General features: G+C 46.0%; 49 protein-coding genes, 1 pseudogene and 1 riboswitch (2 of these 51 running past the window's edge). Of the genes and pseudogenes, 27 read left to right on the forward strand and 23 right to left on the reverse strand.

Annotated features, from left to right (window positions below):
- The 5 genes from FO447_RS08525 to FO447_RS08540 all read left to right on the forward strand — a co-directional run.
- Window positions 1–917 carry the 3' portion of an RNA-binding domain-containing protein gene (locus FO447_RS08525; RefSeq protein WP_200756049.1) on the forward strand. Its footprint begins 190 nt before the window's first position, so the window shows 917 of its 1,107 coding nt (coding positions 191–1,107); its start codon lies beyond the left edge, outside the window; it ends in the stop codon at window positions 915–917.
- 243 nt (window positions 918–1,160) lie between these two features.
- A complete protein-coding gene (locus FO447_RS16210) occupies window positions 1,161–1,292 on the forward strand; it encodes a hypothetical protein (RefSeq protein WP_254954980.1) in 132 nt (43 codons plus the stop codon).
- Window positions 1,293–1,481: 189 nt separating this feature from the next.
- Window positions 1,482–1,628: an ATP-binding protein gene (locus tag FO447_RS08530; protein WP_117693818.1), complete on the forward strand. Its 147-nt coding sequence runs from the start codon at window positions 1,482–1,484 to the stop codon at window positions 1,626–1,628.
- 94 nt (window positions 1,629–1,722) lie between these two features.
- Window positions 1,723–2,331, forward strand: coding sequence for a hypothetical protein (locus tag FO447_RS08535; protein WP_147346976.1), 609 nt, complete (start codon window positions 1,723–1,725; stop codon window positions 2,329–2,331).
- 141 nt (window positions 2,332–2,472) lie between these two features.
- Window positions 2,473–2,793 carry an outer membrane beta-barrel protein gene (locus FO447_RS08540; protein ID WP_118154102.1) on the forward strand — a complete coding sequence of 107 codons (321 nt, stop codon included), beginning with the start codon at window positions 2,473–2,475 and terminating at the stop codon, window positions 2,791–2,793.
- Between the two features lie 11 nt (window positions 2,794–2,804).
- Here FO447_RS08540 and pepI read toward each other — a convergent pair whose 3' ends face one another.
- On the reverse strand, window positions 2,805–3,686 hold the full coding sequence (pepI, locus tag FO447_RS08545; RefSeq protein WP_118154104.1) for a proline iminopeptidase: 882 nt from the start codon (window positions 3,684–3,686) through the stop codon (window positions 2,805–2,807).
- Between the two features lie 170 nt (window positions 3,687–3,856).
- Here pepI and FO447_RS08550 point away from each other — a divergent pair, with 170 nt between their 5' ends.
- From FO447_RS08550 to FO447_RS08565, 4 genes are all read left to right on the forward strand, one after another.
- Window positions 3,857–4,459, forward strand: coding sequence for a riboflavin synthase (locus FO447_RS08550; RefSeq protein WP_200756050.1), 603 nt, complete (start codon window positions 3,857–3,859; stop codon window positions 4,457–4,459).
- 270 nt (window positions 4,460–4,729) lie between these two features.
- Entirely contained in the window at window positions 4,730–5,599 is an 870-nt protein-coding gene (locus FO447_RS08555; RefSeq protein WP_006847063.1) for an electron transfer flavoprotein subunit beta/FixA family protein, read from the forward strand.
- Between the two features lie 13 nt (window positions 5,600–5,612).
- Complete coding sequence (locus tag FO447_RS08560; RefSeq protein ID WP_006847062.1) at window positions 5,613–6,635, forward strand: electron transfer flavoprotein subunit alpha/FixB family protein; 1,023 nt, start codon at window positions 5,613–5,615, stop codon at window positions 6,633–6,635.
- A gap of 35 nt (window positions 6,636–6,670) precedes the next feature.
- On the forward strand, window positions 6,671–8,374 hold the full coding sequence (locus FO447_RS08565) for an acyl-CoA dehydrogenase family protein (RefSeq protein ID WP_200756051.1): 1,704 nt from the start codon (window positions 6,671–6,673) through the stop codon (window positions 8,372–8,374).
- A gap of 62 nt (window positions 8,375–8,436) precedes the next feature.
- Here FO447_RS08565 and FO447_RS08570 read toward each other — a convergent pair whose 3' ends face one another.
- Entirely contained in the window at window positions 8,437–10,395 is a 1,959-nt protein-coding gene (locus FO447_RS08570) for an ATP-binding protein (protein WP_200756052.1), read from the reverse strand.
- Window positions 10,396–10,571: 176 nt separating this feature from the next.
- Here FO447_RS08570 and FO447_RS08575 point away from each other — a divergent pair, with 176 nt between their 5' ends.
- The 3 genes from FO447_RS08575 to FO447_RS08585 all read left to right on the forward strand — a co-directional run bounded on the left by FO447_RS08575 (window position 10,572) and on the right by FO447_RS08585 (window position 12,854).
- Complete coding sequence (locus FO447_RS08575; RefSeq protein ID WP_147346975.1) at window positions 10,572–11,174, forward strand: hypothetical protein; 603 nt, start codon at window positions 10,572–10,574, stop codon at window positions 11,172–11,174.
- 227 nt (window positions 11,175–11,401) lie between these two features.
- Entirely contained in the window at window positions 11,402–12,091 is a 690-nt protein-coding gene (locus FO447_RS08580) for a DUF4476 domain-containing protein (RefSeq protein ID WP_118140110.1), read from the forward strand.
- Between the two features lie 37 nt (window positions 12,092–12,128).
- On the forward strand, window positions 12,129–12,854 hold the full coding sequence (locus FO447_RS08585) for a class I SAM-dependent methyltransferase (protein WP_119227247.1): 726 nt from the start codon (window positions 12,129–12,131) through the stop codon (window positions 12,852–12,854).
- 59 nt (window positions 12,855–12,913) lie between these two features.
- Here FO447_RS08585 and FO447_RS08590 read toward each other — a convergent pair whose 3' ends face one another.
- Window positions 12,914–13,567, reverse strand: a complete 654-nt coding sequence (locus FO447_RS08590) for an MgtC/SapB family protein (RefSeq protein WP_119227246.1) — start codon at window positions 13,565–13,567, stop codon at window positions 12,914–12,916.
- A 186-nt stretch (window positions 13,568–13,753) separates the two neighbouring features.
- On the opposite strand from FO447_RS08590, the gene FO447_RS08595 reads away from it, so the two are divergent.
- Window positions 13,754–14,674, forward strand: coding sequence for a thioredoxin-like domain-containing protein (locus FO447_RS08595; protein ID WP_200756053.1), 921 nt, complete (start codon window positions 13,754–13,756; stop codon window positions 14,672–14,674).
- A 147-nt stretch (window positions 14,675–14,821) separates the two neighbouring features.
- On the forward strand, window positions 14,822–16,519 hold the full coding sequence (gene ettA, locus FO447_RS08600; RefSeq protein WP_006847047.1) for an energy-dependent translational throttle protein EttA: 1,698 nt from the start codon (window positions 14,822–14,824) through the stop codon (window positions 16,517–16,519).
- A gap of 517 nt (window positions 16,520–17,036) precedes the next feature.
- On the opposite strand, the gene FO447_RS08605 is transcribed toward ettA, so the two are convergent.
- The 5 genes from FO447_RS08605 to FO447_RS08625 form a co-directional block, all read right to left on the reverse strand.
- Entirely contained in the window at window positions 17,037–18,734 is a 1,698-nt protein-coding gene (locus FO447_RS08605; protein WP_118082171.1) for an ISL3 family transposase, read from the reverse strand.
- 235 nt (window positions 18,735–18,969) lie between these two features.
- On the reverse strand, window positions 18,970–20,130 hold the full coding sequence (locus FO447_RS08610; protein ID WP_200756054.1) for a YncE family protein: 1,161 nt from the start codon (window positions 20,128–20,130) through the stop codon (window positions 18,970–18,972).
- 42 nt (window positions 20,131–20,172) lie between these two features.
- Window positions 20,173–22,278, reverse strand: coding sequence for a TonB-dependent receptor plug domain-containing protein (locus tag FO447_RS08615; RefSeq protein ID WP_200756055.1), 2,106 nt, complete (start codon window positions 22,276–22,278; stop codon window positions 20,173–20,175).
- Between the two features lie 106 nt (window positions 22,279–22,384).
- A riboswitch (cobalamin riboswitch) is annotated at window positions 22,385–22,613 on the reverse strand.
- Between the two features lie 112 nt (window positions 22,614–22,725).
- Window positions 22,726–23,364 (reverse strand): HAD family hydrolase, encoded by a 639-nt coding sequence (locus FO447_RS08620; protein WP_200756056.1) that lies wholly within the window; start codon window positions 23,362–23,364, stop codon window positions 22,726–22,728.
- Window positions 23,365–23,415: 51 nt separating this feature from the next.
- Window positions 23,416–24,504 carry a glycerate kinase family protein gene (locus FO447_RS08625; protein WP_200756057.1) on the reverse strand — a complete coding sequence of 363 codons (1,089 nt, stop codon included), beginning with the start codon at window positions 24,502–24,504 and terminating at the stop codon, window positions 23,416–23,418.
- A gap of 234 nt (window positions 24,505–24,738) precedes the next feature.
- On the opposite strand from FO447_RS08625, the gene FO447_RS08630 reads away from it, so the two are divergent.
- Together FO447_RS08630 and FO447_RS08635 are read left to right on the forward strand one after the other, a co-directional pair.
- Complete coding sequence (locus FO447_RS08630; protein ID WP_117693853.1) at window positions 24,739–25,014, forward strand: xenobiotic reductase B; 276 nt, start codon at window positions 24,739–24,741, stop codon at window positions 25,012–25,014.
- 33 nt (window positions 25,015–25,047) lie between these two features.
- Window positions 25,048–25,650, forward strand: a complete 603-nt coding sequence (locus FO447_RS08635; protein WP_006846405.1) for a hypothetical protein — start codon at window positions 25,048–25,050, stop codon at window positions 25,648–25,650.
- 24 nt (window positions 25,651–25,674) lie between these two features.
- On the opposite strand, the gene FO447_RS08640 is transcribed toward FO447_RS08635, so the two are convergent.
- From FO447_RS08640 to FO447_RS08650, 3 genes are all read right to left on the reverse strand, one after another.
- Entirely contained in the window at window positions 25,675–26,406 is a 732-nt protein-coding gene (locus FO447_RS08640) for a response regulator transcription factor (RefSeq protein WP_200756058.1), read from the reverse strand.
- A gap of 102 nt (window positions 26,407–26,508) precedes the next feature.
- On the reverse strand, window positions 26,509–28,029 hold the full coding sequence (locus FO447_RS08645; RefSeq protein WP_200756059.1) for a sensor histidine kinase: 1,521 nt from the start codon (window positions 28,027–28,029) through the stop codon (window positions 26,509–26,511).
- A 40-nt stretch (window positions 28,030–28,069) separates the two neighbouring features.
- Window positions 28,070–28,759 (reverse strand): hypothetical protein, encoded by a 690-nt coding sequence (locus FO447_RS08650; RefSeq protein ID WP_200756060.1) that lies wholly within the window; start codon window positions 28,757–28,759, stop codon window positions 28,070–28,072.
- A 228-nt stretch (window positions 28,760–28,987) separates the two neighbouring features.
- On the opposite strand from FO447_RS08650, the gene FO447_RS08655 reads away from it, so the two are divergent.
- The gene (locus FO447_RS08655; RefSeq protein ID WP_200756061.1) at window positions 28,988–31,036 is read left to right on the forward strand and encodes an outer membrane beta-barrel protein; all 2,049 of its coding nucleotides are present in this window, start codon (window positions 28,988–28,990) and stop codon (window positions 31,034–31,036) included.
- A 75-nt stretch (window positions 31,037–31,111) separates the two neighbouring features.
- On the opposite strand, the gene FO447_RS08660 is transcribed toward FO447_RS08655, so the two are convergent.
- The 4 genes and pseudogenes from FO447_RS08660 to FO447_RS08675 all read right to left on the reverse strand — a co-directional run.
- The gene (locus tag FO447_RS08660; RefSeq protein ID WP_200756062.1) at window positions 31,112–32,794 is read right to left on the reverse strand and encodes a RagB/SusD family nutrient uptake outer membrane protein; all 1,683 of its coding nucleotides are present in this window, start codon (window positions 32,792–32,794) and stop codon (window positions 31,112–31,114) included.
- 12 nt (window positions 32,795–32,806) lie between these two features.
- Entirely contained in the window at window positions 32,807–35,461 is a 2,655-nt protein-coding gene (locus FO447_RS08665; RefSeq protein ID WP_200758528.1) for a SusC/RagA family TonB-linked outer membrane protein, read from the reverse strand.
- Window positions 35,462–35,689: 228 nt separating this feature from the next.
- On the reverse strand, window positions 35,690–35,959 hold the full coding sequence (locus FO447_RS08670) for a fibronectin type III-like domain-contianing protein (protein ID WP_200756063.1): 270 nt from the start codon (window positions 35,957–35,959) through the stop codon (window positions 35,690–35,692).
- Window positions 35,940–36,185 (reverse strand): annotated as a pseudogene (locus FO447_RS08675) (hypothetical protein); the annotation flags it as partial. The pseudogene FO447_RS08675 and the gene FO447_RS08670, both read right to left, overlap by 20 nt.
- Before the next feature lie 325 nt (window positions 36,186–36,510).
- On the opposite strand from FO447_RS08675, the gene FO447_RS08680 reads away from it, so the two are divergent.
- Window positions 36,511–36,948 carry an Hsp20/alpha crystallin family protein gene (locus FO447_RS08680; RefSeq protein WP_118201128.1) on the forward strand — a complete coding sequence of 146 codons (438 nt, stop codon included), beginning with the start codon at window positions 36,511–36,513 and terminating at the stop codon, window positions 36,946–36,948.
- On the opposite strand, the gene FO447_RS08685 is transcribed toward FO447_RS08680, so the two are convergent.
- Complete coding sequence (locus FO447_RS08685; RefSeq protein WP_182429255.1) at window positions 36,949–37,104, reverse strand: hypothetical protein; 156 nt, start codon at window positions 37,102–37,104, stop codon at window positions 36,949–36,951.
- Between the two features lie 82 nt (window positions 37,105–37,186).
- Between FO447_RS08685 and FO447_RS08690 the strand changes: the two genes are divergently transcribed.
- A complete protein-coding gene (locus FO447_RS08690) occupies window positions 37,187–39,172 on the forward strand; it encodes a heavy metal translocating P-type ATPase (protein ID WP_200756064.1) in 1,986 nt (661 codons plus the stop codon).
- A gap of 1,239 nt (window positions 39,173–40,411) precedes the next feature.
- Here FO447_RS08690 and FO447_RS08695 read toward each other — a convergent pair.
- On the reverse strand, window positions 40,412–40,885 hold the full coding sequence (locus FO447_RS08695; protein ID WP_117693889.1) for a PaaI family thioesterase: 474 nt from the start codon (window positions 40,883–40,885) through the stop codon (window positions 40,412–40,414).
- Between the two features lie 188 nt (window positions 40,886–41,073).
- On the opposite strand from FO447_RS08695, the gene FO447_RS08700 reads away from it, so the two are divergent.
- The 4 genes from FO447_RS08700 to FO447_RS08715 all read left to right on the forward strand — a co-directional run bounded on the left by FO447_RS08700 (window position 41,074) and on the right by FO447_RS08715 (window position 47,361).
- On the forward strand, window positions 41,074–41,760 hold the full coding sequence (locus tag FO447_RS08700) for a response regulator transcription factor (protein WP_117693892.1): 687 nt from the start codon (window positions 41,074–41,076) through the stop codon (window positions 41,758–41,760).
- Window positions 41,761–41,812: 52 nt separating this feature from the next.
- Window positions 41,813–43,201, forward strand: a complete 1,389-nt coding sequence (locus FO447_RS08705; RefSeq protein ID WP_117693895.1) for a sensor histidine kinase — start codon at window positions 41,813–41,815, stop codon at window positions 43,199–43,201.
- A gap of 160 nt (window positions 43,202–43,361) precedes the next feature.
- Window positions 43,362–46,031 carry a magnesium-translocating P-type ATPase gene (gene mgtA / locus FO447_RS08710; protein ID WP_181976458.1) on the forward strand — a complete coding sequence of 890 codons (2,670 nt, stop codon included), beginning with the start codon at window positions 43,362–43,364 and terminating at the stop codon, window positions 46,029–46,031.
- Window positions 46,032–46,320: 289 nt separating this feature from the next.
- Complete coding sequence (locus FO447_RS08715) at window positions 46,321–47,361, forward strand: carbohydrate porin (RefSeq protein ID WP_200756065.1); 1,041 nt, start codon at window positions 46,321–46,323, stop codon at window positions 47,359–47,361.
- Here the strand turns inward: FO447_RS08715 and FO447_RS08720 are convergent.
- Window positions 47,351–48,376, reverse strand: a complete 1,026-nt coding sequence (locus FO447_RS08720; RefSeq protein WP_200756066.1) for a lysylphosphatidylglycerol synthase transmembrane domain-containing protein — start codon at window positions 48,374–48,376, stop codon at window positions 47,351–47,353. The genes FO447_RS08715 and FO447_RS08720 overlap by 11 nt on opposite strands.
- A 95-nt stretch (window positions 48,377–48,471) precedes the next feature.
- On the reverse strand, window positions 48,472–48,672 hold the full coding sequence (locus tag FO447_RS08725; RefSeq protein WP_200756067.1) for a hypothetical protein: 201 nt from the start codon (window positions 48,670–48,672) through the stop codon (window positions 48,472–48,474).
- A gap of 137 nt (window positions 48,673–48,809) precedes the next feature.
- Between FO447_RS08725 and FO447_RS08730 the strand changes: the two genes are divergently transcribed.
- The 4 genes from FO447_RS08730 to FO447_RS08745 all read left to right on the forward strand — a co-directional run bounded on the left by FO447_RS08730 (window position 48,810) and on the right by FO447_RS08745 (window position 52,747).
- Window positions 48,810–50,465, forward strand: coding sequence for a carboxylesterase/lipase family protein (locus FO447_RS08730; protein ID WP_200756068.1), 1,656 nt, complete (start codon window positions 48,810–48,812; stop codon window positions 50,463–50,465).
- 60 nt (window positions 50,466–50,525) lie between these two features.
- Window positions 50,526–50,819 (forward strand): hypothetical protein, encoded by a 294-nt coding sequence (locus FO447_RS08735; protein WP_200756069.1) that lies wholly within the window; start codon window positions 50,526–50,528, stop codon window positions 50,817–50,819.
- Window positions 50,820–50,969: 150 nt separating this feature from the next.
- Window positions 50,970–51,434 carry a copper resistance protein NlpE gene (locus tag FO447_RS08740; protein ID WP_200756070.1) on the forward strand — a complete coding sequence of 155 codons (465 nt, stop codon included), beginning with the start codon at window positions 50,970–50,972 and terminating at the stop codon, window positions 51,432–51,434.
- 308 nt (window positions 51,435–51,742) lie between these two features.
- Window positions 51,743–52,747: a TerC family protein gene (locus FO447_RS08745; RefSeq protein WP_006848275.1), complete on the forward strand. Its 1,005-nt coding sequence runs from the start codon at window positions 51,743–51,745 to the stop codon at window positions 52,745–52,747.
- Window positions 52,748–52,905: 158 nt separating this feature from the next.
- Here the strand turns inward: FO447_RS08745 and FO447_RS08750 are convergent, their stop codons facing one another.
- The 4 genes from FO447_RS08750 to FO447_RS08765 form a co-directional block, all read right to left on the reverse strand.
- On the reverse strand, window positions 52,906–54,384 hold the full coding sequence (locus tag FO447_RS08750) for an L-fucose/L-arabinose isomerase family protein (protein WP_200756071.1): 1,479 nt from the start codon (window positions 54,382–54,384) through the stop codon (window positions 52,906–52,908).
- Between the two features lie 274 nt (window positions 54,385–54,658).
- Window positions 54,659–56,308, reverse strand: coding sequence for a vWA domain-containing protein (locus FO447_RS08755; protein ID WP_200756072.1), 1,650 nt, complete (start codon window positions 56,306–56,308; stop codon window positions 54,659–54,661).
- 12 nt (window positions 56,309–56,320) lie between these two features.
- Entirely contained in the window at window positions 56,321–56,815 is a 495-nt protein-coding gene (locus FO447_RS08760; RefSeq protein ID WP_118086148.1) for a C-GCAxxG-C-C family protein, read from the reverse strand.
- Between the two features lie 40 nt (window positions 56,816–56,855).
- A protein-coding gene (locus FO447_RS08765) for an AAA family ATPase (RefSeq protein ID WP_200756073.1) crosses the window boundary here: on the reverse strand, window positions 56,856–57,671 show its 3' portion. The gene runs 423 nt beyond the window's last position; only the last 816 of its 1,239 coding nucleotides appear in the window; the start codon falls outside the window, past its right edge — the gene reads right to left on this strand; it ends in the stop codon at window positions 56,856–56,858.

The following is a 57,671-nucleotide window of genomic DNA, read 5'->3' on the forward strand; positions in this document are numbered from 1 at the left end:
ATGCAGAGAAGTTGGAACAAGACTTCCTGGGCACCTTGCGCTCCCAAAAGTTCAATGAAGCTGTTGATGCAAAGAGCATGCTTTATCATATAGATGGACACAGGTTTTTCTGGATGGATTTGGTGGAGATTCCAGGCAGAAGCGTGAGAGAAGCCCGAACACGCTATACCTATCGCATTCCTGAGCAAGAGAACCTTTGGGAGTATTTTCAGATTATGAATAGGAGACTGCGCCTCATCGTGGATACTCCATTCATGATGAACGACGAGGGCTTCAATGTGGAAGATCGCTCGCAATTCAAGATTCTGAGAGAGGCATTGGTCAATATGCTCTCTCACTTCGACCCTTTCAGCACCATTCACTCCTGCATCAATATCTACACCGACAGAGTCGAGTTCTTCAATGCAGGTGGCTATCCTGTGCCTATATCCCAACTGGGCAACCATCTCTATTCTAATCCTCGCAACCCGATTATCGCCAAGATATTCAGACTCGTAAATCTATCAGAAACTATCGGTTATGGTTTCGACATGATGAATGAGTGGAAAGAAATCACAGGCAATGACGTAACTTTCGAGAGTGATATTTGTACCAGCACTGTCACTTTTTGGCTGGATAGTGACAGAGCTACTAACAGAGCTACTAACAGAGCTACTAACAGAGCTGAAGGTGATAATACATATACAGATGCAACAGACAAAGTTGTATCCATCCTTAAGTTCTGCAAAGAACCAAAATACAGAAAGGAAATATACGATTTAATTGGTGTTACGTATCAACAATGGAACTTCAAGGCATTCATCGAACCTTTGCTACTTCATGATTATCTGGAACTTACGGTACCAGATAAGCCGACAAGTCCTAAGCAACAATACAGAACGACCAAAAAGGGTTTGTTGTTCTTGGAGACAATATAAAACAATACGACTCTGTCGCTTTTTTAGTACTGAACGACAGAGTCAACGATATAGTCAACGACAGAGTCAGACATTTCAAGCTCTGTTACTTTTCGTAAAATCGTAACAGAGCTAGTAACAGAGCTATAGTAACTATGTCGGTAACCATGTTGGTAACTATGTCACAAAAAAGAATAAAAATAAAGTTCATCTCTTCGAGAAAGATTCTTCACTACTTTGGGATGCAGTGATAAACGTAGATCCATGGAAATTCAGAATCATGCTACAGGTATGCCAAGGACAATTACGATGAAGGCATCAAGACTGGCAGCAAGCGAGAATTTGGGTATGAGTGGAATGCCGATGACATGCAAAAGCATCAAGAAAAAATGCTAATTTTCATTATGAAGCCAACACTATAGAAGTTACAAAAGCAACAACAATTCTGCAAAAAGTGCCGATACTGATGCCAAAAGTGCTTAAAAAATCGACTTTTGGCACCACTATCGGCACTTTTCTATGTTTTTCTGCTTATTTTTCGATATTTTATAGTATCTTTGCCCCATCATCAAAACGACAAAAGATATGCAGCAAAATATAATCGGAAGAAAGCGAGAAATCAACTTGTTGGAGAATTGCATCAACTCCAATAAGTCTGAGTTTGTCGCCATCTATGGCAGAAGAAGAATTGGAAAGACCCATCTTGTAAAGCAACTATTGGGCAAATCATAAATATAAACTAACTAAGCCCCTTTTTAAAGTGGGTTCAGTAATTCTAATATATCTGCTTATGTTAATATTTCTCCCAAAAGACAAAATAGACATTATGCAAAGAATGATTATCACTCTTTGCATAATGTCTATTCCTTTTTTCCAATCGTTTTCTAAAAGGTATTCAAAGACAAAGTTAAAGATAGATATTCCTTCTGAGAATATTCATTTTAGAATGCAAGTATATAAAGGCAAAAACTATTTCATTTTACCGAAAGTAGCTTTAAACTCTTTAAATAAATATATGGATAATGAAAGAATTTGGCAATGGCAGAAAACATATATTATTGGCAAATCAAATGTAATATTAGACAGTTTAAAAGTTGGAGACATCGTTGGAGATATATGTACTGGTTTTTATAAAATTCGTAAGAAAACTTCTTTTAGATTATTATATTTTATTCCGCCACAAAAAATAGGAAGTGTCATATTACCTTATATGTATAATGAAAAAGCAAATAGACTTTATGTTAAAAATATTAGTGATTATATAACTACACCGGATACAAAATACCTCTATTCTATAGATGATAATCACCTTATATGGATAGAAAATACACCATCTTATGAAAAAATACCGAATGAAGTATGTCGTTTGCAGATATATAATCATCCACCTCTAAGCGTAGAGAGAGAATTAAAGGAAGAATATTTTAAGAAATAAGAGTTCTAATGGCTTAAAACACAACTAAATAACTTTGCTTGAAAGGGAAAAATAAAATAAAATTCGAGAGTGTAAACTAAACTGTGTCAAACTACAATAAATGTAGTTTGACACAGTTTTTTAATTATGGACAACTTATAAATCGTTTACTTTAATAAAGAGTTTAAATGGAACAGCCGTGGAAACAAGGAGAACATGCAGCTCAGTTCTTCCTCTAGCCTCAATGCCAAGCTTTACAAGGCTTTCTGCAAGAATCGTTTCTCGGTTACGCTTGAAGCTAACGACATCTTCAACAAAAGCAATCGTGACATACGATTCTACAATAAGGATGTTACGTTTTGGCAAAGCAGCACTAGCGATATCCGTTCCTTGCTCTTGACATTCCAGTATAACTTCAATACGTCAAGAAGTCGATACAAGGGTCAAGGTGCTGGTAATGAGGAATTGAATCGCTTCAAATAATTCTAAAGAGCCTAATCTTTCTCCTCCAACCATTCTTCCAGCACCTGGCAATACTCATCGTTTTGCTCGGCGAAAGGCATATGTCTTGCCCCTACGAAGAGATGCCACTTGGAATCTTGGATACCATCATAGAGGGTCTTTGCCACCAATGGAGTACAGAGGTCATTGGTGCCACTCATCACCAAGCAAGGCACTTGAATCTCGCCAAGGCGGTCGGTGTAATCATAATCACGGAGCGTACCTGTAGGAGTGTATTCGTTTGGTCCCCAACCATGGAGATAAGCCTCAGCACCAGCACGCTTCTTCCGGCGAAGACACTCTGGACTATCCTCCGTCACCTCACTGGCACAATGCAAGAGCATGAAGTGCTCATTCGCCTTGGCATACGCCTCGCTCGAAAAGTCATCCTTCGCCTCAGCCTCGGCAATGGCACGCTGGTCTTCCTCCGACATAAACTTAATCATACGATGTTGCTCACTTGCCCACAGTTTGCTGCTCGAAAGGGTGCTGCTGAGGATGGCTGACTTCACGCCCTTTGCTTGCTTCTCTATCAGATAGATGATGGCGAGCATGCCACCCCACGACTGTCCTAAGAGATGAAAATGGTCGATGTGGAGATAGTCGATGAGTGAACAAAGTTCGTTGAGCCATGTCTCAGGAGTCCAGAGTTCGGGATGTCCCTCTACAAAAGAATTGCCACAACCCAACTGGTCGTACATGATGACGGCACGCCCTGTCTCCGCTACTCTATCCAAGAGCTCAAAATAGTTGTGGGTACTGCCTGGTCCACCATGCAAGAGGATGATAGGGCTCTTGCCCTCCTCTGTTTTACCTACGATACGATAATATGTTTGATAGCCCATGAAGGGCATATATCCTTCCTTGATTTTCATTGTCTTCAAATGTTTATATATTATAATGTGCAAAAATATAAAAAATATGGCAATTAAACAAATATATCTTGCTTATTTTATCAAAAGAACTTAAATAATTTGGCTGTTTTTAGCTAATGCAATATCTTTGCAAACTGAAATAATCATGAAACCAAATAAAAATAGAATATATGTTTAGTGGAATCGTAGAAGAAATGGCTACCGTCGTAGCTATCAGACATGATAAGGAGAACATCGACTTTACGTTGAAGTGCTCTTTCGTTGATGAACTCGGCATCGACCAGAGCGTGGCTCATAATGGTGTGTGCCTCACCGTGGTGGAAATCAAGGACGGTACCTATACTGTTACCGCCATGAAGGAAACCCTGGACCGCAGTAATCTGGGACTGCTCAAGGTAGGCGACAAGGTGAACGTAGAGCGTTCTATGGTGATGAACGGCCGTCTGGATGGTCATATCGTACAGGGACACGTGGACGAGACTGCCAAATGTATCGCAATGAAAGACGCTGATGGCTCTACTTATTTTACTTTCGAATATGAGCTCAATAAGGAAATGGCAAGAAAAGGCTATTTCACGGTCGACAAGGGCAGCGTTACCGTTAACGGTGTTTCGCTCACCGTCTGTGATCCTAGAGACAACACATTTACCGTTGCTATTATTCCTTATACCAGAGAGAATACCAACTTCTGCGACATCGAAGTGGGAACGGTAGTGAATATCGAATTCGACATTCTGGGCAAATATATCGCTCGACTCAAGAGCTTTGAATAAGCCAGCAAAGTTAAGTACGGACGTTCTTAAAAACTTGCACATTTCTTGCGTTTTGCGCACAAAGCAAGACTAAATGTGCATTTTTTTAATAAAATATTTGCGTAAGCCATAAAAAAGTGTTACTTTTGCCCCGTGTTTTGTCCCAAATTGAACATTGGACAGTAACTTATTAGACGATAGCAAGTCTGACAATCGCACTAGACGACGTACAACTTGAGTACTGAGCACTAACAAACTTAGGAAATTATAACAATAACCATTTTTAAAAATATGAGTTTAAAAATCGTAGTACTTGCCAAGCAAGTACCTGACACAAGAAATGTGGGTAAGGATGCGATGACCGCCGAAGGCACAGTAAATCGCGCTGCCCTTCCTGCAATCTTCAATCCTGAAGATTTGAACGCATTGGAGCAGGCTCTCCGATTGAAAGAGCAGAATCCAGGTTCTACAGTTGGAATTTTGACCATGGGTCCTCCACGTGCTGGAGAAATCATCCGCCAGGGTCTTTATCGTGGTGCTGATACGGGTTGGTTGCTTACCGACCGTCTCTTTGCCGGTGCTGATACATTGGCTACTTCCTATGCCCTTGCTACTGGTATCCAGAAGATTGGTGACGTTGACATCGTGATCGGTGGTCGCCAGGCTATCGATGGTGATACTGCCCAGGTAGGTCCGCAGGTGGCTCAGAAGTTGGGATTGAACCAGGTAACCTACGCAGAGGAAATCCTCAAGGTAGAGGATGGCAAGGCTACTATACGCCGCCTCATTGATGGTGGTGTGGAGACTGTTGAGGCTCCATTGCCATTGGTTATCACTGTAAACGGAAGTGCTGCTCCATGTCGCCCATGCAACGTGAAGCTCGTAATGAAATATAAATACGCTACCTGCCCTATGGAGCGCAAGGGTGATGAGCCTTGGGCCAACCTCTATGAAGAGCGCCCTTACCTCACTCTGAACCAGTGGAGCGTTGCCGATGTAGATGGCGACCCTGCACAGTGCGGTCTGAGCGGTTCACCTACCAAGGTGAAGGCCGTGAAGAACATCGTGTTCCAGGCTAAGGAAAGCAAGACCTTGACCAGCAGCGATGAAGACATCGACGGATTGATGAAGGAATTGTTGAACGAAAGTATTATCGGATAATTTTGAAAAGACAATGAACAACGTATTTGTATATTGCGAGGTAGAAGGCACAACCGTTGCCGAAGTATCTCAGGAATTGCTCACCAAGGGTCGTAAGCTCGCTAACCAGCAGGGCGTGGAGCTCCATGCCATCGTGGCTGGTACCGGCATCAAGGGTCAGGTAGAGGATCAGATTCTCCCTTATGGTGTAGATAAATTATTTGTTTTCGATGCTGAGGGATTGTTCCCATATACTTCAGCTCCTCATACAGACATTCTCGTCAACCTCTTCAAGGAGGAGAAGCCTCAGATTGCACTGATGGGTGCTACCGTTATCGGTCGCGACCTCGGTCCTCGTGTTTCTTCTTCATTGACCAGCGGTCTTACCGCCGACTGTACAGAGCTTGAAATCGGTGATTATGACGACAAGAAGAGCGGCAAGCACTACGAGGGTCTGCTCTATCAGATTCGTCCTGCCTTCGGTGGTAACATCGTGGCTACTATCGTAAACCCAGACCACCGTCCACAGATGGCTACAGTCCGCTCTGGCGTGATGCAGAAGAGCATCTACGAGGGTGAGTGCAAGAAGGAAGTAGTTTACCCTGAGGTAAGCAAGTATGTTCCTGCTGAGGACTTCGTAGTAAAGGTACTCGACCACCACGTAGAGGCTGCCAAGCACAACCTGAAGGGTTCTGCCATCGTTGTAGCCGGTGGTTATGGTGTAGGAAGCAAGGAAGGTTTCGACCAGCTCTTCGAGTTGGCTCATCTCCTCCATGGCGAGGTAGGTGCTTCCCGTGCTGCAGTAGATGCAGGCTGGGTAGATCACGACCGTCAGATTGGTCAGACTGGTGTTACCGTTCATCCTAAGGTATATATCGCTTGCGGAATCTCTGGTCAGATTCAGCACATCGCCGGTATGCAGGATTCAGGCATCATCATCTCTGTAAACAACGATCCTGATGCTCCAATCAACAAGATTGCCGACTACGTTATCAACGGCAATGTTGAGGATGTGGTTCCTAAGCTCATCAAGTACTACAAGCAGAATTCTAAGTAATCTGCATTACACATTATTTAAATAAGAAAAGCAAAATGGCTAATTATTATACAGACCATCCTGAGATAGAGTTCCACTTGAATCATCCGCTTATGAAGCGTGTTGTGGACTTGAAGGAAAGAAATTATGTAGAAAAAGACCAGTTTGAAGATGCTCCAGTAAACTACGAGGATGCCATCGAGAACTACAAGCGATTGCTGGATATTACCGGCGATGTAGCTGCTAACATCATCGAACCAAACTCTGAGGATGTTGACCTCGAAGGTCCACACTTGGAGAATGGTCGCATGATCTATGCCAGCAAGACATTCGAGAACCTCGATGCTACCCGCAAGGCTGGCCTCTGGGGCTTGTCAATGCCTCGCCGTTACGGCGGTTTGAACCTGCCTAACGCCATCTTCTCTATGGCTTCTGAAATCATTGCTGCTGCCGATGCCGGTTTCCAGAACATCTGGTCGCTCCAGAGCTGTATCGATACACTCTATGAGTTCGGTTCTGAGGAGCAGCGCCAGAAGTACATCCCTCGCATCTGCGCTGGCGAGACCATGAGTATGGACTTGACTGAGCCTGATGCAGGTTCTGACTTGCAGCGCGTAATGTTGAAGGCTACACAGGATGAGGACGGCACATGGCGTCTGAACGGTGTGAAGCGTTTCATCACCAATGGTGACTCAGACATCCACTTGGTTCTGGCTCGTTCTGAGGAAGGCACCAAGGATGGTCGTGGTCTTTCTATGTTCATCTACGACAAGCGTGATGGTGGCGTAACAGTCCGTCACATCGAGCACAAGTTGGGTATCCACGGTTCTCCTACCTGCGAGTTGGTTTACAAGAATGCCAAGGCAGAGCTTTGCGGTAACACCCGTCTCGGTTTGATCAAGTACGTGATGGCTCTGATGAACGGTGCCCGTCTGGGTATTGCAGCTCAGAGTGTAGGTGTAGAGCAGGAGGCTTACAATGAGGGCTTGGCTTATGCCAAGGAGCGTGCTCAGTTTGGTGAGAAGATCATCAACTTCCCAGCTGTATACGACATGCTTTCAAGAATGAAGGCTAAGTTGGATGCAGGCCGTTCACTCCTTTACTGCTGCGCTCGCTACGTAGATATCTACAAGGCTTTGGAAGACATCGCCCGCGACACTAAGCTCACTCCAGAGGAGCGTCAGGAGATGAAGAAATACACCCGCTTGGCTGATGCATTTACTCCATTGGCAAAGGGTATGAACTCAGAGTATGCTAACCAGAATGCATACGATGCCATCAGCATCCACGGTGGTTCTGGTTTCATCATGGAGTACAAGTGCCAGCGCCTGTTCCGTGACGCCCGCATCTTCTCTATCTACGAGGGTACTACTCAGCTTCAGGTTGTTGCAGCCATCCGCTACATCACCAACGGCACTTATCTCAGCATCATCAAGGAGATGTTGGAGAACGAGGTTTCAGATGATTTAAAGCCATTGAAGGAGCGCGTGGCTAAGCTCGTAGATCTTTACGAGGCTGCCATCAACAAGGTGAAGGAGGCTAACGATCAGGCAGTTCACGACTTCCTGGCTCGCCGTCTCTACAATATGACTGGCGACATCGTAATGTCTCTCCTCATCCTCGATGATGCTACCAAGGCACCAGAGATGTTCCAGAAGAGTGCCAACGTATATGTTCGCATGGCAGAGGAGGAAGTTCTCGGTCATTCAGCATATATCCAGAACTTCAAGGCAGAAGACTTGGAGAGTTTCAAGGCATAAGCTTCAATAACAATATAATAAAAAAGTCCGTGGGAAAACAAATTACCACGGACTTTTTTATTTTATTTTTTCTTCTTTGTTTTACTTCGAGTCATTGAAGGATCTGCTATATACTTTTGCTGTGGATGATTAATCATCTCCGGAATCCAATAGAAGAGCTGATTGTTTTCCAACAGAACCTTAATATTCTTATTTTTGAATGACTTTGAATTTCTATGTAGCAATACAGAAAGGTCATCCATACTTAAAGGAACAATAGAACACATATCAACCACCAGCTTATTAAGAACATCTTTAGGAACCCTTTTCCCAACCTCATCAATTCTCTTTTTTATATGATCAGGCAACAGAAGCAACAATTCTTCCCGATTTACACCTTGGTACCTTTCTTCAAAGGTACCAACCTCACCTTGGTACCTTTCTTCAAAAGCTTGGTACCTTTCGTTCTCACCTTGGTACCTTTCGCCTAATATACCATGCTGAGGTAGTAACCTTTCGTCCTGAGGTGGTAACCTTTCGCCTAAAGATACCACCTTGGAGGTTCTTATATAATAAGTGTTACGACCTTGCCCTTTTTTCTCTAGGAATCCAAGATCACAGAGTTTATGAATCTCCAAGCGTGCACGGGCATGAGTGATCGAAGAATCCAGCTGGCGATAAGTAGCATTATCTATCGCACCCACTTCTCTCACGAAGACTAGAGCCAACTTCTGCTCATTCACCAAACCAAACTCGGCATATTGAGCCAACCACTCCATATTCTCCTTGCTGAGGAAATGATGGAGCAGAAGTCTTGCCGTAAACTTATTCGCTTCATGGTTCGACTCAAAAGTCGGCGGCATCAAACCAGCCTCCTTCATCAATCTGCGCATCGCACCAATACCAGTACCCTTAGTCTCTGCAAGATTCGTATCATGGAAAATCTCGCTGATTCTTGGATTACGAAGCATAGAGCCTGGCTCTCCCCAATCATCCTGAGGTTTCAGAGAATAGCCTGGATTATGAATCTCAATACGATTGGAATAGCGGATAATCTGAATCGGCTGGTTCACACGATTCGAACGATGAATATACGAATTGACAATCGCCTCACGCAATACCTTGTTTGGAAGAATCGCTGGTGTAGATGCCTGCATGGAATCTTTCTTCAGTTCAAAGCCTTTTGGCAGGTCATCCATCACAGCACTACATGCCTTGTTTACCATGAGGATTAATGGTCCGCGCATATCAATAGTTTGCTCAAAGCGATTATCGCCATCAGCTAACCATTGATTGCCAGAAATTCTAATGTAATCAACTCTGAAAGAAGGAACCAAACGACGAAGCGACATTTGTTTTCCAAAAACCAAGAGCCCCGTATAAGTCAAATCATATCCACCTTGCTTATTCTTCTTAATAGCTCCTAATGCCCTCAACAAATCTACATCATTCAGCGTCAGTTCTTCCGCATCAGGATTCACTTCCTTGCGAAGTTTACGATAGAAATTGAGTGCATTCTCATCTATATCATCAAGATCTGCATCATCTACAATACAACTATCATAGGTATCAGCAGATTGATAGAAAAGATACATATCCTCTTCTGAGCATTTTTCATCAGAAGGACCAATACGACGAAACGCCCCCTCAGGCAAACCACGCTTGGCAAAATACGCTGGTTTCTGACTCTCAGGTAACTCTTCTATTTTGACAACAATAACGGTCTTACCCAAATATTCCTCCACATTAATAATCGGGCGAATACGGACATTGAACATCGAATTGCACATAGCGACAAAATCAGATTGAATCTTGTCTGTATACTCTATATTCTCAGGCTCATAAATAGGTCTGCCATCTTCAGCTATTCCGGTACGCTTGGCACCTAAAAGCAGATAGCCACCGCACAGACCAGGCTCGTTGGCAAAAGCACAAACCGTTTCCATCATGCTCTTGCCAACAGCCGATGCCGACTTGGCCTCTATTCTTCTATTTTCATCAAAGCTATTTAGCTCTGCAAATAATTCCTTCGCTGTTCTCATTTTCTTAATTATATTTAGGTAAGGAGACGTCATTTGTCATCCTCTTTGCCTATTCGGCGGTAAAGTTAATCAAAAAATTACAAACTTACAAACAAAAGATGGATTTTTTCGCTTTATCCCTCTCATTTTCAGATATAATTAGTATCTTTGTGGCGTTTTAATTGGAGGACAAAGATATGAGTTTAAAATTAATTGATAGGGAGGAGAAGAAAGGACTTGCCAAACTATGGGAAGACATAGATATCTGGTGGTATTGCCATGTAACAGACAAATACCGCTCTGTATGTTGCTGGTTCAGAATATGCTGTAACAAAAGACGTTGGAAGCTCGTAAAACAAGCAGCCTTCCATACATATCCATTCTCTTATGAATATTTTTATGATTTGCAGAAAACATACATGGAAGAGTTAATAGCACATTATAAACATGGATATTTCGCTACAGCAGAAACTTACGAGCCAATAGTACGTTGGATAAAAATGGCGGTCAAACTCCATGATATTATGCTTGACAATAATGTTGATCTTTTCGACTATGAAGGAGAGATGGAGTTTGTGCCAATAGATGATGGAAAGTTCTATAAAATGAAAGACGACAATGTGAAGTACCATTGCTTGGTAAAGGTAAATATGAGAAACCTTGACCGCTATCTGAAATTATCACATAACCAAAAAGCTAAAGATTGGTATATAGAGCATCCTCATGAACTATACCAGTTGAAAGCATGGTACTTATACCATAAGTTACTTGCCTACTATGCACAATCTTGGTGGGACTAAGACCATTTTTTCGAAGTATAGAACAGTCATACGACCAATGGATATATAGCTATACAACTAAAGGGTGTATTGTCGTACAACCAAAGAATGTTGCCACTAGGCTCTGCAAATCGGGAATAGGGATTTCCCCTTTATACTTTAGGGAATCCTTCTCTTTTTATTTCAAAAGAAAGCTGTACTTTTGCAACCATAAAACAATATAATAACTTATAAAAACAGTATCGCTTATGAAAAGAAATGAAGTAATGGCGCTTATCGCCACAACCATATTGATGTTTGCCGTATGCCTCTCGGCTTCGGCTAAAGGAAAAAGAAACGTGGAGCGGGGAATGACCAAGCAGGAAGTAATAGCCATTCTTGGAAAACCTAAGCTCACCAGTTTCGACATGTATGGGGACAAATGGGAATATGACAAATATAATTATCTGTCTGGAGATTCCAAGTACATCACGGTCTTCTTCGACAGAAACGGAAAGGTTGTGCAGTACGATACAAAAATCATAGAACTAAACAGCCAAACATCGAATGTACAGCAGCCACACCCAACTCCACCCCTCTACGATGGAAGATGTGATCCTGATGGCAGAATGGATTACGGCTATTGTCTCGATGATGCTTCCTTCTCTAAACTATATAATAAGGTGAAGAAGGCAAGCTTTGATGACAACAAGTTCGATCTGATAGAAGTGGCTAGCCTCGGCTGTTACTATTCCTGCGCCCAAGCCGTCAGCATGATGAATATATTCACTTTTGGTGACAGCAAGATGAAAGCCCTCAGACTGATGGCTCCTCATATCATAGATTTGCAGAATGCCACTATCATCTATCAGCAATTCAGTTTTGAAAGCGAAAAGCAAAAGGTAGGAGAAATATTAAGAAGCAGCAGAATATCTCCTCAAAACTTGCATATTCAATGAAAAAACATTAATTTTGCACTCAATAATTGCAAAATAAATGAATACAAAGATATTATCAAAAGACAAAGACCCGATGGGTGCCGCTATCCTTGATTATCAGAAATCGGGAAGAGCAGGAAGATTACGTGTGCTCTCTTCTATGTTCGAAGAGGACGAAATGCCGGTGAAACATCTCTTCAGAAAAGTTGAGGAGATGCCGATGCTGGAGCAGAAGGCCTTGCAACTCACAAAAGGGCGTGTACTGGATATCGGAGCCGGCAGCGGCTGCCATACGCTCGCCTTGCAGGAGAAGGGCTTGGAGGTAAAAGCCATTGATATTTCTCCTCTGAGCTGCGAAGCGATGGAACTGAGAGGAGTAAAGGATGCGGAATGCATCAATCTTTTCGATGAACATCTGGAAACAGGGTTCGATACCATCCTCCTCCTGATGAACGGAACGGGTATCGCCGGAAAGATAGAACATCTCCCTACCCTCTTCAACCGTCTCAAGGCTTTGCTCAACAAGGGCGGACAGATTCTTATCGATTCCTCCGACCTCAAATATATCTACGAGAATGAAGACGGAAGTTTCGACATCAATCTGAATGGTGCCTACTATGGTGAAGTGGATTATCAGATGATTTACAAAGACATTAAGGGAGACTGTTTCGACTGGCTCTACGTAGATTTCCCATTGCTCAAATCCATCGCCGAAACCTGCGGCTTGCAGGGCGAACTCGTGGCTGAAGGAGAACACTACGACTATCTGGCTAGGATTTTCTAAGCATATAAAGATAAAAAGGAGTTAAGATGATGGTCTTAACTCCTTTTTATCTTTTCTTTCTATTTAATCGTCGAAATCGTGACGTCCGAGAAATCATTCATATAATCCAGAATCTCCAGCGTATGGAAACCCCGTTTGGCTTTTATTTCAATGCTCGCCTCCACAAATTCTTCCTTAGAAAATCTCCGTTCTTTCAGTTCGTAAGAATGAACTTCCATGCCTTTCTGTTTGATTTTACTGATGAATTCCTTCACGCTGTCCCTTGATGGAGCAGAGAAATTCAGTTCGATGGTAGAGGTTCCCAACTGCGGAATCCAGTAGTTCAATACTTCCAGTCCCAGTAGCACCATCGCCGTAGTAATAATTGCAGCCACATACATTCCCGTACCGCACGCCAGACCGATGGCTGCCGTCACCCACAAGCCTGCAGCAGTAGTCAATCCTCTCACCACGTTCTTTTGAAAGATAATCGTTCCTGCGCCCAGGAATCCAATACCCGAAACCACCTGCGCAGCTACACGGGAAGAATCCTTTAAGTCAAATCCGAATCCATACTGGGAAACAACACAGAAAAGCGCACTTCCCAATGCCACGAGGAAGTGAGTACGGAAACCAGCCTCCTTGGCACGATATTCTCGCTCTATTCCTATCGCACCTCCCAAAAGCAGGGCGAGAGACAGGCGAATGGTCAGGTCAATATAAGTTGCATCCATATTATTCCTTTCTTTTATAGTTTGCTTGCAAAGATAATATAATTCGAAGACTATACAAAATAAAACTATCTTTTTTATTACGAAAACATCATTTTTCTTTGGTTATTTAAGAAAAAAAGCGTATCTTTGCCACAAATGATATTCGTATCAATATACATGATTCACCTTTTTTAAACGACAAAAGATATGAAGATAACATTATTTTTGCTCTTGGCAACAGCTGTTGTCGGCAGAGCACAAACAACCACAGAGTTGCTACCAGTTGGCACTGAAGCACCTGACTTCCAAATCACCAATGACAAGACAGGCGAGAAAATATTCCGTCTGTCCGATTGGAAGACCAAGACCGATGCAGACGGCAAGGTGGTACCAGGCGTATGGACCGTACTCGACTTCTGGGCTTCATGGTGTCCAGACTGTCGCAAGGACATGCCAAAGGTAAAAGAAATATCAAAAAAATATCTCACGAAGATACAGCTCGTCGGGATTTCATTCGATACCGACAAGGAAAAGATGAACAAATATCTCAGCAGCAACCACTACGATCAGTGGATGCAATACTGCGAGGGAAAGAAATGGAAGGAAACTCAGATTTCCAAGGATTACCACATCTCATGGATTCCAACCTCCTATCTCATCGACCCTGAGGGAAAAGTATACTTCTCTACCGTCAAGGCCGAGGAAATGATGCAGAAACTGGACTCGCTCAACAATTTAGGTAAGCTAACAGCCTTTATAGAGATGCCCCACTACCCTGGTGGAGAGGCGGTCTTGATGAAGCAACTATCCGTCAATACCAAGTTTCCAAAGTTGTGCCAAAAGTATAAAGCCGCAGCCAAAGTAAAAGTGGAATTTATCGTCGAGAAAGATGGAAACGTCTCTGATGTCGGAATACAAAGTTATCAGGTGTTAGACAACCCTAACGGCAAAGATTTCAACAAGCTGTCAGGAGCTGAGCAAACCCAAGTCCGCTCACAAATTCGCACTCTCTTCGAACAGGAAGGCATCCGTGTTGTGAGCACATTGGGGAAATGGACACCCGGCAAAATAAGGGGCGAGGCTACACGCGTACACTATACCGTTCCCATTGTATTCAGACTACATTAGAATGGGTTGACAAGTTTCAAGACACGTGGTATGACCAAACAGGAAGTCATCGACATTCTTGGCGACCCCAAGACCAAAAGTTTCGATGAATATGGAGACAAATAGAAATTCTATAAATTCACAAATACACATTATTTAATAATATATATGGCAACAGTTGACGACAAGAAGATTATCTTCTCAATGGTGGGCGTATCTAAGATTATCCCACAAAACCAGAAACAGATTCTGAAGAACATCTACCTATCGTTCTTCTACGGAGCAAAAATCGGCATCATCGGTTTGAACGGTGCCGGTAAATCTACGTTGATGAAAATCATCGCAGGACTTGAGCAACCTACCCAAGGTGAGGTGGTTTGGAGCCCAGGCTACTCTGTGGGCTACTTGCCTCAGGATCCTCCGCTCGACGAGAACAAGACCGTGAAGGAAAACGTGATGGAGGGTGTGCAGAAAATCTATGATGCACTCGCAGAATACGAGGACATCAACAATAAGTTCGGTCTCGAAGAATATTACGGAGACCCTGATAAGATGGACAAGCTGATGCAGCGTCAGGCTGAGGTGCAGGATATCATTGATGCTACCGATGCCTGGAACATCGACTCCAAGCTGGAGCGTGCGATGGCTGCCCTACACTGTCCTCCTGGCGATTGGCCTGTTACCAATCTCTCGGGTGGTGAGCGCCGCCGTGTGGCTCTCTGCCGCCTGCTCCTGCAGAAGCCGGACGTACTCCTGCTCGATGAGCCTACCAACCACCTGGATGCTGAGAGCATCGACTGGCTGGAGCAACACCTGCAGCAGTATGAGGGTACCGTAATCGCCGTAACCCACGACCGCTACTTCCTCGACGACGTGAGCGAGTGGATTCTGGAATTGGACCGTGGTGAGGGTATTCCATGGAAGGGCAACTACTCTTCTTGGCTCGACCAGAAGACCAAGCGAATGATTCAGGAGGAGAAGACTGCCTCTAAGCGTCGCAAGACATTGGAGCGCGAGTTGGAATGGGTTCGTATGGCGCCTAAGGCCCGTCAGGCTAAGGGTAAGGCTCGTCTGAACTCTTACGAGCAGATGCTCAACCAGGAGCAGAAGGAGCGCGAGGAGAAACTGGAAATCTTCATCCCTAATGGTCCTCGTCTGGGCAACAAGGTGATCGAGGCTCAGCACGTTAAGAAGGCGTTCGGCGAGAAGGTTCTCTTCAACGACCTCAACTTCATGCTTCCTCCTAACGGCATCGTAGGTGTGATTGGTCCTAACGGAGCCGGCAAGACTACCCTCTTCCGCCTCATCATGGGATTGGATCAGGCAGACGGCGGAACATTCGAGGTGGGTGAAACCGTGAAGCTGGCTTATGTTGACCAGCAGCACAAGGACATCGACCCACAAAAGACTGTTTACGAGGTGATTTCCCAGGGCAACGAAACCTTGCGTCTGGGTGGCAGAGATGTGAATGCACGTGCTTACATCAGCCGCTTCAACTTCTCGGGCACCGACCAGAGCAAGCTCTGCAGCGTACTTTCTGGTGGTGAGCGCAACCGCCTGCAGTTGGCATTGGCATTGAAGCAGGAAGGCAACGTATTGCTCCTCGATGAGCCAACCAACGATATCGACGTGAACACGCTGCGTGCCTTGGAGGAAGGTTTAGAGGCGTTTGCCGGTTGTGCGGTGGTAATCAGCCACGACCGCTGGTTCCTCGACCGAATCTGTACCCACATCCTTGCCTTCGAGGGCAATGGTGAGGTCTTCTTCTTTGAGGGCAGCTATTCGGAGTATGAAATCAACAAGGCGCGCCGTCTTGGAGATACAGAGATCAAGAAGGGTCGCTACCGCAAGTTGATGGAGGAATAAAGATTCGAAAAAGATAAAGAAGAACTCGGTTCTGAAACAATAAAAAACAAAAGAAAAGGTGTGTCTTTGCCTTAAGACACACCTTTTTTGTTTCTATGCAGCCGTTTTCAAAAGCTTTACCAGATGCAACCAGGACGTTCAGGAAACTGCGTCGCGACGTATCTGGCTGTACGTCGCGACATAATGATTATTACGTCGGGACGTATCAGATGCTACGTCGGGACGTAATTTCTTCTATGTCGTCAGTTAAATTGCAAAAAAACAAATGAAAAAAGCCAAGCATTGTACCCCAAAAAGATTTTTGCTCAATGCTCTCTTAGTTTTCACCCCAAAATCCCTCTAAAACACCTATATGTCGCTGTTTTTATGGCAATATATGGCAGATAAAACCGAAGAACAGAGAATTGCCATACCCATAATGCATTCGTAATCAAAGAGATAACCTATCAATATGGCAATATGGCAATTCTTTGACGCAAAAAAATATGGCTCTTCGCAAATTTTGGTGCACATAGTGCTAAAGCTTAAGCGCAACCTTTTTCTCCAACAAGGTGATGGAGGCTCGTCCTGCCATAATTCGTTTTACTGTTTTTATCTTGCATACCGTTCCTTCAAGAATTCCATTGTTCCATTTGCTGGTAATGGAATTCTTGATGGCCTGGTAGTCGTCAAGCAAACCCATGGCAAACTTTTCTATTCCATCCACCCCACATCCAATGGCCATATTTATCCATTTGTATAGTCCCATTTTGTTCTCTCCACTCAATATCCCTTGAAATGTGGAGACAAAGTATTTCAAATCATACATGTTTTTTTGTTGCATGAAAATCTTGACAGATTCCGTCTTTGGTCTTGAATTAAAGTGTACAATTGCGTTCCAAAGATCATGCTCTTCCATTCGTATGCTTTCTTTTGATAGAAATTTCCTCATTCTTTCTTTGTACTCCCCATATTCATTTTTCCATTTCTCCCTCAGAATGGACAGCAACATTTTCATTGCATACTTTTTCCCCGAACCATGAACGCCCTTGACCACACCTGAGTATTCCAAAGTCTTTTTCTCTAAGATTCTATCTGATATGTACTTCACATTTTTATATACCCATAGTTGGCTAGGGTTGAGAAAACTCTCATAAGTTGCATCTAGCAGTTTCTTAATCTCGCAACTGCTATAGCCTGTTTTGTCATGGATATCCTTTATAGAGAGCTCTTGATTTACATGCATTTGAAGACACAACTTCCGCTTAGCCAATGTTTTAGCTTTTTCCACGTCTTTACTCATTGAGTCCAAAGATGCATAAATACCTTGTAGCACCCAGGATTGATCTAAGACTGGAGGTTTGGGACCAATTTCACTTTTGTCCAACAAACGTTTTCTTTCATGCAAGAAGCGGCTTTGGACTTGTGGGAAAAGTGCTTTCGTCAAATTTTCCATAATATGGAATTTGTCTGCGACAACAGTTGCTGCAGGAAGAGCCTTCTTTATAGCCTTGATGTAACACTTGCCCCTATCGCGAGTGATGGTGGACACATGATGATAGAGGCTCAGGACTTCAGCGACCTTTTCGGAGTCTCTAGAATCAATCAATTCCAACACTTGACCAGTGTCATGATTGACGATGGCACTACCATACGAATAGCCTTTCCTTTTAGCAAAATCGTCTATACCAATGTTGGTTGCCGTCCTATCTGAAGCTAGTTTTATATTCTTGAGATGATTGATACATGTGTTGGGGCAGCAATGTATTCCCATATCCGACAATATTCTGGAAGCTGAGACTGATGACATCTGTAAGTGCACTTGGTTCATTAGTCTTGTACAGTCAATGGAAAATCTAGCATACTTGTTGAGCCAATCGGGCTGTTGCTCTGTAAAGAAATGACCATCGGCCTTACAGTGAAATTTACGCATATACAAAATCAGTGTAAAACGTTTTCCACCGAGCGGAGGCATGGTTACTTTCCTTTTTTGCCAGCCACGGGTATGATGTGTCTCGATATGGCAACGATCACAGCAAGCGCAAGTAGACTTGCTTTTTAGCGTCAGTGCCACTTCATCCTCTGTGATGGTATAGTTGATTATAACGAAATTAGCAAAGTGGGGGATGAGGAAAGCAACGAGGTTTTCTCCCACTTCAAAAGCATTTAATTTTAAATCCGTTTGGTTGTTTCCTAAATTTTCTGTACCTTTGCAAATGTTAGCGATTGTCTCCATTGTAAGTCTTATTTTTTGAACACTAATAAACTTACATTTTTTGTCGGACAATCGCTAACATTTTATGTAAAACTTTCTTAAAGAATTCTGCAGTTGGGCATTATGTGCACCAAAATTTGCGAAGAGCCAAAAATATATATAAAACAGCATGCCCGACACACAAAAAAAGGGAAGCGCCGAAACGACACTTCCCCATGGATTGGATGAGTTATATAATCATCTGTCTCGCGACATCTTATTCTGCGTATGCTGTCTTGTAGGCAGAGTCAAAGAACATAGCGCAAGAACCTACGCCAGTCTCATACTCATGCTGCTTCTGACCAGCTCTGTCATACTCCACTACGTAGCCATTGCCATTATAGTCGGGAGTACCTTTATCGCCCATTTTATAAGAGAGCACGAAGATATGACCGTTCAATGGGTCGGCAAAGATTCCGCATGGGCTCACAGGCATCTCAGAGAGCGTCAGCGCCTGTGGTTGTGTACTTCCTGCCGCAAGCACGCTCACGCTAGGAGTGCCGCCATAAGGTGCATTGAGCACAAAGAAATAAGAACGAACCAACTGCGGCGTACGTGTTGTAGTACCAGGGGTTACGCATACAGCATAGTTGCCATCTGCCACCTTCTGCGACTTGCCCTCGGCGAAACTCACTGCACGTAGGGCATTCTCGCCAGTGGTCGCATAGTCAGGAGCAGGTCCATATACTGGGTTGTCGAGAACATACAAAACATTAGATGCATAATAGATGCTGGTAGGATTGTTCACGCCCTCGATATTCTTAGTCTCAACATTGTCGTTGGAAAGATTGATGCAAGAGATGTTGCCACCACCATAATCGTAGTTGCTGTTAGCTACATAGAGATTGCCATTGCCGATGACCAAGCTCTCAGGATAGCTGCCCACCTGCCACTTCTTTTGAAGAGCAAAGCTTGTGGTGTCCACGGCAGCCACATATCCACCGTATGTGGTAAAATAAACCTTGCCACCATCAGCGATAATATGGCGAGGCTCGGCGCCCTCGGCATTGCCCAGCAACTCTGTGGTCTTGATTTGCTTGATACTCTGCTTGGTTTTCTTGTCGATTACCTCGATGGTGTTGCTCTGATCTACGGCGAGATAAATCTTGTTGCCATATACGATGCCATCATTGGCAGTATTACCGAGCGAACGACCGTTAGCAGTCTTGAATACATTCTGTGTAGCTGTGCTTGAAGCATAGTCGATGGCTGTGAGAGAGCTCTCGATCTTGCTATACATGTTACCAGAATTCACAACGTAAGCGCCCGTACTATACACCTGGAGATAAGTCTCAGGATAGTCTTCGGCAGGATCGCATGATGTCATCACTGCAGTGCCCATCAAGAGCACCGCCAAACCTAATAAATACTTTTTCATTTTTCTTTTTTCTGTTTATATTTGAATCTAATTTGTTACTATCTAGAAGTTATACCCGATGCTGAACATCCAGCTGCGGCGAGGCATCGGATAATGCCCTACGAGTTCATACTGCTTCGCCAGCAGGTTCTTCACATCCATCCTTACCTTCACGCCTCGCAGGGATTTGCCAAAGAGGTGTAGGTCGTCGAGCTGACGATAGAGCGTCAGTCCCATGTCCCAGTAACCCTCCACTTCGGTGCCTTCATAATGTTCATTGTTGGCCCATCGCTTGCTCATTCCCTGTCCATGGAGCGAGACATTCACCCAAGGATTCTCCCACCCCAAGGCAATACTGCCCGAGTGCAGAGGGATATAGGCTACTTGATTGCCATAATATTTGGACGAGCGATCGGTATGATTCACCACGTGCTGGTAGCTATACGACCCTTGCAGCGAGAGTTGCTGCCCCGGAGCCATCTGCCAGATACCACGCAAAGAGGCATCCGCGCCAACGACATCTACCCGTGCCAAGTTCACAGTACGCCAAACGAACATATTGTAAGGAACGCCCACAATCTTGTCGGTCACCCGATTGCAGTAGCCGTCCAGCGTTGCTTGAATATTCCATCCCTTGTAACGTAGGGATTCGCCGTTTCCCCCATCTCCAGAAGAAGTTTTTTTCCACGTAAGCCCGACATTCAACTGTCGGGTTTTCTCAGGCTTCAGATCTGAACTTCCATAATGGAAGAAATAGTTCTCGTTGAAAGTAGGAACCCGGAAGATGTCCTTGTACGAAGCCCTGAGATAAAGCTCATCGCTGGCAGTACCATTTCCCAGGAGCCGATAAGAAAGCGAAAGCGATGGAGAAAGCCGGCGTGCATCCTTGGCAGCCTGTCCTGCTTTGGTAGGATTGGCGCTGCCTTGCTGAGTCTCTATCTTGCGCCCCACGCTGTTGAGGTAAACCGAAGCCAGCATTCTGGTAAGAGCCACCCATCTTCCCTTCGCATATCGGGCGGAGAGCGACTGCAGGATGCCATGTCGATGAGGTCGCAGGTCGGTGGCGAGAGTGCTGTTGAGCGAGTTCATCATCCAGTCGGCAGAGTAATCCACCGCCCAGCCGTCCCCCGGCATCCACATCAGTGCTGCCGAAGTATAAAATTCCCTCTGCCAGTAGGTAGCATCATTGCGCCGATTTGCCACGAGCGTGTCCTGATAGGCAGAGCTCGCCCAGTTCATCTTGGCTTGCACCTTCAGCATCCAATGGTCATCGAGACTTCTGGCTTGCCATCTCGCCTGAGCAAAGGCGTTGCGGTCGAGCAACTGTTCGGCTGTTACATTGGTATAATATCTCACGATGCCAGGCAACTGCCGGTCGTTGTCATAATAGTAGATCTTTGCCCACAATTGGCTCCGGCTCAAGCCATCGGCTCGCCTGCCCATCATCCAGTGCATATTCAGTTCGCCATGCCCTGAGTTCATCCGGCTGTTGGTGCGTCGCTCATGGGTGGTATATTTACCGTTGCGCAAGAGGAAGGGATAGTCGTTTTCGGCATAGGTGTACTCACCCATCGCCTGGAGAGTGAACCTATCAGACAATCTCTGCACATAGCGCAGATAAGGCGAGACATATCCGAAGGACCCCACCTGCAACTGAGTAGAGAGGTGAGGCTGCTTGTCGATGGGAATCTCGCTCATGGTCTCGATGGCAAGCAAAGCTGCCACCGAGGCTTGCCGGGTCGAAATGAAAATGTCGTCGTTGTCACCAATGGTGATTCGCAATGTCTGCACCTGGTCGAGCGAATAACGGGACACATCAATTTCGCCACCCTGACATTCGCTGAGCAGCACACCATCGTAACTCACTCCCGTATGTCCCGCTCCGAATCCACGCACAGCTACCGTCTTCATTCCTCCTGCCCCACCATAGTCGCGCAGATTGATGCCTGGCATGCGGTGCAAAGCGTCGGCCATATCCGTAACGCCAAGCCTTAACATATCCCCATTGTCCAAAAGCTGGAGAGGCGATGTGCTCGTAAGTATCCGGTGCTGCCGAGCATTCACTTTTACTTCATGCAAGTGCTCGGTACGAATGGAATCTTGCCCCAGACCCCCTTGTGCATACAACAGTAGCAAGCCACCGAGACAAAATATCCTCAATGCCTTCATTCATTCTATCTTTTATATTATTATCTGTGTCTCCATCACGAACCCATCCCACGGGGTTGGATAGAATCATCGGAATCTCTTATCCTAAAGACACTCTTTCATCATATTGTTTCCGATGGCAACGGCAGGTCTTCTGACTTGCGTCCTCCCCGCATCTCACTCTATGTAAACATAAAAAGATGCAAAACTCATGGCAAGCGGTCTTCCCGAAAAAATGTCAGTGACCATGGTGCTTGCCGCAATAAGACGCTTACAGCAGCGGGACTGTCCGGGCTTCTCACCCGATTCCCTTTTAATCACAACGCACTCATCCTGCCTGAGGCGGCAGAAGGTGGCAGCAAACCAATTGCGGGTGCAAAGGTACTATAAAAAAATGAATAAAAAGATAACTTTATCCGCTTTTTTATTCCAGCAAGGATAAAATTATCTTTTTATTCAGAGTTCAGTTTATTCTTTTACGATTTCCAGGAGTTCTGCGAAATCATCGATAATCCATTCGGCAGAGGCGAGCTGTTGGCGAGTTCCGTTGCCATAAGTCACAGCACAGGCCTTGCAGCCGGCATGATGCGCCATATTCACATCGAAATTCATATCGCCCACTACAAGGGTTTCATCTGCCGTTCCCTTCATCTCCTTCAATGCCTTGAAGACCATATCAGGTGCTGGCTTCGCATGCTCCACATCATCGCCTGCAACAATGGAAGAGAATATATCCTCCAGCTGCATCTGATGCACGTATCCATCCAGCGAGCAATGGTTTCGACTGCTGGCCATACCCAATACAAACCCACAGCGATGCAACTCTCTCAGGGTTTCTATTACATGAGGGAAGGGCTGCACGATCATCGTCTTTTTGTTCTCCAGGAAAATCTCGCGATAGGTTGCTGCGCATTCCATTCCCTCCTCAGCACTCATTCCGAAGAGCGAAACGAAGGCCTCATCCAATCGAAGACCGATGGTCTTGGCACAAGCCTCCTCCGATTTCACTTCCAGCTTTCTTGCACGCATCGTATCCTGCAAGGTCTTCACAATGAGACTCTGCGAATCGCCGATGGTTCCATCAAAATCAAAAATTATATACTTCATTATTCTTACCTTATTTGAAAACGGTCACAAAGGTACAGATTATAACTGAAACTACAAAGCAAATTGCTCACGAATTGCCTTTATTATGTTATTACGAGCCACTTCTGGCTTCATCGCCTCATCCAATGGCATTTCTTCAGGAGTAACCTGAACAACTCTATCAAATCCTGCATCCAGCATAGCCTTTCTATCGCTAACTCCGCCCGATACTAGCCATATTTTCTGATTGGTAACATGCTCAAGAATTCTTTGCGGCAGTTTCCCCATCAAGGTCTGGCGGTCGCTACGTCCCTCGCCCGTAATCACGAGATCAGCATCCAGAATGAGCGCATCAACCTCTATTTTCTCTAAAAGCAGTTCAGCCCCTGGTCGTGCCTCAGCATTGAAATATTGCAGGAAAGCATAACCCAGTCCTCCGGCCGCACCAGCCCCAGGAGCCGCACTCCTATCATATCCGAAATGCTTGGCACTTACCTCGGCAAACTTCCTTGCCCTATCATCCAGCATCTGCACCATCTTAGCATCAGCTCCCTTCTGAGGCGCAAAGACGTGAGCCGCCCCGTTTTCGCCACAGAGCGGATTGGTAACATCCGAAGCCAGCACAAAACTGCATTCCTGTCGGATTTTCTTCCAGTCGTCGCCCATCGCCTTAAGCATTCCGATGCCACAATCGGATGTGGCGCTGCCACCCAAGCCCACGATGAAACGGCGCACGCCCCGGCGATAAGCATTCATAATCATCTCGCCCACGCCCCAGGAAGTAGCCTTCATCGGGTTGCGCTGTTCAGACTCAATCAGAGCCAGTCCGGCGGTCTGCGCAATCTCGATAATCGCCGTATCATCCACGATTCCGTATTCAGCCTCAATCCATCTCATCAGCGCATCATGGGCATGAATCCTCACTCGCTCTCCCTTCATTGCCGAGAGGAAAGCATCGAGCATTCCCTCTCCCCCATCACTCATTTCCAGGGTAATAATTTCGGGAGCAACATCATCCGCATTCCATTCCTTCACTCCCGAAGCAATCGCCTCATTTACCTCTCTGCTCGAAAGGCAACCCTTATAAGAGTCACAAGCTATTATTATCTTCTTATATCCAGCCCCATCCATCAGTCTGAGGCCATCATTTTTCCTATCCATATCCTATTTATATTATATCATTCCAAGAATCATCGCCTATCAAGCGATTCCCCTTTCAGCCCGCAAAATTAGCCATTATTCCTGAAACCACAAACCTTTTTGGGAAAAACTTTCAAAAACAGATGCTTCAGATAAGAGCTGATAGAAAAAAGAGGTTAAAACATTTGGCTATTAAAAAGATTCCTCGTATTTTTGCAGTAGATTTTTCAAAGGTTTTCTAAAGGTTAAAGGCTTATGTGCAAATATGAAGAAATAGAAGGTTGGCGACTCTCGAATGGCAAGTCGATTCGGGAAATCAACAATGCCGTACACGATGAGGTGGAACGAATCTACCTGGAAGCGTGGGCGAAGGGCATTTCCGTGCCGTATTTTGAAAACGGGAAAACCTATCTTGCTAATCCTGATGGAAGCGATGTAGAAGCAACTCTTGATTTTGCAACACGCGAATATACTATCATAAAACAAGTTGCAGCTCCAGGAAAGGGAAAAATGAGTTACTTACTCCATTAATTACTTCGTAACACCTCTTTTTCTATTAAGATTATGAAAAGAAGACCTGAATTTACAATTATAGCCGGTCCAAATGGAGCTAGCAAAAGTAGGCTTGGAATATTTTATTCTACAGTAAAAGCTTTTGACGGAGACCTTCTAGCAATGTCTCTTCGAAACGAACATCCTGATTGGATAGAACGATGGATAGATGGAACTGTTATCTCTTCATTGATGAAAGAAAAAGAAGAAGCCATTTCACAAAACAAGAATTTTGCTTTCGAAACGAACTTCTCTACAGATTTGCCAGTCAATCTTGTTCAGGATTTTAAAGATGCAGGTTATAAAATCAGCCTCATCTTTTTCGGCTTATCCTCGAAAGAAGATTCTCTATCTCGTGTTATCCAAAGATACACAATGGGCGGTCATAATGTAAACCAAGACGTGATAGAATATAACTTCACGGAAGGCATCAAACGAGTAAGAGCCTCTCTACCACTTTTTGAAAACATTCTTTTCATTGATGGCACTTCCGATTTTGGCGACATTGTTGCCATTCACATCGAGAAATCAGGCAAGCATCAGATAACAGATCACCCAGCCGAGTGGTTCGACAAATACTTCAAAGAGGCATTCGATGCGCTTGTTGATGGATAGGAAGAATAGTTCTTTTACAAGATTCTAGCAAATGATTTTATACCCAATCCCCCTCACATTGATGATTCTGATATTTTCATCGGCAGATAACTTGTGGCGGAGCTTGGTGATGAAAACATGGAGACTGCGGGAATTGAAAAAGCTGTCATCACCCCAAAGTTTCAGGAGAATATCCTTGCTCTCTACCACATTGTTCTTGCTCTCCACAAGCATGCGAAGGATTTCGGATTCACGATGTGACAGTTCTGTATCTTTACCATCCAACTGCAGAATCTGACTGGTAACATTCAGGTGATAACGACCGATGGAGAGCCACTGATCAGCAGCATCCGGATTATCAGGAGAAACATTCCCCCCTTCCTGTTCTTCAGAAGAAATATTTTCTGCAGAAGCCCGATGACAAAGCGACTTGATACGGACGATGAGCTCCTGGATGGCAAACGGCTTCTTCAGATAATCATTGCCACCCAATTCAAATCCCTCTACCACATCATTCACCGCCGAACGAGCTGTGAGGAAAAGCACAGGGGTACGGGAATCCGTCTTGCGGATACGGCGCACCATCTCGAAACCATCCATTTTGGGCATCATCACATCCGCAACCAGCACATCAGGCTTCTGTTCTGCAAACATACGAAGCCCCTCTTCGCCATCACGCGCCGTGCGCATCTCGAAGCCCTGCGCCTCCAAGGTGTCGCTCAGAATCATCGCCAAGGATGTTTCGTCTTCTACCAGTAATACTTTTATCTTATTCATTGCTTCTTTTTTACTTTTTACTTTTAAGATTAAGACTTGGGGGACCAGCGATGGAATCGCTGGGAACGGGGGTGCAAAGGGGACTAAGTTCTTTTAACCTTTTTACCCTTTTGGTCTTTTACCTTTAAGAAAATGCAGGGTAAAGCAGCTTCCTTTTCCCGGCTCGCTTTCTACGGAAACAGAACCGCCCATTTTATCCATCAGGCTCTTGACATAGAAAAGCCCGAGACCATAGCCCTTGACCGTATATTTATTGCCATCCGTCACCCGATAGAACTTGTCGAAAATATAAGGCAATTTATCGTGGTCAATACCGATTCCATTATCTGATACGGAAACCAGCACTTCATCCTCGGCTTTTTGGAAAGCCTTGATTTCTATCTTCACGCTATCTTCAGAATACTTGATGGCATTGTCTATGAGATTGCTCACGATGTTTGAGAAATGCATCCGGTCGGCAGGAACCTTCAGATTTTCCGGTTTTACGGACAACGAAATATTCACCTTTTTATCCGTTTTTTCTCCTGATTTCACTTTCAGCTGATGCTGGGAGATTAACGGTTCAATCACCTCCTTCACTGGAACTTCCACGATATTGAGCAGCATCGATTTCCGTCGTTCCATACTCATCGACAGAATCTGCTCCACCAATCCGCTGAGCGTCTGCAACTGCTCCTGGGCGATGGTGAGATACTTGCGCGCCTTATCAGGATGCTGGAGCATTCCGTAGTTCAGCAGGGAGTCGGTGGCAGCATAGGCTACGGCTATCGGAGTCTTCAATTCGTGCGTGATATTATTGGTGAAATCACTCTTCATCTCATCAAGCGTCTTCTGCTTGAGCATCGTATGAATCAGGAACCAGAAGACGAAAGCCAGGATGAGCATGATGAAGAGCGATGTGGCAAGGATGCCTGCCATCTGGCTGAGCACAGTCATCGTAAGCGGCTCTAGGGTAAGGACATATTTCTCCTCATTCGCCTCCCCCTCATTACAAACCACATATTGGTATTGCTTAGCATTGGCGGAAGGCACATACCCCTTCGTCGTCACTTTCGCCAAAACCTTCTTTCCTGCAAAAAGCTGAATCTGATGCGGAAGCGGATGAATATCGTCGCCCACCAACAAACTGTCTGAAAGCATCTTGACAACCCATGCACTGTCATAGTCATTGATGTCAGGTTTGGCGATTTCATTCAATTTGCCAAAAAGTGTTTGTTGCACCATAGTTGCCAGCTTACCCGACATCATCATCATCAATTCCTGATCCTTGTCATCTTCACTACGCTTCTCTTGCTTGGTAAAAGTTGTTTGAACAGACTGAACAATCTTTCCTCCACGAACCTTTTTCACCTTTACCTTTTGATCTATATCATCGTCTTCATCCATAGAAAAAGCAACAGTACCCGTCAGTTGTCTATGAGGCCCTTTATCATCATTGCGCAATCGTTCGATTCGCTTCTTCATCTCCATGAAGTGAGCGTACTCCATTCCACCCTTAATTTTCGCTTCAACCTCCTTTTCCTGAGACTGATAAAGCCCCACGAGCCAATAGGTCTGATATGCGAAGATGCAGACCAGAGCCGCGATGACGAGCGTAACTATGTATTTAAGATGTAACTTCATTCTTTCCTTTATTAAAGATTTTTCCAGATGAATTCAATACTCATTTTCTGAAAATCGGATAAACCTCCGTGGTATTCTTCCATCCCCATTTACCATTCTTTTGTGGCGCAAACTCTCGTCCCATCTTGGCTCCTATCCCCCAATGTTGATTGAACATCACTTCCATGAAGCCACCATAGCTGCTCTTGGGATTGAAAGGAGACATGATGACGCTTCGAGGGTCAGAGGTTTTCGTTGGAACATATTGTCCATAGAATCCCACTGTGAGCCAGTCGTTTACTTGATAAGCCATTCGTCCACCAAAAGAAGCTTTGGTGAGATTGCCAAATCCATATACTCCCGTGTTTATCTTTTCTATCCCGACATAAGGAGAAAAAACAAAACGCCCGAAATTTTGTTGATAAACAACCCCTGCAGTCTGCCTATTCATCAGTCCTGGGACTTCAATACCCGAAGAATATACCGCCATCGTACCCAAATTCGGGGAAAGAAGAGAAATATGAGGTATTGCATTCGGCGCAATCTCCAAAGTTTTTCCTTCTTCCGACATCCAAGGTGCATTCGATTCAGAGTAATAAGATTTGCCTTGAAGTACAGGAAATCCACCGAGCGAAGGACGAGAATGTTCCAACGACATACCTTCCTTAGGTAAAGATGCCTTCGGAATGGAATCCAAAGAAACACTCTTCACTTCCTGTGCTTGCATTACCAATGTCCAAAAGCAAGCCATAACTGTCAATATGAATATTCTTCGTTTCTCTTTCATGCTTGCAAAAGTAATAAAAAAGAAGATAAGTAAGATACTTTTCAGGGAATTATTTCTGATTTGATAAGACTAAATAACACTTCTGATAAGACTTGATAATCAAAATTCCTTGTTGACACGAGATTTTTACAGTACTTTTGCAACCGAAATCGGGAGTTTTTTCCGAAAGAACGATAAAAAGATAAGAAGAATATGAAAAGATTGGTTATATTAAGCGCTTGCCTGGCCATCAGTCTTGCCGGCTGGGCACAAGGAAACAGAAATGATTCCCTGAAAATGGACAGCATTATCCATTCCCTCCCTGATGTGATGGTAAAAGGCAACCGACCTATCGTAAAGGTGAAAGGAGCAGCATTGACCTATGACCTGCCTCAACTCATCAAAAACCATCCGGTGGATAATGCCTATGAAGCCATCAAGCAACTGCCTGGCGTGAGCGAACAAGATGAAGCCTTGACTCTCAACGCCCAATCCGTAACCGTGATGATAGACGGCAAGGCTACCACAATGACGAGCGAGCAGCTCTATTCGCTTCTGAAAACGATTCCTACCAGCCGCATCGCCAACGCTGAAGTTGTCTATTCTGCCCCAGCCCGCTATCAGGTAAAGGGACAAGTCATCAACCTCCTGCTGAAGCACAACACAGGCTTTCACTCCCTGCAAGGCGAGTTCTTCGGCGGCTACACCCACCAGAACCGCAACAGTTACACAGAGCGCGCCTCCTTGCTCTTCACCAACAAGAAATGGGAAATAGACATGCTCTATTCCTTCGGTCATGGCAAGAGATATTATTACTATGAAAATGAGTTTGCCCACACCTTGACTGATGGCACTTCCTATGCCTTCTCTACACATAGCGACAATATCAAACGTCATCTCAACCACAACATCCGACTGGGAATCAACTATCATCTGGCAAAGGATCATCAACTCAGCTTTGCCTACACCTCACAACTCAATAACACGAGAGGAACTTCAGAGGATGATGGCGATTTCACATCCCTTCTCAGAATCCATGCCAAGAGTCAGTTTCACAACTTCCGCCTGGATTACTCCACACCATTCGGTTTCTCGGCAGGAGCAGAATACACCTATTATAATTCACCGGATGAACAATGGCTGAAAAGCAGTCTCTACGATGAGATTTACGACATCACAAGCCAGCAGCGAATCGACAAATGGCACGCTTACCTCAAGCAGGAGCACGACTTAGGAAAAGACTGGGGCTTGAACTACGGCATCAATTACACCACATCAAGAGACAAAAGCTCGCAGGAGAACAACAACAAGTCTTCTGATGGCAACACCGTTCAAACCGAAGATCAAATGTGTTTCTACATCGGAGCCAGCAAATCGTTCGGCCAAAAACTCACGATGGAAGCATCGCTCATGGAAGAATATTACCACACCCCAATCTGGGATGAGTGGAACCTCTTCCCAACACTCTCCATCACCTATCTTCCTAAGGCAGGACACGTCATCCAATTCGACTTGGATTGCGACAGAGACTACCCTACCTATTGGTCGGTGAAGAACTTCACCACCTATAATGTGGGCGGATATGGAAAGATTGTAGGAAACCCGACGTTGAAGCCATCACGAGACCTCAGCCTCTCGCTTACCTACATTCTGCACAGCAGATACGTGGCAAGTCTCTTCTTCAACAACTCGAAAGATGAATTCCGTCAGCTTCCTTACCAGAGCGACAAGAAGAAGGAGATGGAATACAAGCATGTCAACTTCGACCATGTAAATCAGGTAGGCTTGATGCTCACAGCCCCAATCAACATAGGCAACTGGTGGCAGAATCGCCTTACTTTCACCGGCGTTTATCAGAACGACAAGAATTCCCACTTCTATGATCTTCCATTCGACCGCAGCAAATGGTTCTGTCAAGCCCAGTGGAACGGCACTTTTCTCTTTGGCAAGCATGTGCTTCTCAACCTCGATGCTTCCGTCCATACCGACGCCATCCAAGGAATCATCGACATCCCAGCCTCAGGCTATCTCAACGCTGCCCTCACCTGGAAGCCTCTCAAGGATGACAAGTTCCAGCTGAAAGCCTACTGCAACGACATCTTCGAGACAGGCGACAACCATCTGCACGACACTTATCGAGGTCAGCACGTCATCAACAAAATGTACTTTGGCAGAATCATCGGTCTCTCCCTCACCTATCGATTCGGCGGCTACAAGGGCAAGCAGCATGAAGAAGTAGATACTTCCAGATTCGGGAAATAAAAACGAGAAAAGCTCACCAAGACCATCAAAGTCCTGGCGAGCTTTTCTCTTTTCATATACACTATTCAAGTTTCTTTACTTCAAAATATTGACATATCCCTTATTCTGTACCAATTCAGAATTTAAATCGATGCATTTCTGAGGAATCGGGAAGACAGTGGTGTAGCCGGAGGATTCACCCTGAAGAGGCGTACGGAGATCGTAGGCACCGGTGAATTTGCCGAAACGGATGAGATCCTGACGACGCCATCCTTCCCATACCAACTCCAGCAACCGCTCTTCCAGAATGTTATTGAGCGTAGCCTTACGGTAAGGCATTCCCACACGGGCACGAATCCTATTCAACTCCTCATCACCATTCTCTCCGTTTCGGACCTTTGCCTCTGCCTTCATCAATAAAGCATCTGCATATCGGAAAAGAACTATGTCGTTACTCTGCAACTTGCCGTCCATATAAGAGGTTCTATCCACCTCATACTTCGCCATCCTCGCTCCAGCCGTCTTGACAAACTTACTGTTAGTCAGGTTTTGAGCCACTTCAAAAGGCTGATACTCCAACGGCTTTCCGTTATCCATCAGCAGTTCATGACCATCTACCTTTACCACTCCCGCCACAAAGTTCATCTTGCAACGGGCATCTTCATCAGCCTCGCCATAATGATTGGCTTTCATCGTAGAAATCGTGGCACAGGTACCATTCTCACTTCCCCATCCCAAGACACCGCCATGCGTATAATGGTAAGAGCGGAAGAGATAATGGAACTGGTTGGTATAGATATTCTTATCCATCGGAATCGTGAAGATATTCTCCTTCGATGTCTCATTATGCGTAGAGAAATTGAATGAATCATCCGACTCCAGGACATAGCCTTCTTCTGCCAGTTTATCACAATAATAAATGCAGGTTTCCCAGGCATTCAACTTCCTGCAGTCCACCTTATCGCCATTACGCAAAGAGGCATCAGAAGCCGGCACAGAGAAATGAATGGCACTTCCCTTCGGACGGCTCGCATAACCCTGAGTCCAGTCATCATACATATAGATTTCTGCATTCAAAGCCAACTTCGCCAACAGAAAGTTGACTACCGGCTGGGTGATGCGACCATAATAATTGCCTTCCTTATTGCTGTGCTGGTCGGGAAGTGAAGGCAATACCTGCTGCAACTCCTGAAAGACAAACTGGAAGATAGAACTGCGATCTGTCTGACCTTGGAACAGGCTGGAATGGAGCTGTTCAGCACTGGAAAGGACCAATGGAACCCGACCGAACATGTCCATAGCATAGTAATAGAACATAGCCCGGATGGCTCTTATCTCAGCCCGATATTCCTCCTGCTGTGCGGCAGAAAGCAGGGCCGACTTGTTGCTGATAATATCCAAAGACTTATTAGCCAGCACGATAACCTTATAAAGGTACTTCCACGTATCATAAAGAGACTGGTCATCGGCACTCCACCGATGCTGGTACATGGCATTCCAGAGGCCACCATCATACCAGTCGCCGCCTCGAATCGGAATCATCGCCTCATCGGTGGTCAGCGTATTATAATCGTAAATGCCACGGCAGGTGCCCTGGATGCCCTCACTTTCGTTAGCTCCACCTATATAATTATAAAGAGAAGCCACGGCATTGATATAAATATCAGATGCAGAGCCATAGATGGCATCCTCGTCCAACTGATCCTTAGGATGTTCGTCCAGGCAGGATGTCATAGACAATGCCGCCAGCAGCAGAAATAAAAATCTATATCGTTTCATAACTTTCTGATTTTAGAATTGAACACTTAAACCCAATGAGAAGGTTCTGTAAACAGGATAAGTCCGCTTATCATCAATACCCATCGTACTATTCACCACGTAGCTGTTAATCATCGGAGTCAAGCCGCTGTAACTGCTGATGGTGGCAAGATTGTTGACACTCGCCGAAACTCTGAGCGACTGCACCACGCCCTTTCGGATAGGGATATCATAGCCCAGCGTGAGATTCTCTAAGTTGAGATAATCGCCCTTCTCCAGCCAATAATCAGAAACATTCTGGTCAACGATATTCTTCTCAGGAGCTCCCTTCAGCACATTATAATCCGGGAAACTCGACATATTGGTGTAGGCTAAGCCCGTACCATTGAATATCTTATGTCCGAAGGCTCCGTTCATCTGCAATGAAAGATACCAGTCGCGATAACGGAAACTGATATTGGAACCCAACGTTACTTTAGGAGTAGCCTGACCGGCAATATATCTGTCACCGCCATCACTCAAATCTACGGTTCCGTTCTTGTCCAAATCTTCGATATCATAGCGGTAATGCCCATTTCCATCTTCTATAATCCCCTTGCAATGTGGAAGATAGAATACCCCCAAAGGCTGACCAACTATCTGATAGACCACATTGTTGTAACCACCATGCTGACCGGCACCCGACAAGGCACCCATCGCAGTAATATCGGCTGCCGACATCTGCATTCCGTCATATTCACCACTCAGCGAGAGGAGTTTGTTCTTCTGCCAGGAGAGATTCATATTGATATTCAGTTCCATGTCCTTCTTCTGGATAGGAGTGAAGGAAATGCCGACCTCCAAGCCCTGGTTGCTCATAGAACCCAGGTTTGCCAACAGTTTATCATAGGCAAAAGGCGGAACCGGCACATCATAGGCATAGAGCATGTCGGTGGTCTTGGAATAGTAATATTCTGCCGTCAGAACCAGCCGGTTGTTCCACAATCCCAAATCAGCTCCGATATTCCAGGTAGCGCGGGTTTCCCACTTCAGATCAGGATTGTTATTGCTAATCATTCCCATCGTAACCGTAGGAGAACTGTTCACCGAAACAATACCATTCTGCCGCACCGTATTCAAAGTGGTATAAGAAGATATTCCGCCAAGATTACCTGAGCGTCCATAGCCCGTACGCAGTTTCAGCATGGTAATTTTCTGGAGAGAACGGAGCCATTTCTCCTGCTTCATATCCCAGGAAAGAGAGACGGATGGGAAGAAACCCCAGGTATGGTCATTGCCCACCATCGAAGAACCATCGCCACGCATGGAAACCGAAAGACTATACTTATTATATAAGGTGTAGTCGACATTGCCCATCACAGAAGCCAGGGTCGGATCTTCGTAGTTGCTGTCTGTCCCACCGAAAGGCCGTGATGCAGCAGCACCTATATTATGGTAATACATGTCGTTGTTGGTGATTCCCTTAGCAGAAGTCCAGAATCCCGTTCGGATATCCTTCTGATATTCTGCACCCACCATTGCCTTCAGATTGTGGATTCCCCACGAATGCTGATAGTTAAACGATACATTGGCAAGCCAGTCCTCGCTCTTGAACTCCCCACGATAGAGATTGCCCTGCGCCCAAACCCAGGTAGGACAGAACTGATTGTTCTCGTTGGAAGCATAACTATATGCTCCGAAGGCAGAAACACTCAGAGAATTTGTCATATCATAGTTCAACTTCAGATGAGCATTGAAGTTCATGTTCTTCGTATCATTACGCTCCTTGAGCAAGGCACCGGGAGGATTCACCTGAGATGCAGCCCCATTCTTCACCCAACTGCCGTTCAGCTTATCATAAGGATAAGTAGGATTCATGGCATCGGCAGAATAGAAAAGCATCTGACTGTCGAAGATATCATTGTTCTTGAAAGACGAACCGAACACGCCGAAATCTCCCGTCAGTTTATCGCCAAACGCCTTCTGGGTGACATCAATCTTAGCCACCAGATTACGATAGCCCTTGCTCCGAATAATCGTGCTATGGTCGATATAGCCAAAAGAAGCGCGGTAGTTGCTCTGCGGAGTGCCACCGCTGAAGGCCAGATAATGGTTCTGGATATTTCCGGTTCGGGTAATCGCCTTGCGGAAATTGGTATCATATCCCTTATTGTTATACTCCAGCCCATACTTCTGTGCAGCAGCAATGTATTCGGCGGCATTGAGCATCTCCATACTTTTGTACATCGCCTCTATACCATAGTTTCCCTCGTAAGAAATCTGAAATCCCTTACCCGTACCCTTCTTGGTCTTTACCTGGATAACGCCCGAAGCACCACGGGAACCATAGAGTGCCGTTTCGCTGGCATTCTTCAGTACTGTAAAGCTCTCTATGTCGGCGGGATAGATTGTAGCAAGCGTCGCCACATCAGAAGTAACACCATCAATAATCACCAGAGGATCATTGCCGCCCATGATAGAAGTTGTACCGCGAACCCGGACGGAGTTCAACATAGCAATACGGTCAAGACCATTGGTAGTGACGTTAACACCTGCCGTCTGTCCGCTCAAGGCCTCCAGGGCATTATTGAGCACACCCTTCTTCAGAAGTTCAGGCTCCACTACACTCACCGAACCTGATAAGCGCAAGGAGTCTAGGCCTTCGATGTTCACAGACTGAGCACAGAGGGTTTGGGGTGCAAGAATCATCGCACCCATCGCATAAAATATGATTTTTAAGTTCTGTTCCATAACTATTTCATCGTTTAGTCAAGGTTCAAATCGATTTTCGATTGCAAATATAATAAAAAAGAGTGATTCAAAGTCCATTTCCTTGAAAAAACTTCAAAAAAAACGCAGGCTTAAGAGTTAAGACAGAAGAAAAGCTCGCCAAGACGTTCAAAATCTTAACGAGCTTTCTCTTTTTATATCAGCATTTTATTTCACTTTCATTTCTATCACATTCTTCGCAGCCTCAGCACTCGAACCACCTACGAAGATCTGATATTTGCCGGGAACCACACGCATGGTATTGGTCTGGGAATCCCAACCCTCGAAACTCTGGCGAGGCAGACTGATGGTTACCTGCTGCTTCTCGCCCGCCTTCAAAGTAATGCGCTTGAAGGCTTTCAGGGTCTTGATAGGACCCTCAGCATCATCCATTCTACGGATGTAAACCTGCGCCACTTCCGTTCCTTCCCACTCCATGCAGTGCCTCGTTCCACCATTGAAACTGCGGAATGCCCAATCGGGCTATGGCTGGCGAAGTATCCATCATCAACTTCGTCTTCTCCTCCAGGGTAAGACGGGAAAGCAAATCATTGGCTCTAGCCTCAGCAGAAAGGTTGGCATTCTGATAAGGAAGAAGCTGCTGTGCGCTGGCAGAAAGCGACATCGCCATCAGCATCGCCATAGAAAATAGTTGTTTCTTCATTGATCTTATATTATTTATTCGATTTATGCTTTGATTTTTAAGTTGGTGACAAAGTTACACTTTTTTGTTGAGATAACCGCATCATCTGGCAGAAAAGTTTAAAATATTTATCCTTTCGTGCCAACATTACCACTTTCAGTCCGCTGGCACATAAGTTGCAAAAACAGAGAGTGAAAGCTGAAGCTAAAAGATAAAGGAGTTCGGAAGAATGACGGAGTTTCGAGGCGAAGGCAAAAGAAATAACAAGAATATTAACAAGCAGAAATCCCGACGGAGCCGTAAGGAACCGAGAGGACGAGTAAAATAAAATTTGGAGGTTTTAATTATGTTGTTAGCACGTAGAAATAATGATTCAGATTGGTTGAGTAACTTCTTTGATGATACTTTATTCAATACCGAAGTAATGTCACGTATGAATGCTACTGCTCCTGCCATTAACATCAAGGAGACAGATAAGAATTACATCATGGAGGTTGCAGCTCCTGGTTTGAAGAAAGAGTGGGTTCGTGTAAACATCGATAACGATGGTAATCTGAACATCGCCATCGAGAACAAGATGGAACACAAGGATGAAGACAAACACGAGCACTATCTGCGCCGCGAATTCTCTTACGGCAACTACCAGCAGTGTTATACGCTGCCTGAGGATGCTGATCGTGAGAAGATTTCAGCAAAGGTAGCTGATGGTATACTCGAGGTCGAGATTCCAAAGCTTACTCCTAAGGAGGAGGCTAAGGCTACCAAGAATATCGAAGTCAAATAATCATCTCCCATAAATGATGGAGGCAGATTCCAAAGCTATCTGGAACCTGCCTTTTTTTGTGCCCTTATCTGAACCATCGCATTTTTCATCTACCTTATTATTATGATTTTCATGGAGCAACCAAGAGTTTTTCACCATAAATCTTTTTTCTTCCATAATTAATATGTAATTTTGCAGGCAGAAAAGCAGACATGAAAGCTTCTGCTTATAGAATTCAGAACATTAATATAAAAAACAGATGAAGAAAACAATTCCAGTAATAGGCATGGCTTGCAGCGTATGCTCTGCCAATGTTGAAAAGAAGCTGCAGTCGCTAGAAGGCATCAACTCCGCCTCGGTTTCCCTGGCGAGCCGAACAGCCCTGGTAGATTACGACCCCGACATTATCTCTCTGGAAGATATGAAACGGGAAATCAGCAACGCCGGATACGACCTCGTCATCGAAAACGACAGAAGCGTGGAGGAAATCAACCGACGTGAGTTCACCCTCCTGCGCCGCCGAACCCTGACTTCCTGGCTCTTCGCCATCCTGACCATGTGTTTCTCCATGGGCTGGATTTCCCTGGGTATGGAACAGAATATGATTTCAGATGGCGTTGCTTCAGCTCATCATACCAATTCCTTCGCCAACCAGATTTGTCTGCTCCTGGCACTCGCCAACCTGCTCTACTGCGGCAAACAGTTTTATGTTTCCGCCTGGAAGCAGCTCCTGCATCATACGGCAAACATGGATTCGCTCGTAGCACTCAGCACCCTCATCGCCTTCCTCTTCAGCACCTTCAACACCTTCTTCGGAGAAATGGTATGGGGAGCGAGAGGCATAGAATGGCACACTTATTTTGATGCTTCCGTGATGATTATCACCTTCGTGCTGACCGGCAGATGCCTGGAAGAAAAAGCGAAAGACAGTACGGCGAGCAGCATCCGACAACTGATGGGAATGCAGCCTAAAACCGCCCGACTGGTGACTTACGAGAAGATAGAAGGCACCAACGACTACAAGATGGAGGAAGTGCCGATTTCCACCATTCAGATAGGCGACATGATAGAGGTAAGAGCCGGCGAGAAGATTCCGGTGGATGGCGTGGTTACCCAGGCAGAGAGTTTCATGACTCCCGATGCTGCCTATGTAGATGAAGCGATGATCAGCGGCGAACCGACTCCGGCGATGAAAAAGGCAGGCGACAACGTGCTGGCTGGCACCATTCCGAGTCAGGGAAAGCTCCGCATGAGAGCCAAGCAGATTGGCGAGAACACCGCCCTGGCGCACATCATCCGCATGGTTCAGGAGGCACAGGGCAGTAAGGCACCCGTGCAGCGCATCGTGGATAAGGCGGCTCTGATTTTCGTTCCAGCCGTGGCAGCCATCGCCCTTATCACCTTTATAATATGGTGGCTGATAGGCGGCAACGCTGCTCTTCCGCAGGCCATTCTTTCAGCCGTAGCCGTATTGGTCATCGCCTGTCCTTGCGCCATGGGCTTAGCTACTCCTACCGCCCTGATGGTGGGCATCGGCAAGGCGGCGCAGAAGCAGATTCTCATCAAGGATGCGTCGGCACTGGAGAATCTCCACAAGATCAACGCCCTCGTCATCGACAAGACCGGCACCCTCACCATTCCTAACCAGAACATCGATTTCACCAAGCAGGAGGATTTGGATCTGGAGACGAGAGAGACCCTCAAGCCTCATGCCCAGGAAGCGATAAAGCAGTTGCAGGAAAGGGGAATAGAGGTCTATATGATGAGTGGCGACAAGGAGGAAGCGGCTCATTACTGGGCAGAGAAAGCCGGCATCAAGCATTACCAGAGCAAGGTGCTGCCTGGCGACAAGCAGGCATTGGTAAAGAAACTTCAGGACGAAGGCAAACAGGTAGCGATGGTAGGCGACGGAATCAACGACACCCAGGCTTTGGCCCTTGCCAACGTGAGTATGGCGATAGGAAAGGGAACGGATGTGGCGATGGATGTGGCGCAGATTACGCTGATGAGCGACGACCTGCTGGCACTTCCGGAAGCCGTAAAACTGAGCCAGAAGACGGTTCACATGATTTGGCAGAATCTCTTCTGGGCGTTCATCTACAACATCATCTGCATTCCGCTGGCAGCCGGCGCCCTTCATATCTTCGGCATTGATTTCCAGATAACTCCAATGTGGGCAAGTGCCCTGATGGCCTTCTCAAGTGTGAGCGTAGTGCTTAATTCGCTGAGGTTGAGATTAGCGTAAAATGATAGAAAATGGCAGGTTCCCGATGCATCAATTTGGAACCTGCCATTATATTTTCCCCTTTTTCAAGCATACCCCAATACACTTTTCCTATGAAAACAAGGGCTAAAAGCTACACTTTTCCGAAAAAAAGCTTGATTTTAACCCATAAACCACCCTTTTTTGCAAAGGCGATTTTCATAGCAAATCGTAAAGGACTTTTAAGGTATTGAAAAACCTTAATGACCGATAATGACCTTGACCTTAATGACCTTAACGACCTTATCCCCTAAATAGCCATACTCCATTGTCAACAGAAAATCACATTACCCAAACAAAAATAACAAGAAAGACTGGATTGTGTTTTTGCAGAGAAAGGAGGAGAAAAATGCCCTTAGGAGCAAGAAAAAGTGGTTCCGATAACACTTTTCACCCCTTCAGAAGGCAAAAATAAGAGGGGGAATGGCAGAATGAAAGGGGGAAAAACGAGGATTTACAAGGAATTTCTTGATATATTTTGTCAAGATTCTCGTAAAAAGAGCAAGAAAATTTGGGTTGAGAGAAGGGGAATTCCGTGCGTTTTTATAGTATTAAACGAGGGAATCAGAATAGTTCCATTTGCAACTACCGAACTGATTATCAACACAATACAATCAACACCACATTCTTCCAGAATAGCTTTCAGAAGCTCTATCGTGTCATTAAGGGTCAGTGTCATTAAGGGTCATTAAGAAAAAGCAAATGTCATTTAGAGCCATAGTATAATATAAATATTATTTATTATTATACTATAGAGATATTTGCGCCCCCGAAAACCTTAATGACCCTTAATGACACTGACCCTTAATGACACCACCCCACATTTCCCCGCTTTTTCAATCATCAAAAGCAATCCAAGGCGGCTTTTGCAATCAGATGCAAAAACCGAAAACACTTATATCTCTACACATCAGCTACTTACGCACTATTTCCCAACATTCTACGGGAAAAAGCTTGCTTTCTGCTTCGAATTTTTGTATCTTTGCACCGGCAATCGAAAGAACAGTCTTCTTGTGCCAAAAGTCGGTCATCTATGAAGACCGAGGCTGGTCTTAATAGATGGCAGGCGCCGGTCATCAATGAAGACCACAAAATGGGCAGGAAACGGCTTTCTGGGGAATTGTGATTCAAGGAACTCTTAAACGCAGACAGAGCATGATCAACTTCAAGAACTTTCAAAACTTCAAGAAAGACCCCAGCATTACAAACAAGTGGGGAGAGTTATTCCTCCCCCTCTACCTTGCAGCAGTCGAATCCCATCTCCCTGGCTTTATCAGGACCAAAGGTGAAGTAGATGGCTTCGCCCTCATCACAAACCTCGCCTTTGGAGTTCTCCAGGGTCAGGTGGATGGTGACGATGTTGCGGCGCTGACTGGCGATGTGACCACGCACCGTAATCTGCGAATCGGTGGTCATCACAGGCTTCTTGTACTTCACGTTGAGCTGCATCGTCACACCCGTGGTCTGCAGTTTGCGGTTGATAACCCAGCCTGCCACTTCATCCATCAGCATACTGATGATTCCGCCATGCAGGGTATTGATCCAGCCCTGGTAATTCTCGCCGGGATTCCAGATGGTAAGCACATCCTCACCCTCTTCCCAAAACTCAAGATGCAATCCTACAGGATTGTTGGGGGCACAGCAAACGCAGTTGTAACCCTCCTTGTTCAAATATGGATTTAATATCTTCTTCATTTTCTAATTGATTAAACTGATTTCTAACTGATTAAACTTTTTAAGACAAGGCAAAGGTACGAATAATATCTGATAAGGCAAAGTTTTTTTAAGATATTACGGTTAATTTTCCATAATAAAAAGTGAAGAAGCGTGGGAATCTTTAAAATTGATGTACTTTTGCAAGCAACAAAAAGACGATTATAGGTATGATTAAGATTTTAGTGATAGAAGACGAAAAGCGAGTGGCTGATTTATTGAAAATCGGTCTGGAGGAGAATGGCTATCAGGTTTTGGTGGCTTACGATGGTGAGATGGGAAGGAGACTGTTTCAATCGAATGATTTCCAACTGATTATCTCAGACATCATCCTGCCGAAGCTCAATGGCTTCGAACTCTGTCAGGAAATCAGAAAGGCGGATGAAGAAATCCCTATCCTGATGCTCACGGCTCTGGGAACCGCCGATGATAAGCTGGAAGGCTTTGATGTGGGAGCCGATGACTATATGGTGAAGCCATTCGATTTCAGAGAACTGCTGGCGAGAGTGAGAGTGCTGCTGAAAAGAAGAGCCGTGGCTAAGGTTGATGTGGTGAAGGAGATTTCATACGCCGATCTGTGCATCAATCTGGAACGACAGGAAGTGAGACGAAACGGCGAACCCATCAAGCTTTCGCCTAAGGAATACAACCTGCTGGTTTATCTGGTGGAGAATGCCGAAAGGGTAGTGAGCCGAGTGGAAATCGCCGAAAAGGTATGGAACACCCATTTCGATACGGGAACCAATTTCATCGATGTCTATATCAACTATCTGAGAAAGAAAATGGATAAGAACTTCGAGGTGAAACTGATTCATACCAAACCGGGAGTAGGCTTTATCTTAACGGACAAGATGTAACGCCCCAAACAGATAAGCCGAATAAGAATTTCAATAATATCAGATAGAAATCATGAAGATCAGAACAGCCCTTACCCTTAAATACACCTGCATTACGGCAACCATCTTTCTGCTTTGCATGGTGCTCATTTACCTGGTCAGCGAACATACACGCGACCAGACTTTCTTCAGAAACCTGAAGAGCGAAGGAATCACCAAGGCCAATCTCTTCCTGGCTGGGCAGGTAGATGCCAAGACCATGCAGTCGGTTTATCTGAACAACAGGAAGTTTATCAACGAGGTAGAGGTTGCCGTCTATACCACCGATTTCCACATGCTTTACCACGATGCCATCCACAACGACATCGTGAAGGAAACCGAAGGGATGATCAAGGAAATCATTCAGAAAAAAGAGATTGAATTCCATATCGGAAAATACCAGGGCATCGGAATGGTTTTCCAATACAAGGGAAAGGATTATATTGTTACGGCTGCCGCTTATGACGGCTACGGCTACGACAACCTGGTGGGTCTGCAGGAAACCCTCATTTGCCTTTTTATCATCGGATTGTCGCTGCTCTTTATCGCCGGCTATATTCTGGCAAGGCTCTCTCTCAAACCGATAAGAAACATCGTGAACGAGGCTGAAACTATTACCGCCTCCCACATAGACCGCCGCATCCCCGTGAAGAACGAAAAGGATGAGTTGGGCGAACTGACCATCGCCTTCAATGAACTGCTCAAGCGACTGGAGATTTCCTTCAATTCACAAAAGCAGTTTGTAAGCAACGTGTCTCACGAGCTCCGCACTCCTCTGGCTGCCCTAACAGCCGAAATCGATGTTTCGCTGCAGAAAGAGCGAACCAACGGGCAGTACCAGCTCGCCATGCAGAACATGCAGCAGGACGCCAAGCGAATGACCCGTCTGATAGACGGTCTGCTGAACCTGGCTAAAGCGGATTACGGCAAGGAAGAAATCAGCATGCGAGAGGTTCGCCTGGATGAACTGTTATTAGATGCAAGAGAACTCATCCTGCGGGCGCATCCGGAATACAGCATCGACCTGCTCTTCTGCAACGAGGAAGAAGATGATGACAGTCTGATTACCGTCCTCGGCAATCCTTATCTGCTGAACATCGCCTTCTCGAATCTGATAGAGAACAACTGCAAGTATTCGGAGAATCATTCTTCCATCGTTCAGATTTCCTTCAGAGACAAATGGAGCATCGTCCGTATGGCTGATAACGGTTTTGGAATGTCGGCAAAGGATAAGGAGAATCTCTTCACCTTATTCTATAGAGGAGAAATGCATAGAGACGGAGAAAACAAAAAGGAAGTAGAGGGCTACGGCATCGGAATGACACTTGCCCATAAGATTATCCATCTGCATGATGGCAGCATCGCCGTGCATTCGGAGCAGGGCAAGGGAACCATCTTCGTTGTGGAGATTCCACATATCTAGCATAATCCTCACAACACACATCTCCCTATTAACAAACCACTTACAGATTCTCTAATAGTTTTCTAATACCGTTCTAATTCTTTTCTAACGGCTTCTTCCACATAGTTTGCTTACCTTTGCAACCGCAAAACAATAATTCACATCAAGTAAAAGTAAAGCAATTATGTGGAAGAAGAAAAAGAACAACACAAAAATGGCTTTCAATACCGAGACGGTAATGATGGCTGCCAAGGCACCACTCAACACGGTGCTCACTTACTTCCAGACTACCTCATTGGGACTCACCGATGAAGAAGTAGAGAAGAGACAGGGACTCTATGGCAAGAACGAGATTGTACACGAGCAGAAAAAGAAGCCGCTCGTAATGCTTGCCAAGGCGTTCATCAACCCTTTCGTAGGAGTGCTCACCGCACTGGTGGCTATCTCGTTCGTAATGGATGTATGGATGGCAGATCCAGGTGATCAGGACTGGACTTCCATCATCGTTGTCTCGACCATGATTATCCTGAGTACCATCCTCCGCTTTGTACAGGAATGGAAGGCCAACCGATCTAGCGAGGCTTTGCAGAAGATGGTGACCAACACCTGCTATGTGGTGCGACTTGGTTCAACCACCCGTGGCGGAACACCAGGTGCAGAAATCAGCAATGAGGAACTGGTTCCTGGCGACCTCATCATGCTATCTGCCGGCGATATGATTCCTGCCGACATCCGCATCATCGAATCCAAGGATCTGTTCGTCAGTCAATCCAGTCTGACAGGCGAATCTGATTCCATTGAGAAATTCCCAAATCTTTCAAAAGACCGCAACCATACGGGCAGCATCGTTGACCTCGACAACATCTGTTTCATGGGTTCCAACGTGGTGAGTGGTTCGGCAAAAGGCATCGTCTTTGCCACCGGCAACCACACCTATCTGGGAACCATCGCCAAGAACGTGGCGGGGCATCGTGCCGCTACAGCTTTCGACAAGGGAATCACTAAGGTGAGTCTGCTGCTCATCCGCTTCATGCTCGTGATGGTGCCTATTGTGTTTCTGGTAAACGGCATTACGAAGGGCGACTGGATGGAGGCCTTCATCTTCGCCATCTCCGTGGCCGTGGGATTGACTCCCGAGATGCTGCCGATGATTGTAACCGCCAACCTTTCGAAAGGAGCGATGGTCATGTCGCGCAAGAAGACCATCGTAAAGGATCTGAACGCCATTCAGAATTTCGGTGCCATGAACATCCTCTGTACCGACAAGACCGGCACCCTGACTCAGGACCACATCGTATTGGAGCGCCACGTGAACGTGGATGGAACCGAGGACAAGGAAAATCGCATCCTGCGCCACGCCTATTTCAACAGCTATTTCCAGACGGGTCTGAAGAACCTGATGGACCGCGCCATCCTCTCGCACGTCAAGGAACTGGGATTGGAATCGCTGAGCAGCTCATATAAAAAGGTGGATGAGATTCCGTTCGATTTCACGAGAAGACGCATGTCGGTGGTGGTAGAAGACAGAAACGGCAAGCGACAGATCATCACCAAGGGAGCCGTAGAAGAAATGCTGACGGTTTGCAGCTTTGCGGAATTCGGAGGAAAAGTGGAGCCGCTGACCGATGGAATGCGAAACAAGGCACAGAAATTCGTAAAGGAGATGAATGCGCAGGGCATGCGAGTGCTGGCACTGGCGCAGAAGAGTTTCCTAAGCAAGGAGAATAACTTTGCCATCGAAGACGAGAAGGAGATGGTGCTCATTGGCTATCTTGCCTTCCTCGATCCTCCAAAGGAATCAGCTTCGCTGGCCATCAAGCAACTGCATGAGCACGGTGTGGAAGTGAAGGTGCTTTCGGGCGATAACGAGGCGGTGGTAAAGGCTATTTCCAGACAGGTGGGAATCAATACTTCTGATTCCGTTACGGGACCGGAACTGGAGAATATGAGCAAGGAAGCCAAGCTGGAAGCGGTGATGAAATGCAGCATCTTCTCAAAGCTTACCCCGATGCAGAAGGCAGAAATCATCCAGCTCCTGCAGAAGAGCAACAATACCGTAGGATTCCTGGGCGACGGAATCAACGACGCAGCAGCCCTGCGCGAATCAGACATCGGAATCTCGGTAGATTCGGCTGTGGATATTGCCAAGGAGAGTGCTGACATCATCCTGCTGGAGAAAGACCTGATAGTGCTGGAAAACGGCGTACAGGAAGGAAGAAAGACCTTCGGAAACATCGTGAAATACGTGAAGATGACTGCCAGTTCCAACTTCGGCAATATGTTCAGCGTGCTGGCAGCGAGTGCCTTCCTGCCTTTCCTGCCGATGCTTCCTATCCATCTGCTCATTCAGAACCTGCTCTATGATATTTCCCAAACCACCATTCCTTTCGACCGCATGGACAAGGAATATCTCGCCAAGCCACGTGTATGGGATTCAGGCGATTTGAGCAGATTCATGATCTGGATTGGACCTATCAGTTCGATATTCGATATTGCCACCTACATGGTGATGTGGTGGGTATTCAAGTGCCAGGGACCGGACATGGAATCCCTCTTCCAGTCGGGTTGGTTTGTCGAGGGCTTGCTTTCCCAGACCCTCATCGTTCACATGATCCGTACCCGCAAGGTTCCGTTCATCCAGAGTTCTGCCTCATGGTCTGTGATGCTGATGACCTTCTCCATCATGGCTGTCGGCATCTGCATTCCATTCACATCATTCGGCTGTTCAATCGGCTTAACTCCTCTGCCATGGACTTACTTCCCATGGCTGGTAGGCATTCTGCTGTCTTACTGCGTATTGACGCAATGGCTCAAAACTCTTTACATCCGGTCTTTCAAGCGCTGGCTATAATTCAGGAAAATGTTTATGTTTGTTCCGTCTAAATACCTATAAATAGGGATTAGGCGGAACCAAAACTATTCAAAACAACTAAAAAATACCTAGAAATGAGGATAAAGACAAGCGCCCTACTATTTAGAAGAAATAAAAATACCGATTATTAAGTATTGCAGGATTTTGAAATATCCTGTACCTTTGCAGCATGAATTAGCGAGATGCTCGCAAGTGGCGAGCAAGTGAACAAGAAATGATACAAAACGTAATTATACAAAACACGAAGATTATACAAAAACATTAAGAAATGAAGAGAATTATTTTTATTATTTTAGGATGCATCAATATTTGCCTTGCTTATGCACAGAGCTTTAACGGACAATATATTTCTGAATGGCAATGGGACATGAACAAGAATACCAATCTGATCAATCAGCTGAGATTGGAACTGAGTGTTCCGATAGGAAAAGGAAAGGATTCGTTCGAGGCGGCTACGCTGCATGTGGCAAAGACCAACGATGGCATTATTGATGACTGGCAGGGATTTTCTAACATAGATGCCGATAATAATTTCGCCATGCTTGCCGTGCTGGGCTACATGCACGAGTGGAATTCGGGCCATCTGTTTGTGGGTGTGAGAAACGTGAACGAGGATTTCTTTACCTCTGATGTTACGGCACTTTTCCAAAACAGTTCTGAGGGCATCTTCCCAACCGTTGCATCCAGCTATCCGATAGCCAACTATCCGTATTCGGGCTTGACCCTTTATTTTGATGTAACCAAGGGTGGATGGACTTTCAGAAACAGTCTGTATAATGGCGTAGGATATAATGGCTGGAAAGCCCACGACAATCCTTTCCTGGTCCGCCCGAAGAAGGATGGAATCTTCAATATGTCGCAGTTGGAGTATGAACATAAAGGTGGAAAGTATTTTGCGGGTGCTGCCGTCCATACCCGTCAATATCCGATTAACGAGGATGGCGAAATGGTTTCTGCAGATGAATCCAAGAGCAAAACCACCTGTGCCTGGTGGATTTACGGAGAGCAGAGCGTATGGAAGGCAGGCGACAAGAACATTTCGTGCATGGTACAGTATTCAGAGAACACCAGTCATCAGAATGCCTGCTACCGATACGCAGAACTGGGCGGTGCCTATCAGGACGATAAGAACGAGTGCGGATTGTCAGGCCAGTACGCCCGCTTCCAGCAGGGTTCGGAATATTCACTGGAAGTAACGTGGAAAAGACAGCTGACGGAATCCATTTCCCTTCAGCCATCGTTCCAATACATCAAAAACGACAATGGAGATTTCACGGCACTCAGTGCCCGACTCTATGTCAGTTTCTAGCAATCCATTTCGGCAAGACCAGGGTGCCCATCACCAGGAAAGGGTAATAGAAGATGGCGCGCCAGAGCATGGCGGCAAGGATGGCTACTGAGGCCTCGGGCAGGAAATCAGCATAATAAAGGCGGAACATCAACTCTGCCACGCCACTTCCGCCAGGCGTAGGACTCAGAATGGAAATCATCCACATCACCCATTGGCGGCACCAAGCCACCAGCATGTTGCCCTGACAATGGAAGGCAATGAGAATAGCTACCACGATGGCGAATCTCGACAGCCACGCCAGGGAAGTATAACCCATCAGCTGCAGCCAGAATCTTCCGCCCTCCAGCTTTGCCTCCTCCGAAGCCATCGTCATCTCCTCGGAAAACTTCTCTACCTTGGGCAGGAATCTGCGAAGGAAAGGAATCTTGCAGCATCCCTTCAATACCCAGCCCAGAATCTGAGGACGATGCAACAACAAGAGGTAGAGGATGGCCGTCCAGACAGCAACGATAAGGGTGCTGACGATGAAAATAACCTGCACTCCGCCCTTAATCCATTCGTTCGTAGCATCCACTGAAATCCCCACTCCATCAGCCAAGCTGAACAAGAGATGCGATGGAACACAGAAATAGAGCAACACGCAACTGATGGCAAGAAAAGCCTCATCAGCCAGCAGGGCTGCAAACATGGTGAAGATACTTCTACCCATAGAAACTCCCTCGCGATTGAGATAGACAAAAGCCAATCCACTTCCCCCCACCGCCGAAGGAGTGACGGCAGAAGTAAACTCGCAGAGCACATTGATGCGGAACGCCTCGGCTACAGATAACTTACGCTGGCAGAGATGACGGAAACGGAGGGTGAGCATCAGATTCTGGACCGCAAAGAGCAACACGCCCATTACTACTCCCAGAAAGAACCTGGGAGACAAATCTATCCTGCTAAGAACTTCCACATCAAACTCCCGAATCATCATTCCAACGATGACCACCAGTCCGATGGAAGCCGCCAACCATAAATGCCATTTTTTCATATTACTCTCAAAATAAAACTATACCTTATTATATATAGTAATATAACGATTAAATGGCTAATCTATTTTGTTGTCTGTCAATTAAATGCTAATATCTATCCAAAACTTCTACATCTATGTTCTCCCAAGAGCGCACCAGAGTCTCCGCGGCTACCGTATAGTTCATCTGCACCCAACTGCTCGCCGTCTATCGCCGCCTTTGCCAAATCAATCGTCAGCGAATTGCCGAAAGGAGTTTTGCGGATAATGCTGTAATACTTTTTACCGCTGCAAAGGTATTTAAAGGATGTTGCCATCGTGTTACAAAGAAATGAAAGAAGAGTGAAAGCATTGCCTTTTTACAAAAAGATTTAAAAAATGGGACTGAATAAGACAAGGTAACGATATTTTGATTATATTTGCAGTATTATTGCAAAACTAACAGATTTAAGATATGAAAAAACTACTCTTATCCATCGCCTTTCTGCTCCCTGCTATGGGAATGATGGCGCAGACTCAGGTTACGACTGCCGAAGGTATCCTCGAAGGAAAAGACCTCTCAGGCATCACAGTATTCAAGGGTATTCCGTTCGCTGCCCCTCCGGTAGGAAATCTCCGCTGGAAGGCTCCGCAGCCTGTACAGAAATGGCAGGGCGTTCGCGAGGCCAAGGAGTTCGGACCGAACCCGATGCAGGAACCTCTCTTCGGCGATATGAACTTCGGTACGAAGACCAACAGCGAGGATTGCCTCTACCTTAATATATGGACACCGGCAAAGACCATGAAGGAGCATCTGCCGGTACTCATTTATTTCAACGGCGGAGGACTGATGGCGGGTAGCGGAAGCGAACCTCGATATGCGGGCGATGCGATGGCACGCAAGGGCATTATCTCCATCACAGCCAACTATCGTGAGGGCATCTTCGGATTCTTCGCCCACCCACAGCTCTCTAAGGAAACATCCTACAAGGGTTCCGGCAACTATGGATTCATGGACCAGGTGGCTGCCATCCAGTGGGTAAAAGATAACATCGAGGCTTTCGGCGGCGACCCTAACCGCATCACCATCGTAGGCGAATCGGCAGGTTCCATGTCGGTCAGCGCCCTGATGGCTTCCCCTCTCTGTCAGGGACTATTTGCCCAGGCAATGGGTTCCAGTGGTTCGGTGATGGGATTCAAGAAGGTGGCTACACAGAAGGAAGCCGAGGAGAAAGGAGTGCAGCTTGCCCAGAAAATAGCCGAGAAGATGGGTAAGGAAACCGGAAAGAAGGTGAAAAAGAACATAGGAATGAAGAATCTCAACGAGCTTCGTGCCCTTCCTGCCGAGAAACTGATGAAACTGGCGGAAGTAAGAGCGGTTCCTGTCTATAATATCGACGGTTATTTTATGAAAGAGCAGCCTGCAGAGGTCTTTGCCAAAGGCGAGCAGACCAAGGTACCTCTGCTCATTGGCGGTAACAACCAGGAGATGACTCCTGCAGCCGTATTGATGGGCAAGCAGCCTACCGTCGAGAATCTGAAGGCGGGCGCCAAGGCTACATTTGGAGAAGAGAACATAGAAGAACTCTTCCGCCTCTACGGCATCAACAGCGATAAGGATGTATTGGAGCAGCCGGGTGTGAACCTAGCTTCGGATATCTTCCTGGATTATTCTACCTGGAAGTGGGGCAACATGCACAAGCTGACCGGCGGACAGCCTGTTTACCGCTACCGCTATTGCCATCCTCGTCCTGCAATGGCCATCAAGGGCAAGGTGGCTGCATTGGCTGGCGGCGTGGTAGATGCCAAGGAAGATGCGGCTCCAGCGCCACAAGACAAGGGAGCCGTTCATTCTGCCGACATCGAGTATGCAATGGGTACATTGCCAACCAACCGCGTGTTCAACTGGCAGCCGGAGGATTATATGATCAGCGACATCTTCAGCCAGTATTACGTCAATTTCGTAAAGACCGGCAATCCGAATGGTCTGGGTCTGCCTGAGTGGCCATCCACCAACGGCAAGGCAGTAGCCCCTGTGCTTCAGATAGACGTGAATACCGTCGTAAAAACTGATGCCCAGATGGAGAAGCGCTATGATTTCATAGACAAACTGTTTTGGAAGAAGAAATAATTCTCTCATTACATTGAATCAATCGGAATACAGATTTCATTGAATAAACCAGAAATAGAGATGTTTCAGAAATTCATTATCAACAGAGACGGAGTACTGAAGTTCGGGCGTGTCTACCTGCACCGTGACATGCTGTCACCCGGCGAGCAATGCACCTATGGGGGCGGTTTGTGGAAGATAGATGAAGGCAGAGGCGCCATCGTGCTCTACGGCAGAAGTTTCGACTTCGGTCCTCCCGATTTCGGCTTTGTGAAACAGATAGACTGGACGGGCTTGGGCGGCACCCCTCGCCCGCTCTTCTATCTGCCTCATTGGCCTAGCGAAGAAGAGATTGTGCCAATCATCATCAATTAAGAAAATAGTATAATATTCTATAATTTTCTGTGTAAAACTTGCGGATAACAGAATAAAACACTATTTTTGCGAAGAGAAATCCTTCTCGGGGAAAGTGCTCTCTAAGAGAAGAGATTCCGTTAATAAGTAACAATTAAAAAGCAGTATAGTATGAAAAAGAAATTAGTTTTGACAGCAGCCGTCATCGCTGCATTATCAGTTGTCTCCTGCAATGGCAAGAAGACAAATAGCCAGGGGGCTGGCCAGGATAGCCTCAGTTATGCTGAAAATGATTCACTCAATTCCAACGATGTCATTCTCGATTCCATCGCCGGCACCTATGAGGGTACTCTCCCTGCTGCCGACTGTCCGGGCATCAAGACCGTTTTGACGCTCAACGCCGACAGCACCTACCAGTACTCAGCCGACTATCTGGAGCGCAAGGATGGTCACGACGAAGCGAGCGGTATCTTCAAGGTATTGGCTAACAACGTGGTAGAAATCACCCGTCCATCGAGCGGCGAGACATCTTACTACAAGGTAAAGGATGCCAACAGCCTCATCATGACCGATTCGCTGGGCAATGAGCCTGAAGGCGCCATGGCTAAGCACTATGTGCTGACTAAGAAAAGGTAAAAGGGTAAAAAGGTAAAAGGGTAAAAAGAGCCCCCTAGCTTAACATTCCGCTAGGCTCTTTTTACCTTTTTACCTTTTTACCCTTTTATCTTTAAAACGCCTTTTTTGCCGGTTCTCACAGCGCTATTATTACAAACCTGTTACATTCCTGCCTTTCAAGTTAAAATCAATTAAGTTTTGCACCGGAACCTTCGCTATTCCAGATATTTTTCCTAATTTTGCGCCCACATTTCTAGAGGATGAAATGATTGGTAAGATTCAACAATAAATAAGGTGTTATATACTAAATAGATTAAGGAAAAAGAAAAATGGAACATGTTTTTACTGAATCGATGTTTTTGGTGGGATTCGTGATTTTCATCGCCGCCATACTCGTATTAGACATGCTGGTCATCGACCGAAAGGCACATGTGGTGTCTATCAAGGAAGCCGGTTCATGGACGGCTGTATGGATTATTCTCGCGCTCGCCTTCGCCGTATTCATCTATTTCCATGGTGACATGGTGCACGGCATAGAGAACTTCGACGACCTGAAGCTGATAGCCTCGCGCTATGCTTCGCATCTCAAACTGGACCCGAACGACTATGAGGGGAGTCTGCAGCAATACCGGCACTATATGACTATCTCCTACATCTCGGGTTATCTGATAGAGAAAACGCTCTCGGTAGATAATCTCTTCGTGATGATGATGATTTTCACCTCGTTCGGAGTGGACAAGAAAGATTACCAGCACGTACTGAACTGGGGTATTCTGGGAGCCATCGTGCTGCGCTTCGTCTTCATCTTCGCGGGTGCTGCGCTCATCAGCCGGTTCGCCTGGATATTGCTCGTATTCGGAGGATTCCTGGTTTACAGCGGTGCCAAGATGTTCCTCAACAGAAACAAGAAGGAAGAGATCAATGCTCTGGAACATCCGGTAGTGAAGTTCATGCAGAAGCGCCTGCATCTGGGTCCGCTGGTGATGACGGTGGTATTCATCGAGTTCTGCGACCTGATTTTCGCATTCGACAGCATTCCAGCCGTATTCTCGGTATCGCTCGATCCGTTCGTGGTGTTCTTCTCGAATATCTTCGCCATCCTGGGCTTGCGTGCCCTCTTCTTCCTGCTGGCAGCGATAGCAGATAAGTTCCGCTATCTGAAGGTGGGTGTGAGTGTGCTGCTGGTGTTCATCGGTGTGAAGATGCTCATCCACGATTTCTTCGAGATTGATGCAGTCAGTTCGCTGGTATTCATCATCCTCGTACTGCTCGTCAGCATCGGGGCTTCGGTGGTGATTCCGCAGAAACAGGAAGCGTTGGAAAATACGAAATAAGCAAAACATTCTTGGAAGGAGATTATCATCCTTCCAGAAAACATAAAAAGGGCGATTGCTATTCCCCACGCAAGGGATAAGCAATCGCCCTTATCTTTTATGAACTTAGTTTAGAAAGAAGAGCAAATGAATTTTTCCCTCTTCACTCTTCACTCAATTTACTTCCAAGGATTCTCTGTTGGGTAAGGCAGGCTAGCTGGCTGGTTGTAAGCGATATCCTTGATGCCGAGATACTTGAACACCTCGAACAAGGTCTTACCTACGTGAGAGAATGCTACGGCTCCGTGGTGTGGATAACCCTTCTGAATCAATACGTGACGATAGAAGCGGCCCATCTCGTTGATGGCGAAGATACCGATACCACCGAATGAACGGGTAGGAACATCGAGAACCTCACCCTCTGCGATGTAGCTGCGGAGGTTGCCCTCAGAATCGCACTGCAGACGGTAGAATGTGATGTCAGAAGCTGCGATATCACCCTCCAATGTACCACGGGTGAAGTCTGGTGTACCACCATTCTCCAACAAGCGGTTCTGGATGAGCTGATACTTGATCTTACGGCTTGAGCACATCTTGCACTGTGGAGTGTTACCGCAGTGGAAGCCCATGAAGGTATCAGTCAACTTATAGTCGTACTTGCCCTGAATATCCTCATCGTAGATGTACTTAGGAACTGAGTTGTTGATATCGAGCAATGTAACGGTATCGTCAGAAGCACACATACCGATGTACTCAGAGAGCGCACCATAGATATCTACCTCGCAAGCTACAGGAATGCCGCGGCTAACGAGACGGCTGTTTACATAGCAAGGCTCGAAACCAAACTGGCTTGGGAATGCAGGCCAGCACTTGTCTGCGAATGCTACATACTGGCGAGAACCCTTGTGAGCCTCTGCCCAGTCGAGCAATGTCAACTCAAACTGTGCCATTCTGCGGCTGAGGTCAGGATAGTAGCAGCCTTCGCCCATCTCCTTGGCCATATCAGCGCAAACCTCTTCGATACGTGGGTCGTTCTCGTGCTCCTTGTAAGCTACGAGAAGGTCGAGCTCTGAGTTCTCCTCAATCTCAACACCGAGTTCGTACAAGCCCTTGATAGGAGCGTTGCAAGCGAAGAAGTCCTGTGGACGTGGACCGAAGGTGATAATCTTCAAACCCTTCAGACCGAGGATAACGCGAGCTACAGGAACGAAGTCCTGAATCATCTTAGCTACGTCCTCTGCTGTACCTACAGGATACTCAGGGATGTAACCCTTCAGGTGGCGCATGCCGAGATTGTAAGAGCAGTTGAGCATACCGCAGTAAGCGTCGCCACGACCATTGATCATGTCGCCGTCACCCTCAGCAGCTGCAACAAACATGCAAGGACCATCGAAGTTCTTTGCAATCAAAGTCTCAGGAGTCTCAGGACCGAAGTTACCGAGGAATACAACCAAAGCGTTGCAGCCCTGCTCTTTCACTTCGCCCAAAGCCTTGAGCATATCTTTCTCGTTTTCAACTGTAGTCTGGCAGTTGAAAATTTCACCCTTGTACTCTTTTACGATGTTCTCACGGCGCTGAGTAGAAAGCGCGATTGGAAAACAGTCACGGCTAACGGCAATAATACCGAGCTTTACTTGTGGAATGTTGTTGCTTACCATAATTAGTTTATTACTTAAGTTTTTGTATAAATTCTTATATTTATTGTTTATTATTTGATTTTTTCGAGTTTGTTCGGTTGACAATTATTCATTGTTCCGAGCACAAAGGTACAAATATATTTTGTATCACCAAGCGTTTTAAGGAATTTTTAATTCAAAAAAATGGCGCAAAACCGTGATTCTGCGCCAAATGTAACATATGATAAAGTTCTTGATACATTTCATACATGTCTCTGTTATCATCTGATACCCTTTTTCTACCTTAACATCTTCTTTAATATCTTCGCAGCGGGCGGTACCGGATGGTATAAATCTGATTGAAGTACTCCTTCCAGAGGTTCGGCTCCTTGTCATCATCACGCACGATGCGGATGCCATAGAATCGGGTACCCGTCTCCTTGTATTCCTTGAATCTGGACAGCAGCTGCTGTGGCGGATCGGGAATCAGAAAGTCGGTTATCCAAAGCACATCGGCATTCACGTAATGAAGACCGTCGTTGTCGAGAAGTTCGAACATCTGGTTCATCATCTTCTTTGCCGAAGTTCCGCCGCCGATAAACGGAAGGTGGGTTGTCGTTGGTTGGCGACGGATGCCCCGTCCGGTATGCGCCTGCCCGTCTCCAACGGAAGGAACTGCATCTGCTTCGGCTGATTCCATCATAGTGATTCCGATTCTCTTCAACCGCTCTGCCTTGCGCTTCGCCATCAGGTCGATGGCACGGGTACTGACGGAGAAATCTATCAGGAAGCAGTCACGCTCCAAATCTTCTGCCGTCTCTTCCAGCAGAGAGATGAGTGTTGAGGATATCCTTTCGGGCGTGCCATACATACTGGCTGAGGTGTCCAGGCAGACAATCATCGGACCCTTGCGGGAGGCGTGGGTAAAGCCGAGTTTGCGGGATGGTTTCGACATTTCGCTCTTATAACGGAAGGTCTGGAGTCTTCGCGTGCGATACTTATATATAAAGAGGCCCTCCATATCTTCATCGCTGTACTGTGCCAGTTCGAGGGGGAGAAGGGAGTTAAGATCATCGCCCACGGTAATGCCCTCGATATCGCTACCTGCAGAATGCTCCATCTTCATCTCTACGCCCGATGCGATGGTGAGCCGGTCTTTGCCGTTGGCATCGGCTACTCGTCCCATCTTTGCCACAATTTCCTTGATTTCGGGGTATTTATCCTGAATCTTCACCTGGTTCAGACGGCGTTCAAACTCCGTTTCAGTCCATCCGTTCGTCATCAGTTCCCAGGCTTGTACGGCGCGCTGTTCCGAAACGCCCTTCGTCTTCATGTTGCGGGTTATCTGGTCCATCATGCGCACCAGTCCTGTTTCGAAGTTGTTCTGACGGAGCGAGATAAAGTCCTTCAGCTTGTTCAATACCTGATGTTCGATGCAGACCTTCCAGTCTCTTACCAGCCGTTCCCAGTTTTCGGGTTTCGAAGCCCCGTCTCCAGTCATCAGTTTAAGGAAGAAAGTTTTATCGAACCCATCTTCAGCATGTTCCTGTTCCAGCTGGTCGAGCAGAGGGAGCCACACCTGTTCATCCATCCGCTTGAAGGGAGCCCAATCGAGCACATCATCTGCCCGATGACTCTCGGTCCAGGCACGCTGGCGCTGAAATCGCATGTGATGGACGCATTCCACGATAAACTTTCCCACACTATCATAGAAAACCTTGCTCTTGATTTTGCTGTTCACCACCTGGCGCACGAATTTCTGCACCTCCTCGCCAGTTTCTGCTATGGTTACTTTCAGAGTAAAGAGATGAATGAGATAATCCTTCAGCGGATCTTCCTTCAAATTCCAAGGCATGACGGTATCTGTCGGTTCAGGAATCTTCACCTGCCCCGACTTGCAGAAGTCATCCAGCATTTTCAGATAATACTGCGCCTCCGCCAAGTCCTTGTTATTCTGGTATTTCATAGGAGTAAATCCTTATTTTTTCTCCATCAGATATTCTGCGAAAATTCTTGCAGCGCTCTCCACTTTGGCAGCGCAAGGACGGGTCTTGTAATATTCTGCCGTTCTTGCTGAAGCCACATAGCTGGACTGCGCCTTCTCATGGCCCTTCAAGCCCAGAATCTCGGCACAGATGATGCTGCCGTTCTGCTCCTTCGATTTAGCAAGCAAATCCTGCACCACCTTATAGCATGCCGACTTGCCCTCACGGTCATCCCCCTCGGTCTGTCCGCAATCCAAGCCAACGAGCACCACGATGCCCGAAACGGCTCCGCACATCATTCTCATTCTGCCTACTCCACCACCGAAGCCGGCACCGATGCGCTTCGCCATCTCATCATCAAGACCATATAAATCGGCAAAGGCTGCCACCACCGATTGGCAGCAGCCATAGCCCTGCATAAAGTTATCCACAGCCTGGTGAACACGCGCCTCCAACTCTGGAGTCAATATTTTCTGTTCATTCATCATGTTTAGATTCTTCTATATTTAATAATGTAATAGGAGGCGATTAAACCTCGTAAAGCTTCATCGTATCCTGACGGGTAAATGCCAACTCCTTATAGAAATCACGGAGATAAGCCGATATTTCCGCCTTATCATCAGCAGATGCGAAGAGATTCTCGCCCAACTGCTTTTCCAGCGAGGTCAAGCCATCCGAAAGAGTTTCTATCTCCCCCTCGTAATCCCTGCCATCCTCCGGATTCCTGCGGACACGATGATATTTGATGTCCTCAGCAAGCGCATTCTTCATCTCCACGAGTTTGTCTGCAAAAGGAGAAAAGAGGGCACGGATCACGATGTTTCGGATAGCATCCCGCTCTTCCGGCTCCTGCCACAGACAATGGTAGATAGGAAGCAAATCGCAGATATCCACCTCTTCCCTATCCTGCATGAAGGCAGAAGTGCGAAGCAGGCGGACGATATTCTTCCATCTTCGGTCACTCACATAGATGTTTCTGCGCTCGGCAGCCTCATCCACATTCACGGCTCTCAGAGATTTACGGATGGCGGAAATCGCATCGAGCACCTCGATTTTCACGCCAATCTTATCGATACGCTCCGTCCATTCAGCATACTCCTCAGCAGTAATAGCATTTGAATTCGCTTTTCCTTCGGCCGCCGAACTTTGTTTTTTCACTCCTCGTTCTTCACTCTTCACTTCAGAAGCTCTTTGTTCTTCACTCTTCACTTCCAAGAGCATCGCCCGGAAATTCTTCTCCAGTTTTATCGGTCTACTCTCTATTCTGATGACGAATCGGTCCCAGAGCGCCTCCAGTCCTTCTCCCTTAGCCGGCAACTCATTGCTTGCAGCCACGAGAAGTTT

This window comes from Segatella copri (assembly GCF_015074785.1).
Lineage (GTDB): Bacteria > Bacteroidota > Bacteroidia > Bacteroidales > Bacteroidaceae > Prevotella.

What these genes read in the sequence shown, in the direction of transcription:
- FO447_RS16210 (WP_254954980.1), top strand. Translation starts at nt 1,161, where the DNA reads ATGGAAATTCAGAATCATGCTACAGGTATGCCAAGGACAATTACGATG.
- FO447_RS08530 (WP_117693818.1), top strand. Translation starts at nt 1,482, where the DNA reads ATGCAGCAAAATATAATCGGAAGAAAGCGAGAAATCAACTTGTTGGAG.
- FO447_RS08535 (WP_147346976.1), top strand. Translation starts at nt 1,723, where the DNA reads ATGCAAAGAATGATTATCACTCTTTGCATAATGTCTATTCCTTTTTTC.
- pepI (WP_118154104.1), bottom strand. Translation starts at nt 3,686, where the DNA reads ATGAAAATCAAGGAAGGATATATGCCCTTCATGGGCTATCAAACATAT.
- FO447_RS08550 (WP_200756050.1), top strand. Translation starts at nt 3,857, where the DNA reads ATGTTTAGTGGAATCGTAGAAGAAATGGCTACCGTCGTAGCTATCAGA.
- FO447_RS08555 (WP_006847063.1), top strand. Translation starts at nt 4,730, where the DNA reads ATGAGTTTAAAAATCGTAGTACTTGCCAAGCAAGTACCTGACACAAGA.
- FO447_RS08560 (WP_006847062.1), top strand. Translation starts at nt 5,613, where the DNA reads ATGAACAACGTATTTGTATATTGCGAGGTAGAAGGCACAACCGTTGCC.
- FO447_RS08565 (WP_200756051.1), top strand. Translation starts at nt 6,671, where the DNA reads ATGGCTAATTATTATACAGACCATCCTGAGATAGAGTTCCACTTGAAT.
- FO447_RS08570 (WP_200756052.1), bottom strand. Translation starts at nt 10,395, where the DNA reads ATGAGAACAGCGAAGGAATTATTTGCAGAGCTAAATAGCTTTGATGAA.
- FO447_RS08575 (WP_147346975.1), top strand. Translation starts at nt 10,572, where the DNA reads ATGAGTTTAAAATTAATTGATAGGGAGGAGAAGAAAGGACTTGCCAAA.
- FO447_RS08580 (WP_118140110.1), top strand. Translation starts at nt 11,402, where the DNA reads ATGAAAAGAAATGAAGTAATGGCGCTTATCGCCACAACCATATTGATG.
- FO447_RS08585 (WP_119227247.1), top strand. Translation starts at nt 12,129, where the DNA reads ATGAATACAAAGATATTATCAAAAGACAAAGACCCGATGGGTGCCGCT.
- FO447_RS08590 (WP_119227246.1), bottom strand. Translation starts at nt 13,567, where the DNA reads ATGGATGCAACTTATATTGACCTGACCATTCGCCTGTCTCTCGCCCTG.
- FO447_RS08595 (WP_200756053.1), top strand. Translation starts at nt 13,754, where the DNA reads ATGAAGATAACATTATTTTTGCTCTTGGCAACAGCTGTTGTCGGCAGA.
- ettA (WP_006847047.1), top strand. Translation starts at nt 14,822, where the DNA reads ATGGCAACAGTTGACGACAAGAAGATTATCTTCTCAATGGTGGGCGTA.
- FO447_RS08605 (WP_118082171.1), bottom strand. Translation starts at nt 18,734, where the DNA reads ATGGAGACAATCGCTAACATTTGCAAAGGTACAGAAAATTTAGGAAAC.
- FO447_RS08610 (WP_200756054.1), bottom strand. Translation starts at nt 20,130, where the DNA reads ATGAAAAAGTATTTATTAGGTTTGGCGGTGCTCTTGATGGGCACTGCA.
- FO447_RS08615 (WP_200756055.1), bottom strand. Translation starts at nt 22,278, where the DNA reads ATGAAGGCATTGAGGATATTTTGTCTCGGTGGCTTGCTACTGTTGTAT.
- FO447_RS08620 (WP_200756056.1), bottom strand. Translation starts at nt 23,364, where the DNA reads ATGAAGTATATAATTTTTGATTTTGATGGAACCATCGGCGATTCGCAG.
- FO447_RS08625 (WP_200756057.1), bottom strand. Translation starts at nt 24,504, where the DNA reads ATGGATAGGAAAAATGATGGCCTCAGACTGATGGATGGGGCTGGATAT.
- FO447_RS08630 (WP_117693853.1), top strand. Translation starts at nt 24,739, where the DNA reads ATGTGCAAATATGAAGAAATAGAAGGTTGGCGACTCTCGAATGGCAAG.
- FO447_RS08635 (WP_006846405.1), top strand. Translation starts at nt 25,048, where the DNA reads ATGAAAAGAAGACCTGAATTTACAATTATAGCCGGTCCAAATGGAGCT.
- FO447_RS08640 (WP_200756058.1), bottom strand. Translation starts at nt 26,406, where the DNA reads ATGAATAAGATAAAAGTATTACTGGTAGAAGACGAAACATCCTTGGCG.
- FO447_RS08645 (WP_200756059.1), bottom strand. Translation starts at nt 28,029, where the DNA reads ATGAAGTTACATCTTAAATACATAGTTACGCTCGTCATCGCGGCTCTG.
- FO447_RS08650 (WP_200756060.1), bottom strand. Translation starts at nt 28,759, where the DNA reads ATGGCTTGCTTTTGGACATTGGTAATGCAAGCACAGGAAGTGAAGAGT.
- FO447_RS08655 (WP_200756061.1), top strand. Translation starts at nt 28,988, where the DNA reads ATGAAAAGATTGGTTATATTAAGCGCTTGCCTGGCCATCAGTCTTGCC.
- FO447_RS08660 (WP_200756062.1), bottom strand. Translation starts at nt 32,794, where the DNA reads ATGAAACGATATAGATTTTTATTTCTGCTGCTGGCGGCATTGTCTATG.
- FO447_RS08665 (WP_200758528.1), bottom strand. Translation starts at nt 35,461, where the DNA reads ATGATTCTTGCACCCCAAACCCTCTGTGCTCAGTCTGTGAACATCGAA.
- FO447_RS08670 (WP_200756063.1), bottom strand. Translation starts at nt 35,959, where the DNA reads ATGGAGTGGGAAGGAACGGAAGTGGCGCAGGTTTACATCCGTAGAATG.
- FO447_RS08680 (WP_118201128.1), top strand. Translation starts at nt 36,511, where the DNA reads ATGTTGTTAGCACGTAGAAATAATGATTCAGATTGGTTGAGTAACTTC.
- FO447_RS08685 (WP_182429255.1), bottom strand. Translation starts at nt 37,104, where the DNA reads ATGGAAGAAAAAAGATTTATGGTGAAAAACTCTTGGTTGCTCCATGAA.
- FO447_RS08690 (WP_200756064.1), top strand. Translation starts at nt 37,187, where the DNA reads ATGAAGAAAACAATTCCAGTAATAGGCATGGCTTGCAGCGTATGCTCT.
- FO447_RS08695 (WP_117693889.1), bottom strand. Translation starts at nt 40,885, where the DNA reads ATGAAGAAGATATTAAATCCATATTTGAACAAGGAGGGTTACAACTGC.
- FO447_RS08700 (WP_117693892.1), top strand. Translation starts at nt 41,074, where the DNA reads ATGATTAAGATTTTAGTGATAGAAGACGAAAAGCGAGTGGCTGATTTA.
- FO447_RS08705 (WP_117693895.1), top strand. Translation starts at nt 41,813, where the DNA reads ATGAAGATCAGAACAGCCCTTACCCTTAAATACACCTGCATTACGGCA.
- FO447_RS08715 (WP_200756065.1), top strand. Translation starts at nt 46,321, where the DNA reads ATGAAGAGAATTATTTTTATTATTTTAGGATGCATCAATATTTGCCTT.
- FO447_RS08720 (WP_200756066.1), bottom strand. Translation starts at nt 48,376, where the DNA reads ATGAAAAAATGGCATTTATGGTTGGCGGCTTCCATCGGACTGGTGGTC.
- FO447_RS08725 (WP_200756067.1), bottom strand. Translation starts at nt 48,672, where the DNA reads ATGGCAACATCCTTTAAATACCTTTGCAGCGGTAAAAAGTATTACAGC.
- FO447_RS08730 (WP_200756068.1), top strand. Translation starts at nt 48,810, where the DNA reads ATGAAAAAACTACTCTTATCCATCGCCTTTCTGCTCCCTGCTATGGGA.
- FO447_RS08735 (WP_200756069.1), top strand. Translation starts at nt 50,526, where the DNA reads ATGTTTCAGAAATTCATTATCAACAGAGACGGAGTACTGAAGTTCGGG.
- FO447_RS08740 (WP_200756070.1), top strand. Translation starts at nt 50,970, where the DNA reads ATGAAAAAGAAATTAGTTTTGACAGCAGCCGTCATCGCTGCATTATCA.
- FO447_RS08745 (WP_006848275.1), top strand. Translation starts at nt 51,743, where the DNA reads ATGGAACATGTTTTTACTGAATCGATGTTTTTGGTGGGATTCGTGATT.
- FO447_RS08750 (WP_200756071.1), bottom strand. Translation starts at nt 54,384, where the DNA reads ATGGTAAGCAACAACATTCCACAAGTAAAGCTCGGTATTATTGCCGTT.
- FO447_RS08755 (WP_200756072.1), bottom strand. Translation starts at nt 56,308, where the DNA reads ATGAAATACCAGAATAACAAGGACTTGGCGGAGGCGCAGTATTATCTG.
- FO447_RS08760 (WP_118086148.1), bottom strand. Translation starts at nt 56,815, where the DNA reads ATGATGAATGAACAGAAAATATTGACTCCAGAGTTGGAGGCGCGTGTT.